Origin of the sequence: Streptomyces sp. MUM 2J, from assembly GCF_022414535.1 — a bacterium.
GTDB lineage: Bacteria > Actinomycetota > Actinomycetes > Streptomycetales > Streptomycetaceae > Streptomyces.
On sequence record NZ_JADWYM010000013.1, the window covers coordinates 1 to 57,521 of the forward strand.

Genomic DNA, 57,521 nt, shown 5'->3' on the forward strand with positions numbered 1-57,521 from the left:
TCACGGTCCACACCCGCTGGATCGAGACCGAGTTCGCCAACCACCTCACCCCCTTCACCACCCCCGCACCCGACCAGGAGGAGACGGCGGGCCGGGAACGGGTCGTCGTCGAGGTCGGGGGTCACCGCCTCGAAGTGACGCTGCCCGCGTCCCTCGGCGTGGTGCCCGAGCGGCAGCCGGGTCTCGTCGGCGCCGCCGCCCGGCCCCGCCGGCGCGGCGGCGGCGGGGCCGGTACGGCCGTCTCCGGCGACACCCTCGCCTCGCCCATGCAGGGCACCGTCGTCAAGGTCGCCGTGGAGGACGGCACCCGGGTCGAGAAGGGCGACCTGGTCGTCGTCCTGGAGGCCATGAAGATGGAGCAGCCGCTCAACGCCCACAAGTCCGGCACCGTCACCGGGCTCACCGCCGAGGTGGGCCGGGCGCTCTCCTCCGGTGCCGCCGTCTGCGACATCAAGGACTGATCCACGTGGCAGCACTCACCTACTCCGACGCCGTGAGCGAGGCCCTGACGCGGCTGCGTCCGGTGGGCTTCGAGCACGGCCGGAGCTTCGTCAACCACGCCCCGATGGCCGCCGAGGCCATGGCCTACATGGGATACGCCGACGAGGTGCCCGGGTGGGTCGACCGCAACCTGCGCAGCCGCTCCTACCACGACGTGCCCGAGCGACGCTGGGCCATCGACCCGACCGACCCCGCCGACTGGCAGGCGGCGCTCGGCGAGTTCGCCCGGGTCGCCGACTGGACCGCGCTGTTCGAGCGTGAGCTGACCTACGCCCCGTGGACCGAGGTGCTCGCCCACTGGTGGCCGCGCCTGCTGCCCGGCATGTCGGGCATGCTGACGCACGGGGTGATCCGCACCGCGCACGCCGTGCGCGCCGTGGCCGCGGCCGGCGACGACAACCGGCTGCAACTGGGCGAGCTGGCCCACGGGCTCGGCTACTGGGCCGCCCGCCACTCCACCCGCGGAGTTCCCGTGGACACCGCCGGGCCCGACGCGCAGGACGTCCGCGACGACGACGGGCGGGACCCGGCCGCGCGGGCCCTGGACGAGTTGGTCGCCGAGTACTCCGGCGTCTACGCCACCGTCGCCCAGCACAACCCGATCCCGCTGATCCACGCGGTGACCGGGCCCGCCGCCGTGCGGCTGGTGGTCGAGCACCTGCCGCCGGCCCAGCGCTGGCCGTCGTACCGCACGGCACGTGCCGTCAGCCGCACCATGCTCGACTGGTTCCACGCCACACCGCGGCCGGCCGCCCCGCTGCCCGAGGCACCGGACGCGGAGGAGGTCTTCGCCGACGCCGTGCAGATCGGCGACGAGCACACCATCAAGCTCGCCGAAGTCGCCGTCCGCCACGACGCGTACGCCCCCGACCCGCGGCACACAGCCGCCGCGCACGTGGCCAACCAGGCCATCGGGCGCCTGTACCTGTGAGCCCCGTCCCCTGCCCCCTTCTTCCCGTGCGGCCCACCCCGGCCCCTCTTCTGCGAACCCCGGCCCGGTGCGGCGCACCCCGCTCTGACCCGTTCCTTCCCCGCCCGGAGGGCGGGTTGTCCCGAGGAGTGTCATGGACGCACAAGTCATCGTCGTGGGCGCCGGCCCGGCCGGCATGATGCTCGCCGGCGAGCTCAGGCTGGCGGGCGTCGACGTCGTCGTGCTGGAGAAGCTGGCCGCGCGCACCGGCGAGTCGCGCGGTCTCGGCTTCACCGCCCGCACCATGGAGGTCTTCGACCAGCGCGGCCTGCTGCCCCGCTTCGGCGACATCGAGGTCAGCAACGTGGGCCACTTCGGCGGCCTGCCGGTGGACTTCGGTGTCCTCGACGGAGCCCACCAGGCCGCCAAGACCATCCCGCAGTCCGCCACCGAGACGGTGCTGGAGGAGTGGGCCACGCAGCTCGGCGCGGACATCCGGCGCAGCCACGAGGTGATGTCCGTCAAGGAGAAGGAGGACAGCGTCGAGGTCGAGGTCCGCGGCCCCGACGGCGAGCACCGGCTGCGCGCCGAGTATCTCGTCGGCTGCGACGGCGGCCGCTCCACCATCCGCAAGGCGGTCGGCTTCGACTTCCCCGGCACGGCCGCCACGCTGGAGATGTTCCTCGCCGACGTGCGGGGCATCCAGCTGGAGCCCCGGATGATCGGCGAGACCCTGCCCGGCGGCATGGTCATGGTCGGTCCGCTGCCCGGCGGCGTCACCCGGCTCATCGTCTGCGAACGCGGCACCCCGCCGCAGCGCCGCGAGAAGCCGCCGACATGGGAGGAGGTCGCCGCGGCCTGGCAGCGGCTGACCGGTGACGACATCTCGCACGCCGAACCGGTGTGGGTGTCCTCCTTCGGCGACGCGACCCGCCAGGTCACCGAGTACCGGCGCGGCCGGATCTTCCTCGCCGGCGACTCCGCCCACATCCATCTGCCTGCCGGTGGCCAGGGCATGAACACCAGCATCCAGGACGCGGTGAACCTCGGCTGGAAGCTCGGCGCGGTCGTCCGCGGCCGCGCCCCCGAGACCCTGCTCGACACCTACCACGGCGAACGCCACCCGGTGGGCCGGCGCCTGCTGATGAACACCCAGGCCCAGGGCCTGCTGTTCCTGTCCGGGCCCGAGGTGCAGCCGTTGCGCGACGTGCTGACCGAGCTGATCCGCTACCCGGAGGTCAGCCGCCACTTCGCCGCGATGGTCTCCGGCCTGGAGATCCACTACGACGTCGACGGCGGCACCCACCCGCTGCTCGGCCGCCGGCTGCCGGACGTCGGCCTCACCGGCCACAAGCTGGTGTCCTCCAGCACCGAGGCCCTGCGTGCGGGGCGCGGCGTGCTGCTGGACCTCACCGGCAACGAGCGGCTGCGGGACCGCGCGTACCCGTGGTGGGACCGGGTCGACGTCGTCTCCGCCACGCCGGTCCTGCCCGAGGGCAGTGTGCTGGAGGGCACCACCGCCGTCCTCGTCCGCCCCGACGGCTACGTGGCCTGGGCGGCGCCGGGCAGCCACGCCGACCTGCCGATGGCGCTGGAGCGCTGGTTCGGCCCGGCCCGCTGACACCGCTCGCCGGCGCGGTCCCCCTGCACCCCTCGCCGGCACCGCCCCGACGACACCCGCGCTGCCCCCTGCGTTCCCCTTAAGGAGATCCCATGCACAGCACGCTGATCGTCGCCCGGATGGACCCGGGCAGCAGCGAGGAAGTGGCCCGCCTGTTCCGGGAGTTCGACGGCACCGACATGCCGCACCTGATGGGCACCCGGCGCCGGCAGCTCTTCGCCTACCGCGGGCTCTACTTCCACCTTCAGGACTTCGACACCGACAACGGCGGCGAGCTGATCGAGGCGGCCAAGACCGACCCGCGCTTCGTGCAGATCAGCGACGACCTGAAGCCGTTCATCCAGGCGTACGACCCGGCCACCTGGCGGTCCCCCGCCGACGCGGTCGCCACGCGCTTCTACGACTGGGAGGGCCGGGCGTGAGTGCCAGGCGGGTGGTCATCACCGGAGTCGGCGTCACCGCTCCCGGCGGCGTGGGCACCAAGAACTTCTGGAACCTGCTCAGCGAGGGCCGCACGGCCACGCGGGGCATCACCTTCTTCGACCCCTCCTCGTTCCGCTCCCGGGTCGCGGCCGAGATCGACTTCGATCCGGAGGAGCACGGCCTCAGTCCCCAGGAGATACGCCGCATGGACCGGGCGGCCCAACTGGCCGTGGTCAGCGCCCGCGAGGCCCTCTCCGACAGCGGACTGGACCTGTCCGGCGCCGACCCCCACCGCGTCGGCGTCACCCTGGGCAGCGCGGTCGGCGCCACCATGGGCCTCGACGAGGAGTACCGGGTCGTCAGCGACGGCGGCCGGCTGGACCTGGTCGACCACACCTACGCGGTGCCGCACCTGTACAACTACCTGGTGCCCAGCTCCTTCGCCGCCGAGGTGGCGTGGGCAGTGGGCGCCGAGGGTGCCACCACCGTCGTCTCCACCGGCTGCACCTCCGGCCTGGACTCCGTGGGGCACGCCGTCGAGCTGATCCGTGAGGGCTCGGCGTGCGCCATGGTGGCCGGGGCGACCGACGCCCCGATCTCGCCCATCACCCTGGCCTGCTTCGACGCGATCAAGGCCACCACCCCGCGCAACGACGACCCCGAGCACGCCTCCCGCCCCTTCGACGGCACCCGCAACGGGTTCGTGCTCGGCGAGGGCTCGGCGATGTTCGTGCTGGAGGAGCTGGAGAGCGCCAGGGCGCGCGGCGCGCACATCTACGCCGAGATCGCCGGCTACGCCTCCCGCTGCAACGCCTTCCACATGACCGGACTGCGTCCCGACGGCCTGGAGATGGCCGAGGCCATCTCCGTCGCGCTGGACGAGGCCCGGCTCGCCCCCGAGGGCATCGACTACATCAACGCACACGGTTCCGGCACCAAGCAGAACGACCGGCACGAGACCGCCGCCTTCAAGAAGAGCCTCGGCGACCACGCCTACCGGACCCCGGTCTCCTCCATCAAGTCGATGGTCGGGCACTCGCTCGGCGCGATCGGCTCGATCGAGATCGCCGCGTCCGTCCTCGCCATGGAGCACAACGTGGTGCCCCCGACGGCGAACCTGCACACCCCCGACCCCGAGTGCGACCTGGACTACGTGCCGCTCACCGCGCGCGAGCACCGCACGGACGCGGTACTGACCGTCGGCAGCGGGTTCGGCGGCTTCCAGAGCGCGATGGTGCTGGCCCGACCGGAGAGGAGCGCCGCATGAGCACGTCCACCCCGCGGACCGTCGTGACGGGTCTGGGCGTCGCCGCCCCGAACGGCCTCGGGACGGCGGACTACTGGGCGGCCACCCGCTCCGGCAAGAGCGGCATCGCCCGCATCACCCGCTTCGACCCGTCCGGCTACCCGTCCAGGCTGGCCGGACAGGTGCCGGGCTTCAACGCCGCCGACCACCTGCCCAACCGGCTGCTGTCGCAGACCGACCACATGACCCGGCTGGCGCTGGTCGCCACCGACTGGGCGCTGGCCGACGCCGGTGTCGACCCCGCCGAGGTGCCCGCGTACGACATGGGCGTCGTCACCGCCAGCTCCTCCGGCGGCTTCGAGTTCGGCCAGGGCGAGCTGCAGCGGCTGTGGAGCCAGGGCAGCCAGTACGTCTCGGCGTACCAGTCCTTCGCCTGGTTCTACGCGGTCAACAGCGGCCAGATCTCCATCCGCAACGGCATGAAGGGCCCCAGCGGCGTGGTCGTCTCCGACCAGGCCGGCGGGCTGGACGCGCTGGCCCACGCCCGCCGCCAGATCCGCAAGGGCACCCAGATCGTCGTCTCCGGCGCGATCGACGCCTCCATCTGCCCCTGGGGCTGGGTGGCCCAGCTCGCCGGCGGCCGGCTCGCCACCTCGGAGGAGCCCGACCGCGCCTACCTGCCCTTCGACGCCGCGGCCCGCGGACACGTGCCCGGCGAGGGCGGCGCCATCCTCATCCTGGAGTCCGACGCGTCGGCCACCCGACGCGGCGCCCACGTCTACGGTGAGATCGCCGGCTACGGCGCCACGTTCGACCCGGCGCCCGGCACCGGCCGCCCGCCCGGCCTCCGCAAGGCCGTCGAACTCGCCCTCGCCGACGCGGGCGTGGACGCCGGTGACGTCGACGTCGTCTTCGCCGACGCCGCGGCGGTGCCCGAGCTGGACCGGTCCGAGGCGGAGGCGATCAGCGCCGTCTTCGGCCCGCACGGCGTGCCGGTGACCGCTCCCAAGACGATGACCGGCCGCCTGTACTCGGGCGCGGCCCCGCTCGACGTGGCGACGGCCCTCCTCGCCGTCCGCGACGGCGTCGTCCCCGCCACCACCAACGTCGACCCCGACCTCTCCTACGACCTCGACCTCGTCACCGGCGAGCCCCGCGCCACGGAGGTCCGCACCGCCCTGGTCCTGGCCAGGGGCCACGCGGGCTTCAACTCGGCGGTCGTGGTCAAGGCGGCGTAGCCCCGGCCACGGACGCCCCCCGGCCCGCCCCTCGGCGCACCCTCCCGGAAGGCCCGCCGCCGGGCCGGGGCGCCGGCGGGGCCCGGCCGTCCCTCGAACGCGCCCGTCCGCCCGGCCCGCTCCGTCTCTCCCACGCCGGGGCCGGGCGGCGGGCGTTGCTCACGTCCGGTGCCCCGGGAGGCATTTCCGGGGGCCGGACCTCCAGAAGAGAAAGGACATGCATCGTGGCCACCCAGCCCTTCACCCTCGACGACCTCAAGCGCATCCTGCTGGAGGCCGCCGGGGCGGACGAGAACGTCGACCTCGACGGGGACATCCTCGACACCGACTTCGAGGAACTCAGTTACGAGTCGCTGGCCATCCTGGAGACCTGCGGCCGGATCGAGCGCGAGTACGGCATAGAGCTCGACGACACCGTGGTGACCGACGCGAAGACGCCCCGCGCCCTGCTCGAGGTGGTCAACACCCAGCTGGCCGACGTGGCGACCGCGGCCTGATCCACTCCCGGACCCGGGCCGGTCGGCATCCGGTCCCGGGCTGATCCACGCCTGGTCCCGGGCTGATCCAGGCCCGGTTCCGGCACGCGTCCCGGCCGTCCCGGGCCCCCACGGCAGCGCCGTCCGGGCAGGCGCCGAGGCGTCGCCGAGCCGGCGCAGAGCCGTGGTCGTGCCGGGGAGCGGCCGCCGTACCCCCGCGGCACCGCCGTCGTGCGGCGGACCAGACCCCCTCGGCACCCCCTGGGCAGCCGGTGGCCCGCTCCGCCCCCCGGAGCCGGCCACCGGCGGCCTCACCCGGTATCCGGACCCCGACCGGATCCGGCCCCGCAGACACACGCCTACAAGGAGCAGCAGTCATGTCCGACAAGCACCAGCGGGTCGCCCTCGTCTCCGGGGCCACCAGCGGAATCGGCCTCGCCGTGGCCCGGCTGCTGGCCGAGCAGGGTCACCGGGTCTTCATCGGCTCCCGCGACCCCGAGAACGTCGCCACCACCGTCAAGGAACTGCGCGCCGAGGGTCTGGAGGTCGACGGCACCACCCTCGACGTGCGTTCGGCGCTGTCCATCGACAACTTCGTGACGGCCGCCGTGGAGCGCTACGGCACCGTCGACGTCCTGGTCAACAACGCGGGCCGGTCCGGCGGCGGTGTCACCGCGGACATCGACGACGAGCTCTGGTACGACGTCGTCGAGACCAACCTCAACAGCGTCTTCCGGCTCACCCGCGCCGTCCTCAACACCGGCGGCATGCGCCACAAGGACCGCGGCCGGATCATCAACATCGCCTCCACGGCCGGAAAGCAGGGCGTGGTCCTCGGCGCCCCCTACTCCGCCTCCAAGCACGGCGTGGTCGGCTTCACCAAGGCCCTCGGCAACGAACTCGCCCCCACCGGCATCACCGTCAACGCGGTCTGCCCCGGCTATGTCGAGACCCCGATGGCCCAGCGTGTCCGCGCCGGCTACGCCTCCACCTACGGCACCACCGAGGACGCCATCCTCGACAAGTTCACCGCGAAGATCCCCCTCGGCCGCTACTCCACCCCCGAGGAGGTGGCCGGCCTGGTCGGCTACCTGGCCTCCGACACCGCCGCCTCCATCACCGCCCAGGCCCTCAACGTCTGCGGCGGCCTCGGCAACTTCTGACGACCGGCCGGCACACCCCGTACCCCTGCGAGGAGTTCACCCATGTCCGCATCCCAGCCGCGGGAAGTCGAGCACGAGATCACGGTCCTTGCACCGGCCGCCGAGGTCTACCGGCTCATCGCCGAGGTGGCGAACTGGCCCCGGATCTTCCCCCCGACCATCTACGTCGACCATCTGGAGCGCTCCGGCAGCGAGGAGCTGATCCGCATCTGGGCCACCGCCAACGGCGAGCCCAAGAGCTGGACCTCGCGCCGGGTCCTGGACCCCGAGAACCTGCGGATCACCTTCCGCCAGCAGGTCTCCACCCCGCCGGTCGCGAGCATGGGCGGCACCTGGATCATCGAGCCGCTCGACGACACCAGCGCCCGCATCCGCCTGCTGCACGACTACACCGCCGTCGACGACGACCCCGAGGGCCTCGCGTGGATCGACGAGGCCGTGGACCGCAACTCCCGCTCGGAACTCGCCGCGCTGAAGACCAACGTCGAACTCGCCGCGGCGTCCGAGGAACTGACGTTCTCCTTCGAGGACACCGTCGACGTCGACGGCTCCGCCAAGGACCTCTACGACTTCGTCAACGAGGCCGGTCTGTGGTCCGAGCGGCTGCCGCACGTGGCGACCGTGCGGCTGACCGAGGACACCCCGGGACTGCAGGAGCTGGAGATGGACACCCGGGCCAAGGACGGCTCCACGCACACCACCAAGTCGTACCGGGTCTGCCTGGACGGCCGGAAGATCGCCTACAAGCAGACCACCCTGCCGGCCCTGATGAACCTGCACACCGGCTACTGGACCTTCCGCGAGACCGATGACGGCACCACCCGCGCCTCCTCGCAGCACACCGTCGTGCTGCGTCCCGAGAACATCCAGAAGATCCTCGGGCCCGAGGCGGGCGTGGCCGAGGCCAGGGAGTACGTGCGCACCGCGCTGAGCACCAACAGCCGCGCCACTCTCGGGCACGCCAGGGCGTACGCCGAAGCGAGGCGCTGACCCGTGGCCGGGACCGGCGCTGTCGATACGCACGTCGTCGTGGTCGGCGCCGGGCCCGTCGGACTGATGCTCGCCGGGGAACTGCGGCTCGGTGGCGTCGACGTGGTGGTGCTGGAACGGCTCGACGCCCCGACGGCGGAATCACGGGCGTCCACGCTGCACGCGCGCACCATGGAGATCCTCGGCCAGCGCGGACTGCTCGACGGCTCGGCCGTCGGCCTCGGTGGCGGCGGTGGTGGAGGCGCCATCGGGTTCGGTGGTCCGCTGCCGCCGCGCGAACCGAAGGGGCACTTCGGCGGGCTGCCGATGGACCTGACGCTGCCCAGTGCCTTTCCGGGCCAGTGGAAGGTGCCGCAGACCCGTACCGAGGAGATCCTCGGCGCCTGGGCGACCCGGCTCGGCGCGCAGATCCTGCGAGGTCACCGCGTCACCGGCCTGACCCGGCACCCGGACCGGGTCACGGTCACCGCCGAGCACGCCGGAGGCCGGCGGGAGTTCAGCGCGCTGTACGCCGTCGGATGCGACGGTGAGCACTCCGCCGTGCGGCGGCTGGCCGGGATCGCCTTTCCCGGCAACGACGCCGAACGCGAACTGATCCGCGCCGACGTCGACGGCATCGAGATCCGGGGCCGGCGCTTCGAACGGCTGCCGAACGGCCTGGCGATCGCCGCCCGCCGGGGCGACGGCGTCACCCGCGTCATGGTCCACCGGTTCGGCACCCCACCGCGCGGAGCCGGCGAGGCACGGTTCACCGACATCGTCTCCGCCTGGCGGGACGTCACCGGTGAGGACATCTCCCACGGCATCCCCCTGTGGGTGAACTCCTTCGGCGACGCCTCCCGGCAGGCCGGGCGCTACCGCGACGGGCGCGTGCTGCTCGCCGGCGACGCCGCCCACCAGCAGATGCCGATCGGCGGACAGGCTCTCAACCTCGGCCTCCAGGACGCGGTCAACCTCGGCTGGAAACTCGCCGCGACCGTACGCGGACGCGCCCCGGAGGGGCTGCTCGACACCTACCACCGGGAGCGGCACGCGGTGGGCCGCCGCGTCCTGTCCAACATCCGCGCACAGGCGCGGCTGCTGCTCGGCGGGCCCGAGGTGGAGGCCCTGCGCACGGTCATCGGCGAGCTGACGGCCCACGAGCCGGTGCGGGCGCATCTGGCCGGGATGATCAGCGGACTGGACGTGCGGCACGGCGCCGACCACGTGGACGGCGCGCGGGACGTGCGGGGCGCGGCGGACGTGCGGGGCGCGAGCGCCGTGCACGGCGCGGGAAGCACGGGAAGCACAGGGAGCGCGGCCGGGGCTCGTGAGACGGGCGGGGCGGGCGGCACGCAGCGTGCCGGTAGCGCCGGTGACGCGCGCGGCGCCGACCGCGTGCACGGCGCACACGCGGCGCAGAACGCGACCCGAGGGCGCTCGCTCGTCGGCGCGCGCCTGCCCGAGGCGCCGCTGAAGGACGTCACGGGCGCCGCCGCCGCGACCACGCTCCAGCTGCTGCGCCCCGCGCGCGCTGTCCTGCTCGTGCTGACCGCCGACGCCACTCGGCGCGCACGCCTCGCAGAGCCGGCAGGTGACTGGTCGGGCGCCGTCGACGTCGTGACGGCCCGCCTCGGCGCCCCCGACGCCGGAGCGCTGCTCACCGGCGTCGCCGCCCTCCTCGTACGGCCCGACGGGTACATCGCGTGGGCGGGGGACGCACCGGACGGCCTCCACGCGGCGCTCGCACGATGGTTCACGCCCGGCGCCTCCGCGCCCGAACAGGCACGCGACGCATCGTCCACGCCGAGCGCTCCGACGCGCGCGCGGGCGCGCGATCAGCACACGAGCTCCTCCACCGTCGGCGCGCACCCCCGGATCCCACGCTCCGGCACGCACGACGGCGCACAGCACACCCACACGCAACCCATCGGCAGGACCAGGAGAAGGAACATGGGCAACCTGACCGGCAAGACCGCGCTCGTCACGGGCGCCAGCCGAGGCATGGGCCGGGCCACCGCCGAGCGGCTGGCCCGGGACGGCGCGCTCGTCGCCGTGCACTACGGCAGCAACGAGGAGGCCGCGGCCGAGGTGGTCGCCGGGATCGAGCAGGACGGCGGGCGGGCCTTCGCCGTACGGGCCGAACTCGGCACGCCCGGTGACGTGCACGAGCTCTTCCTCGCGCTGGAGGAGGGACTGAAGGAGCGCACCGGCTCCACCGAGCTGGACATCCTGGTCAACAACGCCGGTGTGATGGGCGGGGTGAAGCCGGAGGACACCACTCCGGAGCAGTTCGACCGGATCGTCGCGGTGAACGCCAAGGCGCCGTTCTTCATCATCCAGCGGGCGCTGGCGAACATGCCCGACGGCGGGCGGATCGTGAACATCTCCTCCGGCCTGACCCGCTTCGCCAACCCCGACGAGATCGCGTACGCCATGAGCAAGGGCGCCGTCGAGCAGCTCGCGCTGCACTTCGCCAAGGCGCTCGGCCCGCGCGGCATCACCGTCAACAGCGTCGCCCCCGGCATCACCCGCAACGGCAACCCGCTGTTCGACGTGCCGGAAGCGGTGGAGGCGATGGCGGCGCTGTCGACGTTCAACCGGGTCGGGGAGCCCAGGGACGTCGCCGACGTCGTGGCCTTCCTCGTCTCCGACGACGCGCGCTGGGTCACCGGCTCCTTCGTGGACGCCAGCGGCGGCACCCTCCTGGGCTGACGCCATGGCCGGGACACATCCGTCGCCCATGGCCGGCCCGGCCCAGGAGCGGTTCGGCCCCCGCCTGTGGGGGCTGCTGCTCGTCCTGGCCGGCAACATGCTCATCGACGCCCTCGAAGTGTCCGTGGCGGTCGTGGCGCTGCCGTCGATCGGCACGGACCTCGGGCTGGCGCCGACCGGAGCGCAGTGGGCCATGACCGGATTCGCCGTCGGCTTCGGCGGACTGATGCTCTTCGGCACCCGGGTGGTGAACCTGCTGGGCCGCCGCCGGGTCTACCTGGGGGCACTGCTGGGCTTCGCCGTGGCCTCGCTGCTCAGCGCGGTCGCGCAGGAGCCGTGGCAGCTGGTGGCCACCCGGCTGGCCAAGGGGTTCTGCGCGGCGCTGACGGCGCCCACCGGGCTCGCCATCATCTCCACCGCCTTCCCCGAGGGGCGGCCCCGCGCCCGTGCCATCTCCGTCTACACGCTCTTCGGTGCGGGCGGCTTCACCGCGGGACTGCTGCTGTCCGGCTGGCTGACCGGGCACACCTGGCGGCTGGCGTTCGCCTTCCCGGCGCCGGTCGTGCTGGTGCTCTTCGCCTTCGGGCTGCGGCTCGTTCCCGAGCAGACCGCGCCCCCGGGCACGCCCCGGCGCTATGACCTGCTCGGCGCCGCCGCGTTCACCGGTGCCCTGCTCGCCCTCGTGTCCGGCATCACCGCGCTGCCCGGACGTGGCGTCAGCGACCCGCGAGCCGTCGGGCCGCTGGCTGCCGCGGCCGGGCTGCTGGTGCTGTTCGTGCTGGTGGAGCGGAGCACGGCCGACCCGCTGGTGGACGTGCGTCCGCTGCGCAGCCCCGCGCTGAGACGTTCGGCGCTGGGTGCGGCCTGCCTCAACGGCTCGTATCTGGGTCTGCTGTTCGTGCTGACCTACCAGATGCAGACCGCAGCCGGCTGGTCGCCGCTGACGAGCGCGCTGGCGCTCGTGCCGGCCGCGGCTCCGCCGGCGCTCACCGCGCTGTCCTCGGGGCGGCTGGTCGCCCGGTTCGGCGCCCCGCGCCTCATCGCGGCGGGCGCCGCCTGCGCGTTCGCCGGGTACCTGCTGCAACTGCGGCCGTCCTGGCCGCTGGACTACGTCGGGCGGATCCTGCCGACGCTGCTCCTGGTGGGCGCCGGGTTCGTGCTGTCGTTCGCCGCGCTGAACATGAGGGCGACGTCGCAGCTGGCCCCCGCCGAACGCGGCGCCGCCAGCGGCCTGTACCAGACGGCCGTCCAGCTCGCCGCGGCCGTCGCGGTAGCGGCCGTCGCCGCACTGCTCGCCGCCGCGGACCCCGGCACGACGCCGGCACAGGCGGTCTCCGCCTGCCGGCCGGCCCTGGTCCTGGTGGCCGTGCTCGGTGGCGCCGGGCTGCTGGTCGGGCTCACGGGACTGACCCGGTCCGGAGCCTCGGCCACGGCCACGCCCTCCGCCACGGCCACCGGCGCACCGCGCGCACCGCGCACCTGACGCGGCGGCACCCGCGGCCCTCCGGCGCTTTCGGAGCGCCGTGGGCGTCCGCGGGCCCCGGGCGCCGGCCCTCCCTCGGGCGCCCGCGGGGCTCCTCCTCCACCCCACACCTTTTTCCGACGGGGGAACTTCCATGGATCAGACAACGAAGACCTGGGTCTTCGACGATCTCGACGATCTGGACGACCCGGACTACGAGTTCGAGCACGACCACGCCGTCGAGGTACGGCCGCCGAGCCTCTCGCGGCTGGCCTCCTGCGGCACGGCCGAGCGCACCCGCCTCATCGACGACTACGTGCGCGCCGAACTCGCGCGCGTGCTGCGGATCCCGCCGGACACCATCGACACGGCCGGCCGCCCCATGAACAGTCTCGGCATCGGTTCCATCACCGGCCTGGAGCTCCAGCGCCGCATGGAGGCCGTCCTCAAGGTCGACGTCAACCTCAACATGCTGCTGCGCGCCAACAGCGCCGCAGAGCTCGTCGACTGCCTGGCCGGTCAGCTCGGCCCCGAGGACAACCCCCACAAACACGGCGGACAGCGCGACCACCTCGTCTCGCACGACCTTCCGAGTACGACGTGATCGGGGAACTGGTGGCCCGCGGTGACCTGAGGAGCACCGCGGCAGGGCTGCCGGACCCGGGACGGCTCGACGTGTGGCTGGTGCGCCGCCCGCGGCTGGAGACGGCCGCCGACCTGCTCGACCTGTCCGATCTCAGCGACGCGGAGCGCCGGCGCACCGCATCCTTCGTACGCCCCACGGACGGGATCACCTACGCCTCCGCGCACGTGGCGCTGCGCCGGCTGCTCGGCCGCTACCTGGGGCTGGCGCCGCAGGACGTGCCCTTCGTGCGGGAGCCCTGCCCCGGCTGTGCCGAGCCGCACGGCAGGCCTGCCGTGGCCCACCCCGACCCGCCACTGCACTTCTCCCTGGCGCACAGCCACGGTGTGGCCGTCGTCGCCGTCTCCCGCACCGTCATCGGCGTCGACGTCGAGCGGCTGCCGCGGGACGAGACCGTCGAGGTGTGCGCCCCGGCGCTGCACCCGGGGGAGCAGGCCGAACTGACGGGCCTGGAGACCGAGGAGCGGCGCGCCGCCTTCGGACGGATCTGGACCCGCAAGGAGGCCTACCTCAAGGCGCTGGGCACCGGGCTGTCCCGGGACCCCGCCCACGACTACCTGGGTGCCGACCCGCGTCGTCGGCCCGACGGCTGGACGCTGCTGGACCTGCCGTCCGGTCCCCGGCACAACGCCGCCGTCGCGGTGCTCGGCGGACCCCCCGACCGGATCGTGCTGCGCTGGCTGCCGCAGGACGCGCTGCACGCCGGCGGCACGGTGGACCTGGAGGCCGACCAGCAGGTGCTCCGGCAGGGCGGCCAGGAGACGGATCCGCACGGCGTGGACAGCGACGGCACGACCACCCTCGTACCCGACTGGGGAGCGTGAGGCACTCATGTCGACCGACCAGAAGGCCGGTACAGCCGAGCAGACCGGGAGCACGGCCGCGCCGGCCGTCGACCGGCCGAGTCTGCACGACCGCGAGCACCGCGGCCAGTGGAGCGCCGCAGAGCGGCTGGAGGAACTCGGCCTGATCAAGGAGGCCGCTCGGCACGGCGACCCGCTGGCCACCGAGCGCCAGCACGCCAAGGGCAAACTGACCGCGCACGAGCGGATAGAACTGCTGTTGGACGAAGGGTCCTTCACCGAGGTCGAGATGTTGCGCCGGCACCGGGCGACCGGCTTCGGACTGGAGAAGAAGCGTCCCTACACCGATGGCGTGATCACCGGCTGGGGCACCGTCCACGGCCGGACCGTCTTCGTGTACGCGCACGACTTCCGCATCTTCGGCGGAGCCCTCGGCGAGGCCCACGCCCAGAAGATCCACAAGATCATGGACATGGCCATGGCGGCGGGTGCGCCCCTGGTGTCCCTCAACGACGGAGCGGGCGCACGCATCCAGGAGGGTGTGTCCGCCCTGGCCGGCTACGGCGGCATCTTCCAGCGCAACACCCGGGCCTCGGGCGTCATCCCGCAGATCAGCGTCATGCTCGGACCCTGCGCCGGCGGCGCCGCCTACTCCCCGGCACTCACCGACTTCGTCTTCATGGTCCGGGACATCGCGCAGATGTTCATCACCGGTCCCGACGTGGTCAAGGCGGTGACGGGCGAGGAGATCACCCAGAACGACCTCGGGGGCGCCGACGTCCACGCCACCACCTCGGGCGTCGCCCACTTCGCCTACGACGACGTCCGCACCTGCCTGGAGGACGTGCGCCACCTGATCTCCCTGCTGCCGTCCAACAACCGCGACCTGCCGCCGCGCGCCCCCGCCGACGACCCGGCCGACCGGCGTACCGACCGGCTGCTGGAACTCGTCCCCGAGGACCCCAGCCGCGTCTACGACATCCGCGCCGTCATCGAGGAGGTCGTCGACGACGGCGACTACTTCGAGGTCCACCCGGGCTGGGCGACCAACGTCGTGTGCGCCCTGTCCCGACTCGACGGCGAGGTCGTCGGCATCGTCGCCAACCAGCCCTCCTCCTACGCCGGGGTCCTCGACATCGACGCCAGCGAGAAGGCGGCGCGCTTCGTGCAGTTCTGTGACGCCTTCAACATCCCGCTGGTCACCCTGATCGACGTACCCGGCTTCCTGCCCGGCGTGGACCAGGAGCACAACGGCATCATCCGGCGCGGCGCCAAGCTGCTGTACGCGTACTGCAACGCCACCGTTCCGCGCGTCTCCCTGGTGCTGCGCAAGGCCTACGGCGGCGCCTACATCGTCATGGACTCGCGTTCCATCGGCACCGACATGGCGCTGGCCTGGCCCTCCAACGAGATCGCCGTCATGGGCGCCGAGGGTGCGGCGAACGTCATCTTCCGCCGCGAGATCGCCGCTGCCGACGACCCCGACGCCACCCGCGCACAGAAGATCAAGGAGTACCAGGCGGAGCTGATGCACCCCTACTACGCGGCCGAACGCGGCCTGATCGACGACGTGATCGATCCGCGGGACACCCGCCAGGCGCTGGTCCGCGCGCTGGCGATGCTGCGCAGCAAGCAGGCCGACCTGCCGTGCCGCAAGCACGGCAACCCGCCGCAGTGAGCGCGACGGACGGCGCGGACGACGCCCTGGTCATCCAGGTCGTGAAGGGCCGGGCCGGCCCCGCCGAGATCGCCGCGCTGACCAGTGTGCTGCTCGCCCGCGCCGCCGCCCTCGCCGCGGTGGGCCCCGGCCTGCAGGACCGGCCGCCGCCCACCGCCGCATGGCGCCGCCCGGAACGCAACCAGCCCCACCGCGACCCCCGCGGCTGGCGCGTCGCAGGCAGCCGCGCGGCATAGGACCGCGGGGACGGCCGTGCGGGCGCCCGGAGCCTGCGCTCCGCGGGCGCCCGGCGACGCCCGCACGGCCTGCACGGCCCCCGGCCGACACAGCCCCACCTGCCCGCACGGCCGGCACTCCCGGAGTGCCGGCACAGCCTGCACGGCCCGGGCGGCCCGCACGGCCGGCGCACGCCGCACGGCCCCAACGGCCCGCACCGGCCGGCCAGGAAACGGAGTGTCCTTCCCATGACCACCACACCGTCCCTCGAAGCCCCCGACACCATCACCGTCCCGCGGGCCGAACTCGACGCCCTCCAGGCGCAGCTGCGCACCCTGGTCGACCGGGCGGAGATCACCGACCTGATCGACCGGTACGTCACGCTGCTCGACACGCAGGACGACCACGGCTACGACGACACCTGGCCGCGCTCGGTCTTCACCGACGACTGCCGGCTGGAGTTCCCCGTCGGCACCGTGGAGGGCCGCCACACGGCCGCGGCCTTCCACTTCGACCGCAAGTCGCGGTTCGCCCGCACCCACCACCTGGCGTCCAACTACGGCATCCAGGTCGACGGCGACACCGCCCGCGTCCGCGTCCACCTCTTCGCCTCCCACGTCCACCACGGCGACGGACCCGACCCCGGCGGCCGGTTCGACATCGGCGGCGTCGCCGAGGGCGAGGCGGTGCGCACCCCCGCCGGCTGGCTGCTGCGCCGCTGGCGGTTCCACCTGATGTGGTCGGACGGCGCGGGCCCGCGCCCGGGGCCCGATCCGCGTGCCCTGCGCAGCACCCAGCCCCGCCCCCGGCCCCGCTCCTGACCGCGCACGTTCGACGAAGGGATGAGATCGTGTCAGGAACACCGTCCACACCCGATCTGGGCCGGCTGCGCGAAGCCGAAGGCGACGACCGCGTGCGGGTCCTCGAAGCGTTCCTGAGCCGCGGGCTGTCGACCTACCTCGACATCCCGCCGGCCCACCGCATCCACCGCACCCGGCCGCTGTACACGCAGGGCATCGACTCCCTGTCCGCGCTGGCCTTCCAGCGCCGGCTGGAAGCCGCCCTGCAGGTCCCGGTCCCCAGCCACCTGCTGCTCCGTGAGCAGTCCCTGAGCGAACTGGCCGCCACACTCGCGGAGTTGATCGCCGGGACGCCCAGGACGCAGCCGTCCTCGGTGGCCCCCGCCCCCGCTCCCGAGGCCCCCGCCACCGGTCACCGGGCCGCCTTGCCCAGCGGGGCGCTGATGTAGCAGAGTGGCGCAGCGGCGGACCGCGACCGTCCCCGCCGCTGCCCCGACCCTCTCTCCCGACGCCCGGTGGAAGGCTGCCGTTGAGCCGCGAACGCATCCTGGTGACCGGTGGCACCGGCTTCATCGGCGCCCACGTCCTGCCCCTGCTCCAGGCACCGGCGCCGCACGGCCCCCGGCCCGCGGTACGCCTGCTCACCCACCGGCGTCCCGGCCCCGAACTGCTCGCGGCGGACGGGGAGACGGTGCGCGGCGACCTCGCCGACCCGGCCACGCTGCACGGCGTGTGCGAGGGCGTCACCACCGTCCTGCACCTGGCGGCCCGCGTGGGCGGCACGGAGGACGAGTGCCGTGCCGTCAACGAGGAGGGAACCCACGCCCTGCTCGCCGAGGCAGCCCGGGCCGGAGTCCGGCGCGTGGTCCAGCTCGGCACCGCCGCCGTCTACGGCGACGGCCCGCACCGCTGCGAACCCGAGGGCGGACCCGCCGAGGCGCCGGTCTCGGCCACCAGCGCCACCCGGCTCGCCGGCGAGCGGCTGGTGCTCTCGGCCGGCGGGACGGTCGTGCGGCCCTACCTCGTCTACGGCGAGGGCGACCGGTGGGTCGTCCCCTCCCTCGCCCTGCTGCTCGGCCAGGTGCCGCACTGGGTGGACGGCGCCACCGCCCGCGTCTCGCTCATCTCGGCGCCCGTCCTGGCCGCCGTCCTCGCCGAACTGGCCCTGGAGCCCGGGGAACGCGGAGCGCCCGCACGGCTCGGGGAGTCCCTGCCCGGCGGAGCGGCGGGCGCGTCCCCCGGTCGCGTCCTGCACGCCGCGCACCCCGAACCCGTCGCCGTCCGCGAACTGGTCACCACCGTCTGCCGTGCACTCTCCCTGCCGCTGCCCGACGGCGACATCCCCCTGTCCGCCGCCCGGGCCCGGCTGACCGCCTCCGCCGCCCGGCGTCCTCTCGAACTCCTCGCCCACGACCACTGGTACGACAGCAGCCGCCTGTGGTCCACCGTGACGACGCGCCCCGGACCCGCGTTCACCGCCGACTTCCCCGCCTGCGCACCGTGGTACCGGAAGGCGCTGGCGGAGCCGGGATCCGCGGGTCGGTGACGGCACGCTGCGCGCGGCGTGCAGCGCGGCGCGGGGGAGCGAGAGAGCGCGGAGGGGGCGAAGGCGCGCACCGGGTCGTGTGTGGAGAGGTTCCCGGGGGCGCGGCGCCGGGCGTACTCGGGCTTTCGGCCGGTGCGGCGGGAGTGCGTGCCGGGCGCCGCGACGGGGCGAAGGCCGCCTGTCGCCCTAGGCGCCCAGCCCCTGCCGCACCGCCCGCACCAGGGCCTGCGCCCTCGGATCCACCGTCACCGACGTGCGGAAGCCGTTGGTCACGTAGCCGAACGCGATGCCGCTGTCGGGGTCCGCGAAGCCGAGGGCACCGCCCCGGCCCGGGTGGCCGAAGGAACGCGGGCCCAGCAACGGGGAGGTGCTGCCGTGCAGCATCCAGCCCGGACCGAACCGTGTGGTGACGAGCAGGACGCGGTCCGCGCCCGCCGACTGCTCGGTACGTGCCAGTCTCCCCGTCTCCGGGGTGAACAGCCGCCGCCCCCCGTCGACGTCGCCGATGAGCGACGCGTAGACGCGGGCCAGGCCGTCGGCCGTCGCGATCCCGTTGGACGCGGGCAGGGCGGCGGCCCGGTAGGCGGGGTCGTTCTCGTCGGGCAGCGGCGTGATGGCGGCGAAGGCGCGGCGCGTGAGGGATCGAGGGTCGGCGTGGGCCTCGGCGACCGCCCGCTTGGGCCGGGTCCTCAGTCCGCCGGCCTCGGGCGCCGGGACTGCGCCGACGCGTCCCACGCGCGTCTGCGCATCCCGGGGGAGGCCGAGCCAGAAGTCGGCACCGGCCGGGTCGGCGATCTCGCCGGCGACGAACTCCCCGACCGGGCGCCCGGTGACCCGCCGCACCAGCTCGCCCGTCAGCCAGCTGTAGGTCTGCGCGTGGTAGCCGTGCGCGGTCCCCGGCTCCCAGACCGGTGCCTGCGCCGCGACGGCCTCCGCACCCAGTACCGGGTCGGCGGCCTCGGCGGGCGTGAGCGGGCGGTCGAGAACCGGTACGCCGGCCCGGTGTGCGAGCAGGTGCCGCACCAGGACCCGCTCCTTGCCGGCCTCCTTGAACCCCGGCCAGTACTCGCCCACCGGGGCGTCCAGGTCCAGCTCCCCGCGCTGGTGCAGCAGCAGGACCGCCGCCGCGGCGACGCCCTTGGTCGCCGAGCGCACGATCTGCGCGGTGCCGCGCTCCCAGGGCGCGCTGCCGTCCACGTCCCTGGTGCCGCCCCACAGGTCGACGACCCGATGCCCGTCCCGGTACACGGCGACAGCCGCGCCCCGGTCCCCGAGCACCTCGAAGTTCCGGACGAAGGCCTCTCTGACCGGCTCGAAGCCCTCGGCCACCGCGCCGTGCACGTCCACGCCCGCACTTCCCTCCGAATCGCCTGCGACTGTGCGGGCAACACCGTAGTCGGGCCTGCGATTCCCCGGCCCCGCTACCCCAGCACGATCGTTACGTCGATGTTGTCGCGGGTGGCGTTCGAGTACGGGCACACCTCGTGCGCCGCGTCCACCAGCTGCCCGGCCGTTTCCCCGTCCAGCACCGGCAGGGAGACGCTGAGCGCCACGGCCAGACCGTAGCCCCGGTGCAGGTTGGGGCCGAGGCCGACCTTCGCGGCCACGGTGGAGCCGGTCAGGTCGTACCCCGCACGGTTGCCGACCAGGATGAGCGCGTTGTGGAAGCAGGAGGCGTAGCCGGCTGCGAACAACTGTTCCGGGTTGGTGCCGTTGCCGTCGCCGCCGAGTTCCGGAGGCATCGCGACCCTCAGGTCGAGCTGCCCGTCGTGGCTGGTGACGTAGCCGTCCCGGCCGCCGTGCGCGGTCGCCTCGGCGACGTACATGATCTTGGTCGGACGGGTGTCGGGACCGGTCTCGGTGGCCGCGCCGTCAGTCATGGTGGGGCTCCCCCGGAAAGAGTGCGCACAAAATCATCGTGCACAAGGTACTGGCCGGTCGGTCAGTTGGACAGCCCAGGGGATGTGACCTCGGGTAACCCGGTCCGGGTGGCTCCGTTCGGTCCGGGCGGCTCCGTTCGGCCGGTCCCGCCTGGCAGGGCGACGGGGTGTGCCGGAGGATGCTGCTGACACCCCGGACACGACACCGCGGCCAGGAGAGACACGGCATGCACAGCAGGCACCACCGGCGCGCACGGCGCACGTTCCGAGGCCGCGTCCAGTGGCTGCTCCTGCTGGCGGCCTCCGTGCTCGCCGGCGCCCTCGGCTCGGCTGCGGCACGTGCCGCAGGGGCTCCCGCGCCGGCCGGGGGCGAGGGGCGCCCGGGGCACTCCTGCGCGCCGGAGACGAAGGGCGCGCGGGTCGTCACGACGCGCTGTGTGCCGTCCCGTCCGCACGCCGCGCGAGACTCCACAACTCCTCGCGCAGCCGCGTGACGTCCTGAGCGCCGAGCCCTGTCGCCGCGAACAGGGCGCCGGGTATGCGCGCCGCGCGCTCCTTGAGTTCCTCCGCGCGCCCCGTGCACGCCACCAGCACCGAGCGTTCGTCGCGCGCCGCGCGCTCCCGGCGCACCAGCCCTGCCGACTCCATCCGTTTCAGCAGCGGCGACACCGTGCCGTAGTCGAGCCGCAGCGCGCCGGCCAGCTCCTTCACCGTGGTCTCGCCGCGCTCCCACAGCACGAGCAGGACGAGGTACTGCGGGTAGGTGACGCCCAGCTCCTCCAGGAGCGGGCGGTAGGCGGCCGTCACCGCACGCTGGGCGGCGTACAGCGCGAAGCACAGCTGGTCGTCCAGCCGCAGCGACCCCGCGCCCGCTCCGGGCCCGCCGGCTCTGGGTACCCGCTCCTCCCCGGCCCTCTCGCGGGTGGCCCACCCGGTCTTCTTCGGGCTCTTGGCCGGGTTCCCGGCCTTCTCCGCCCCCTCGGCTCCCTCTTCCTCCAGTTGCGTCACGCGCCCATTGTCACGGAGCGCGGGTCGAAGCCGAAGGGCAGCTCCAGACGGTGGGCCCGCATGAGCGCGTCGTCGGCGAGCAGATCGGCGGTCGTCCCGTCCGCCGCGATCACGCCGTCGCTGAGGATCAGCGAGCGCGGGCACAGTTCCAGGGCATAGGGCAGGTCGTGGGTGACCATCAGCACGGTGACGTTCAGGGACCGCAGGATGTCGGCGAGTTCCCGGCGGGAGGCCGGGTCGAGGTTGGAGGAGGGCTCGTCCAGGACGAGGATCTCCGGCTCCATCGCCAGGACCGTCGCCACCGCCACGCGGCGGCGCTGCCCGAAGGACAGATGGTGCGGCGGGCGGTCCTTGAACGCCGCCATGCCGACCTGCGCCAGAGCCCGGTCCACGCGCTTCTCCAGCTCCGGCCCCCTCAGTCCGGCGGCGGCCGGCCCGAACGCGACGTCCTCGCGGACCGTCGGCATGAACAGCTGGTCGTCGGGGTCCTGGAAGACGATGCCGACCTTGCGCCGGATCTCCGCCATGTTCCGCCTGTTCACGGGCAGCCCGGCCACCGTCACCGTCCCCGTGCCGCCGGAGAGGATCCCGTTGAGGTGCAGGACGAGGGTCGTCTTGCCGGCGCCGTTCGGGCCGAGCAGCGCGACCCGCTCGCCGCGCCCGATGCCGAAGTCCACGCCGAACAGCGCCTGGTGCCCGTCGGGGTAGGCGAAGGCCAGACCGGCCACTTCCAGAGAAGGTGTCACAGGAACCATCCCAGCAGACAGACGATCAGTGCCGCGAACGGCAGGGCGAACGCGTACGACCACTGCGTGCGCGTGGCGGTCACCTCGTCGATCACCGGCATCGTGCCGGCGTATCCACGGCTGACCATGGCCAGGTGCACGCGCTCCCCGCGCTCGTAGGAGCGGATGAACAGAGCACCGGCGGACTTCGCGAGCACGCCCCAGTGGCGCACGCCGCGTGCCTCGAAGCCGCGCGACTCGCGTGCGATCCGCATGCGCCGCATCTCGTCGGTGATGACGTCGCCGTAGCGGATCATGAAGGACGCGATCTGCACGAGCAGGGGCGGCAGCTTCAGCCGCTGCAGCCCGAGCAGCAGCTCGCGCAACTCGGTGGTGGAGGCCAGCAGAACGGAGGCGGCGACACCGAGGGTGCCCTTGGCCAGCACGTTCCAGGCTCCCCACAGGCCGTTGACGCTCAGCGACAGCCCCAGTACGTCCACCCGCTCGCCCTCCGCCACGAACGGCATGAGCACGGCGAACGCGACGAACGGCACCTCGATCAGCAGCCGCTTGAGGAGAAAGCCGGCCGGCACGCGCGCGGAGCGGGCGACGACGCCCAGCAGGACGGCGTACAGGCCGAACGCCCACATCGCCTCCCGCGGCGTGGAGACCACCACGACGACGAAGGCGAACACGGCGGCCAGCTTGGTGTGCGGCGGCAGTGCGTGCACCGGCGTGTGACCGTGCCGGTAGAGCCGGTGCGCGTGCCCGGCGCCCATCTCAGGAGCTCTCCACGGCGGTGGAGGCGGGTGACGTGTGGCGCGTGCGCCGCCTGCGCACGGTCCAGAACACCGCGCTGCCCGCCACCGCCGTCGCGCCCACGCCGATCACACCGGCCAGCCCGCCGGACAGGCGCGCGTCGGCGACGTCCTTCACGCCGTAGCCGGCGAGCGGGGAATCCGCCGCGGCGTGCCCCGCGGCCTTCTGGTCGATGCCGTGGTCGGCGGCGACCTTCTCCAGGCCGTCAGGGCTGGAGGAGGCGTAGAAGCTGACGAACCCGGCGAGCACGAGCGAGGTGACCAGGCCGGTGAGCCACAGCGCACGCCGGGAGGTGCGCGCCGCGGCAGGTGCCGTGCGGGCCCCCGCCGACGCGGGCGTGTCCACGAGTACGCCGTTCACGCGCAGCTTCAGGCGCTGTTGAAGGCCGCGCGCGCCGTGCACGAGATCGGGGCGCACGGCGATCACGGCGCTCACCGTCAGGGCGGTGATCGCGGCCTCGCCGAGGCCGATCAGCACGTGCACGCCGATCATCGCGGTGGCGACCTTGCCGATCGGGACGTCGGTGGTGCCGCCGACCGCGTAGATCAGGGTGAAGGCGACCGCCGCCGCGGGTACCGAGACGAGCGCGGCGGCGAAGGAGGCGACGGAAACGGACCGGCGGGAGCGTGGCAGAACCTTCACCAGCAGGCGGAAGACGGCGTACGAGGCGACCGTCGTCACGATCGCCATGTCGGTGATGTTGACGCCGAGGGCGGTCAGCCCGCCGTCGGCGAAGAGGATGCCCTGCACGAGCAGGACGACCGAGACGCACAGGATGCCGGTGAAGGGGCCGACGAGGATCGCCGCGAGCGCCCCGCCCAGCAGATGTCCGCTGGTTCCGGCGGCCACCGGGAAGTTCAGCATCTGCACCGCGAAGATGAACGCCGCGACCAGTCCGGCCAGGGGCGCCGTTCTTTCGTCCAGTTCCCGCCGTGCGCCGCGCAGGCTCACGGCGATGGCGGAGGCGGCGACCACACCGGTCGCCGCGGAGACGGGGGCGTCGATGAATCCGTCAGGCACATGCACCGTTCGATGATAGTGGCTTAATGCGAACAGGTTGCAAGAGCGAGAGGCTTGTCGCCGCCGTGGGGGATGTCACGGCCCGAGGGGCGCGTTCCGGGAAATGTGCGACATTGGAGAGGTAGCGGATGCACAGCTTCCGCGTAGGCCACTCAGGGTAAGGGGCCGGACGATGTCTGTAGTCGAGCAGTACGCGCGAGCCCACATCGTCACGGACGACTTCGAGGAGGAATCGCCGGCCGTACCGGTGGTTCTCAAATACGACCCCGACGATCCCCGCTCCATCCGGTTCGGTCTCCCCGGCACCCATGAATGGACCGTCGCCCGCACCCTCCTGGAGCAGGGGCTGCGCGCCCCGGTCGGTACCGGCTCCGTCCGGGTGTGGCCCTGCGGCCGCGTCCAGGCCGTCGTCGAGTTCCACTCTTCGCAGGGCGTGTCCGTCGTCCAGTTCGAGTCGAAGGCGCTCCTGGGCTTCCTGCGCCGGACCTATCTGGCCGCCTAGGGTGCCCATCGACCACGCACCCACGGCAGCGCCCGCCCGGCCGGCCGTCCGCTTCCCGGCCCCCGCTACCGGGCCCCTCCGTGTCGGGCCTCCCGGCCCTCCGGGCTCTCGCCCCTTCGCCCGGCCCGCGCACCGGCCGTCGTCCCGCCGGGCCCGCTCAACCGCCCATCCGGAGCAGTGACGCCACGATCGGTCCTGCTGTGTCGCCGCCGTGCCCGCCCGCCTGCACCACGCCGGCTGCGGCGAGATCGCCCCGGTAGGCCGTGAACCACCCGTCGGGCTTCTCCTGCCCGCCGACCTCCGCGGAGCCCGTCTTCGCACCGGAGTCCGGGCCGAGTCCGCGCATGGCCTGGGCGGCCGTGCCGTAGGACGCCGTGAACCGCATCATCTCGCGCAGCTGCGCCACCGTGGAGGCCGACAGCGAGCGCGAGGCGGTGGCCAGCGTGCGGTGGTCGACGTCGGGGGAGACGAGGTAGGGCTGGTGGAAGTGGCCGGACTTCACTGTCGCCGCCACCGACGCCATGTTCAGCGGGTTCATCCGGACCCCGCCCTGCCCGATCAGCGAGGCCGCCATCGGTGCCGCCGACTGCACCGGCACCGAGCCGTCGAACGACGGCACGCCGATCGCCCAGTTGTCCATCGACAGGCCGAACACCTGCTGCGCCTGCCGGGTCAGGTCGCTGTTGCCGAGCTTCGGGGCCTGGCTGATGAAGGCGGTGTTGCAGGAACGCGCGAAGCTCGCCTTGAGGGTGCCGCCCTTGATCTCGAAGTTGTCGTCGTTGTGGAACTTCCAGCCGCCGTAGGTGAACGTCTTCGGGCACGGGTGCTGCTTGTCGGCCGACCCCAGACCCTTCTCGATCAGCATCGACGACGTGATGATCTTCATGGTGGAGCCGGGCGCGAGCATCCCCTGGAACCCGACGTTGAAACCGTGGCCGCTGTTCGCCACCGCGAGGATCTCCCCCGTCGACGGGCGGACCATCACCACCGACGCCTTCGACCACTTCGCGACCTGCTGCTCTGCGGCCGCCTGGTAGACCGGGCTCAGCGTGGTCCGCACCGTGCCCGGCGTGCCCTTGCTCAGCTCCAGGAGCGTCTTGTCGGAGAGCTTCCTCGCCTTCGCGTCCTTGCCCCGGACCACCCGCAGTTCGACACCGGCCGTGCCGCCGGCCTTCTCGCCGTACTTCTCGCGCAGCCCGTCCAGGACGGTGCCCAGGGACGGGTACTCGGCGGCCGTGATCTCGCCGCCGTGGCGGTCCAGCGCCTTCACCGGCGGGGTGCCGGACTCGCCGGTGACGAGGGTGTCGCCGTCCCGCAGATCCGGGTGGACCACGGCGGCGTGCCAGTCGACGACCGGCTCGCCGTCACCGGTGCGCCGGACGACGGTCAGCGCGCTGGTGTAGGAGAGCGGCTTGGTGACGCCGCCGTAGCTCACCGTGCCCTTGACCGAGAACGGCACCTTGCCGCCCGTGGGCGTGCCCGCGGTGAACGTCGCCTTCTCGATGTGGGCGTCCTTGACGAACCCCGTCAGCAGGGCGGTGGCGGCCTGCGGATCGTCGGTCGCGGACGCCGCCTGCGGAAGACGGCCCTGCTGCCAGGCGGTCAGGAACGTCTGCGCGGCCGAGGTGACCTCCGCCGCGGACAGCGGGCCGGTTCCCACGGCCTTCGCATGGCCGGCAGCGGCGGTGGGCGTACGGTCGTCGGCCGCGGCACCGCCGCCGTACAGCGCGTACGCGCCGGCGCCGCCGACCACCACCGCGAGCACGCCGCCCACCACGGCCGGCTTGGTTCTGCGTCGCTGGTCGACGCGTCTTCTCTTGCCCACTGCCACCGTTCCTTCGCAATCCCCAGGGCTCCGTGCCCCCGCGCCCTCGCGCCCTTGTCGTTCTCACGCACCCCAACGACGGCGACCAGCCTAGGTCCCGTCCTCGGGGGGACGTCAGCCTGCGGCCCGCAGCACGGCCGCGACGACCGGACCGGCCGCATCGCTGCCGTGGCCACCGTGCTGGACCATGGCCGCGGCGGCGACGCCGTCGCGGTAGCCGGTGAACCAGCTGTCGGTCCGCGCCGCTCCGTCGACCTCGGCCGAACCGGTCTTCGCGCCGATCCTCCCGCCCAGTCCGGACATGGCGCCGGCCGCGGTGCCGCTGGTCGCGGTGCGGTGCATCATGCCGCGCAGCTGCTGCGCGGTGTTCGACGACAGTCCGCGCGCCTGCGCCAGCTCCCGGCCGTCGAGGCTCTGCGGCACGATCACGGGCTGGTGGAACGCGCCCGTCATCGCGGTCGCCGTCACCGACGCCATGTTGAGCGGGCTCATCTGCACCTGTCCCTGGCCGATCAGAGCGGCGGCCTTGTCGGGGCCGCTGACGGCCGGGACCTTGCCGTCGAAGGAGGCGATCCCGGTCTGCCAGTTGTTGCGGCCGAGGCCGAAGCGGTCGGTGGCCTCCCGGGTGAGCGAGTCGTCGTCCAGGTCGTCCACGTACTTGATGAAGGCCGTGTTGCAGGAGCGGGCGAAGCTCTGCGACAGTGTCGCGCCCTCGTCCGTCATCTCCCGGTAGTTGCGGAAGGTCTGCCCCTCCCACAGAGCGTTCTCGGTGCAGGGTGCGGGCCCGTTCGCACTGGTCAGCCCCTTGTCGATGAGCGTGGCCGCACTGATGATCTTCATGGTGGAGCCGGGGGCCACCGTCCCCGAGAACGCGGCGTTGAAGCCGTCCTCGCGATGGTTGGCGACCGCCAGCACCTCACCGGTGCTCGCCTTGACGGCCACCACCGACGACTGGGGGTACTTCTGCACCGCCCGCTCGGCCGCCGCCTGCACGGACGCGCTCAGCGTCGTGCGCAGCTCGCCGGCCCTGCCCTCGGCGAGGGTGAGCACCGTGGTGTCGGCGGCGTCCGGGTCCGAGTGGCGGATCGTCAGCTCGACGCCGGGCGTCCCGCCGGCGGAGTCGCCGTACTTCGCACGCAACTGGTCCAGGACCGAGCCGAGCGAGGGGTACTTGTCCTTCGTCAGCACCGTGCCGTCGCGGTCCACGGCCCTGATCGGCGGCGCGGCCGAGGCGCCGGTCACCAGTGTGTCGCCCATGCTCTTCAGGTCCGGGTGCACCACGGACGGCCGCCAGTCCACCAGCGGCCGCCCGGTGGTGACCCCGCGGACGACGTGCAGGCTGCTGGAGTAGGCGAGCGGCTTGGACTTCCCCTCGTACGACACCGTCGCCTTCACGGTGAACGGCACCGTGGAGCCGTTCACCGCCCCCGGTGTGATCGTCACATCCTTGATGTGGGCGCTGCCGCCGTACGACGTCAGCAGTGGCTCCGCCATGGCAGCGTTGTCCGTGTACGACGCCGCCCTGGCCGCCTGCCCCTTCTCCCATGCCGTGAAGAAGGCCTTCGTGGTCTCCTTCACCTCGTCGGCGCTCGGCGGCCCGGTCCTCACCGGCGCGGGGCCGCTCGCCCCGCTGCCGCCTTCGTTGAGCGCGGACACGAAGTTGTACGCCCCGTACCCGGCACCGCCCACCATCGCGGTGAACACCGTGCCGACTATCGCGGCCTTCGCTCCCTTGCGCATGACGCGCTTCCTCCCCGTTTTCCCCGTCGGTCGTCTCCCCCGTGGGCCGCGGTCCCCCGCCGGCCGGTCCCTTCGCACTGTAGGTGGCGGGCGGGGGACCTGTGAGGAAGGTTGCCCCATGGTGTCCGAATGGAGATCAGGACAACGCCCCAAAGCGGGTCAGACCCAGGTGTCGAGCCACATCCGCGACCGGAACCGGTCGAGGGGGTTCGGCATGAGGTGCGTGTGGGTCCGGAGGGTGAATCCCGGGTCGGCGTGACCGAGGTGGGAACTCAGGGCCCGGATGCTCTCACCGGCGTCCGGCGTCCGGCGTCCGGCGTCCGGCAGCACGGACGCGATGACGTGCCGCTCTGGTATTCCGGATGGAGATCACGGCGTTCGGGCCCATGAGCTTTTCCAACCTCGTTCAAGTGGTGGAGCGTTGGGCTGACAGCGCAGTGAAGCCCCCCCCGGCGCACGCGAACATGAACGAGCCCGTCTGCCCGCTCAGGAAGCTCCTGATCGGTCGGCTTGCCAACGGTGTACGACAGGCCGGTGACCGATCTGAGGTAGCGGTCATCCCTGCGGGCAGGCGGTACGGACCTCGGATCCGCGGCGGCGCAGCGGGCGTGATCCCTGCTTCCGCAGGCAGTAGGACTGGCCAGCAGAACGGCTGTGAGCAGCATGGTCGTGCGCCGCATCGCCCCCCGGGATCTGTTGGTGATGAACCTCGTCGTGTACGTGTCGAGGAACCGTCCGGGCGGTGTGGTGGGTGCGATGGCCTTGGGCACCGGTGCAGTCGCACGTCCCGGCGAGGTCGGTAACGACCAACACCGACGCGAGGGCGCGGCAGCCTGCCGCGCCCTCGCGGGGTGCCTGTCCAGCTAGACCCAGGTGTCCAGCCACATGCGGGACCGCCACTGGTCGATGGGGATCGCGGTGCCGGTGTACAGGGGCCAGAAGTAGACGAAGTTCCAGGCGATCAGCAGCACCAGCATGCCTGCGCCCGCCGCGCCCGCCACGCGTCGTGTGTCGCTCGTCCCCGGTGGGCCGACGATCGCGCCGATCATCATCGCCACCGCCAGGCACAGGAACGGCACGAAGACCACCGCGTAGAAGAGGAAGATCGTCCGGTCCTGGTAGAGGAACCAGGGAAGGTATCCGGCCGCCACGCCGCAGGCGATCGCGCCCGCCCGCCAGTCGCGGCGGAAGGCCCAGCGCCACAGCACGTACAGGAGCGCGAAGCACGCCGCCCACCACAGCAGCGGCGTGCCGATGGCGAGGACCTCTCGCGCGCACTTCTCGCCGGCGTCCACCGGGCAGCCGTCCTTGCCGGGCGCGGGCGACTCGTAGAAGTACGACACCGGCCGGCCCAGCACGATCCAGCTCCACGGGTTCGACTGGTACGTGTGCGGGGAGTGCAGGTTGACGTGGAACTCGTACACCTCGTGCTCGTAGTGCCACAGGCTGCGCCACCAGTCCGGGAACAGCCACGACCAGCCGCTGTGCCTGCCGTCGGTGACGGCCCAGTTCCGGTAGTACCCGCCGCTGCCGTCGGTCGGGGACAGGATCCAGCCGATCCAGGACGTGATGTAGGTGACGATCGCGACGGGCACCGTGGCCACGAACGCGATGCCCAGGTCGTGCCGGGCGACGGCCGTGTACGGATGGCGGGCGCCGGCGACCTTGCGGGCACCCACGTCCCACACCACCGCCATCACGGCGAACGCCGCGAGGATGTACAGGCCGTTCCACTTGGTGCCGATGGCCAGGCCCAGCATCAGGCCCGCCGCCCAGCGCCACGGCCGCCAGCCCAGGAACACCGTGTCGGCCACCTGCGCGTCCGGGCGCACCCTGCCGTCCTCGTCCACGGGCAGCGCGGCGGCCAGCCGTTCTCGCGCCCGGTCCCGGTCCACCAGCAGGCAGCCGAACGCGGCCAGCACGAAGAACATCAGCACCCCGTCGAGCAAGGAGGTGCGGCTCATCACGAAGTGCAGGCCGTCGACCGCCATCAGCGCCCCGGCCATGCAGCCGAGGAAGGTGGAGCGGAACAGGCGGCGCCCGATGCGGCACAGCAGCAGCACGGACAGCGTGCCGAGCAGCGCGGTCATGAACCGCCAGCCGAACGGGTTGAACCCGAACATCAGCTCGCCCAGTCCGATGACGTACTTGCCGACCGGCGGATGCACCACGTACGCCGCGTCCGACGGCAGCGTGACGTGGCCCCCCGAGTCGAGGATGAGCTTGTTGACGTCCTTGTCCCAGTTGACCTCGAAGCCGTGGTGGACGATGGCCCAGGCGTCCTTGGCGTAGTACGTCTCGTCGAATATCACCGCGTGCGGGCTGCCCAGGTTCCAGAACCGCAGCACGCCCGCCAGGAGCGTCACCAGCAGTGGGCCACCCCAGCCGGACCAGCGTGCGACACGGCCGGCGATCCCCGGCGGGATGCTCAGCACCTGCCACAGCCGTGCGCCGGGCGCGGCGTACGGCGGGACGAGCCGGGCGCGCACATCGCCGACGGGCTGTGCGGAATAGCCGAAACGACGCAGCCGCCGCTGCCACGTCGGCTGCGCGTCGTGGGGTGCCTGGCCCTGCCGGGTGTCCATGGAGGACGCGGTACTGGTCACCGCGCCATCGTAGGGAACCCGTCTGTGGGAGTCCCGTGCCCCGGCGGTAAGGGTCCGGATGCGGCTGGTTTGGGACGGCCCTGGGAGGATGGGGGGGTGACTGGAACCCTTGTTTTGGCGGGCACCCCCATCGGCGACGTCCAGGACGCACCGCCCCGGCTCTCCGAGGAACTGGCCGGCGCGGACGTGATCGCCGCCGAGGACACGCGGCGGCTGCGGCGGCTGACCCAGGCGCTGGGCGTGACGCCCCGGGGGCGCGTGGTGTCGTACTTCGAGGGCAACGAGTCCGCCCGCACCCCGGAACTGGTCGAGGAACTCCTCGGCGGCGCGCGTGTGCTGCTCGTCACCGACGCCGGAATGCCGTCGGTGTCCGACCCCGGCTACCGGCTCGTGGCCGCGGCGGTCGGGAAGGACGTCCGCGTCACGGCCGTGCCCGGACCGTCCGCCGTGCTCACCGCGCTCGCCCTGTCCGGACTGCCCGTCGACCGGTTCTGCTTCGAGGGGTTCCTGCCGCGCAAGGCGGGTGAGCGGCTGTCCCGGCTCAGGGAGGTCGCCAAGGAGCGCCGCACCCTCGTCTACTTCGAGGCACCGCACCGCCTCGACGACACACTCGCCGCGATGGCCGCGGTCTTCGGCGGCGAGCGGCGCGCCGCCGTGTGCCGGGAGCTCACCAAGACCTACGAGGAGGTGCGCCGCGGCCCGCTGGACGAGCTGGCCGTGTGGGCTGCGGCGGGCGTGCGCGGGGAGATCACCGTCGTGGTGGAGGGTGCGCCGGCGCACGGCCCGGAGGAGATCGGCGCCGAGGAGCTCGTGCGGCGCGTGAGGGTGCGCGAGGAGGCGGGCGAGCGCCGCAAGGAGGCCATCGCGGCCGTGGCCGTGGAGGCGGGCGTACCGAAGCGGGAGGTGTTCGACGCGGTGGTGGCGGCGAAGCAGGCGGGGGCGTGAACGCGGGGCGGACCAGCGGGGCGTGAGGGCGGGAGCCGTACGCCCGGGCTGGGGGGCGTGCGGCGGGGGTGTGGGCGCCGGGCGTGCGGCGCAGAGATCGCGCCGAGGGGTGCACGCCGCAGCGCAGGCGCCGCCAGGAGCGCGGAACCGCCTCTGAGCAGGACGCATCTCGGCTGAGCGGGCGCCCCATCGGTGAGCAAAAAGCGGCCGGAAAAGGCAAAGCGGTTCCGGCCGCCGGCACCCTTTTGGCAAGGAATGCCCAAATCGGCTCCAACACTCGACAGACCGCGTGCATTCACGCCGGTCCGAGGCATCCACTGGATGACGGGACGCATGTGTCCCTCGTCCCAGCGGACAAACAGGAGCTGGCATGAGTGAGAGCGCAGGACAGACCGGCCTGAGGGCCGGTGCCACCGCCGTCGTCCACGAGTCGTATTCCTTCGCCTGCATGCGCTGCGGGCACGGCTGGGAGCAGTCGTACGCGATAGAGCACCACACGGACGCCGAGGGCCACCAGTACGTGATCTACGTCGCGGACGACCGGATCGTGCCGTCGCCGCTCCGGCGGCCGCTCTGCCAGAACTGCGACAACCACGTCGTGCGCATCATGCGGGCCGGGCGAGTGGCGTCGGTGCGCGGCGCACAGGGACACCTGCGCAGGCCGGCGCCCCAGGCCGGGCCGGTCGAGGCGCCCGTCGCGGCCTCGGAGCTGCCCGTGGCGGAGTCGCAGTCGGCGGAGGGCCACCACTGGCACCTCTCCGATCTCCTGCACGTCTTCCAGCGCAAGGCGGGCTGAGGGCTCGCCGCCCCGGCCGGGCATGCCCCTTCCGTAGGATCGGGGGCATGCCTTCCCACGCCGAAGCCCCGCCCCTGCCGGAACCCCTCCGGGTGCCGGTCGCCGACTCCCACACCCACCTCGACATGCAGTCCGGCACGGTGGAGGAGGCATTGGCCAAGGCCGCGTCCGTGGGCGTGACGACCGTCGTCCAGGTCGGCTGCGACGTCCGGGGCTCGCAGTGGGCCGCACGGACGGCCGCGCAGCACGACGCCGTCCACGCGGCCGTCGCCCTGCATCCCAACGAGGCCCCCCGCATCGTCCACGGCGACCCCGACGGCTGGTCGCGGCAGGGCGCCCGGGAGCCGGGCGGCGACGCGGCGCTCGACGAGGCGTTCGCCGAGATCGACCGCCTGGCCGCACTGCCCCAGGTCAAGGGCGTCGGCGAGACCGGGCTGGACTACTTCCGCACCGGCGAGGAGGGCAAGGCCGCGCAGGAACGGTCCTTCCGCGCCCACATCGAGATCGCCAAGCGGCATGGCAAGGCCCTGGTCATCCACGACCGCGAGGCCCACACCGACGTCCTGCGCATCCTCAAGGAGGAGGGCGCGCCCGACCGCACGGTGTTCCACTGCTACTCGGGCGATGCGGACATGGCCGAGGTCTGTGCCCGCGCCGGCTACTACATGTCCTTCGCCGGCAACGTCACCTTCAAGAACGCGCAGCACCTGCGCGACGCGCTCGCGGTGGCGCCGCGGGAGCTGGTCCTCGTGGAGACCGACGCGCCGTTCCTGACACCGGCGCCCTACCGGGGGCGGCCCAACGCCCCGTACCTCGTCCCGGTCACGGTGCGCGCCATGGCCGCCGTCCGCGGCATCGGTGAGGACGCTCTGGCCGAGGCCCTCGCCGCCAACACCGCCCGCGCCTTCGGCTACTGAGAGCCGGCTCCCGCCGCCCGCCCGGCGGTCCACACGCCGCCCCGCCTCCCGGCGGCGACCTTCCGTAGTCGTGCCGCTTTGGAGAGTAACCGTCGCTCCGCTAGGTTCTGTGGGCCCGATCCGGATCCCCGTGGACCCTCCGGATCACCGGACCCCTGGAGCGTGTCGGCGTGAGCAACTCGCAGCACAACGAGTCGGCGTACGGCGGACAGGCGTACACGCGGACATACGCCCCCCTCGATCCGCAGACCCCCCTCGCCCACCCCTTCGACCCGCACACCGCGGAGACGCTCGGGTACGGCGAGTCGTACGGCGCCTCGGGCCGGGCGGGGGAGCACGAGGACACCTACCGGCCCGCGTACGAGCAGCGCGGGGGTCGCGCTGAACCGGCGGCGCGCGTGGCCCGCGAGGCGTCCGGCAGGTCGCTGCCGCGCCAGGCGGGGAGCGTCCGCCCCGCCCCCGCACCGGACGGACCGGCGGGCGTGGAGGAGCCCGAGGAGGGCAGGGCGCCCGCGCCCGTTGCGAGCGCCGGAGCGAATCGGCGTGCCGCGCGCCGGCGCCGGACCCGACATGCCGAGCGTCCGGACAGTACCGTGCGCCGTCTGCTGCCCCAGGCGCTGGTCGTCGCCTTCCTCGCCGGCGGCGCCACCACCTTCGTCGCCAAGGACAAGGCGATCGAGCTGAGCGTCGACGGCGGCGCACCGCGCACTCTGCACACCTTCGCGGACGACGTCACCGAACTGCTCGCGGAGGAGGGACTGACGGTGGGAGCGCACGACGTGGTCGCGCCCGCCCCGCGCGCCGAACTCCGCAGTGGGGACGAGATCGTCGTCCACTACGGCCGCCCCGTACGGCTCACCATCGACGGCCACCAGCGCGAGGTGTGGACGACGGCGCACACCGTGGAGGGGGCGCTCAAGCAGATGGGGGTGCGTGCGGAGGGCGCGTATCTCTCCGTCTCGCGCTCCCGGCGCATCGGGCGCGAGGGGCTCGCGCTGGACGTGCGCACCGAGCGCTCCGTCACGGTCATGGCCGACGGCCGCGCACGCACCCTCCGCACCAACGCCGCCACGGTGCGCGAGGCGGTCGAGGAGGCCGGCGTCACCCTGCGGGGGCAGGATGCCACCTCTGTCCCACCCGGCAGCTTCCCCCGGGACGGCCAGACGATCACCGTGCTGCGGATCACCGGGGCGAAGGAGGTGCGTGAGGAGCCGATCCCGTTCGAGGTGCGGCGCATCGCCGATCCCACGCTGTTCAAGGGCACGGAGGCCGTCGGCCGGGCCGGCCGGCCGGGACTGCGGCGCGTGACGTACTCCCTGCGGACCGTCAACGGGGTGAAGCAGAAGCCGCGGCGCACCGGTACCGAGGTGGTGCGGGAGCCGCGCACACAGGTCGTGAAGGTGGGGACGAAGCCGCTGCCGGCGTCCGTGCATGGCGCCGACGGCCTCAACTGGCCGGGGCTCGCGGCGTGCGAGTCCGGCGGCCGGCCGGACGCGGTCGACTCCTCGGGCACGTACGGCGGCCTCTACCAGTTCGACACGCGGACCTGGCAGAGTCTCGGCGGGCGCGGGCGGCCCCAGGACGCGCCGGCGAGCGAGCAGACGTACCGCGCGAAGAAGCTCTACATGCGCCGGGGCGCGAGCCCCTGGCCCCACTGCGGGGCGCGCCTGCACGGCTGAGCGCCCCCGGGGTTCCCGACGCGCCCCGGAACCCACTCGCCGCAGCGCCGACACCCCCACCGCACCCCCTCACCGCTCGCCCTCCCCCCTGACGGCTCGTCCGCCCCCTTCGGCATCCCGGCCGCCCACCACCCCGGTTCCCGATCATCCGGGCCCCGTCCTCCCCGGTCGCCCCACCGCACCCGGCCCCCGCCCCGCCTCGGCGTCCGGCGGTGTCGGAGGGCCCCCGTACTCTTGTCCCGTGAGCACGAGCCCCGCCCCCGACGCCCTTCTGGGCCCCGCCGACATCCGCGAACTCGCGGCGGCCCTCGGCGTCCGCCCCACCAAACAGCGCGGACAGAACTTCGTGATCGACGCGAACACGGTCCGCCGTATCGTCCGCACCGCGGAGGTCCGCCCCGACGACGTGGTCGTCGAGGTCGGCCCGGGACTCGGCTCCCTCACGCTCGCACTGCTGGAGGTGGCCGAGCGGGTCACGGCCGTGGAGATCGACGACGTCCTGGCCGCCGCGCTGCCCGCCACGGTCGCCGCGCGGATGCCGGAGCGGGCCGACCGGTTCGCGCTCGTGCACTCCGACGCCATGCATGTCGGCGCACTGCCCGGCCCGCCGCCCACCGCGCTGGTGGCGAACCTGCCCTACAACGTGGCCGTGCCGGTCCTGCTGCACATGCTCGACACCTTCCCGAGCATCGAACGCACCCTCGTCATGGTGCAGGCGGAGGTCGCCGACCGGCTGGCCGCGGGACCCGGTTCGAAGGTGTACGGGGTGCCGTCCGTGAAGGCCAACTGGTACGCCGAGGTCAAGCGGGCCGGTGCCATCGGACGGAACGTGTTCTGGCCCGCGCCCAACGTCGACAGCGGCCTGGTCTCCCTGGTCCGGCGCACCGAGCCGCTGAGGACCACCGCCACCAAGGGCGAGGTGTTCGCCGTCGTCGACGCCGCGTTCGCCCAGCGGCGCAAGACGCTGCGCGCCGCGCTCGCCGGATGGGCCGGGTCCGCCGCCGCGGCCGAGGCGGCGCTCGTCGCGGCCGGCGTGTCGCCGCAGGCGCGCGGGGAGGCGCTCACCGTCGAGGAGTTCGCGCGGATCGCCGAGCACAAGGAGCCCGTTCAGCAGTGAGCGTCACCGTCCGCGTCCCGGCCAAGGTCAACGTCCAGCTCGCCGTGGGCGCAGCCCGCCCCGACGGCTTCCACGACCTGGCCAACGTCTTCCTCGCCGTCGGCCTGTACGACGAGGTCACCGCCACTCCCGCCGGTGACCTGCGCGTCACCTGCACCGGCCCCGACGCCGCGCAGGTGCCGCTGGACCGCACGAATCTGGCGGTGCGGGCGGCCGAGGCGCTCGCCGCCCGGTACGGCCGCGAGCCCCGCGTGCACCTGCACATCGCCAAGGACATCCCCGTCGCCGGAGGTATGGCGGGTGGCAGCGCGGACGGCGCCGCCGCGCTGGTGGCCTGCGACGCCCTGTGGGGCACCGGGGCCCCGCGGGAGGAACTGCTGGAGATCTGCGCCGAGCTGGGCAGCGACGTGCCGTTCAGCCTGGTCGGCGGGGCCGCGCTCGGTACCGGGCGGGGGGAGAGGCTGACGGAGGCGGAGACCGGCGGCACCTTCCACTGGGTGTTCGCGATGGCCACGCGCGGGCTGTCCACCCCGGCCGTGTTCCGCGAGTTCGACCGGCTGGCGCAGGACGGGCACGTGCCCGTGCCCGTCGCCTCCCGGGACGTCCTCGACGCGCTCGCCAAGGGCGACCCGGACGCGCTCGCCGAAGCCCTCACCAACGACCTCCAGCCCGCCGCGCTGTCCCTGTTCCCCGAGCTGGCGGACACCCTCGCGGCGGGGCGTGCCGCGGGTGCGCTGGCCGCGCTGGTCTCCGGCTCCGGCCCGACGACGGCCCACCTCGTGCGCGACGCCGAGGCGGCGGAGGAGGTGGCCCGGGCCCTGCACGCGTCCGGGACGTGCCGGTCCGTACGGGTGGCGGCGGGACCGGTGCCTGGCGCGAGGGTGATCTGAGGGCAGCGGCTCGCGACGGCCGGACCGACCGCCTCGTCACACACGGTGACCGCACCCTCGCGCGTCGGCCCGCCCGCCGCAGGCCCTAGGCTTGAAGGCTGACCGAACCCCCTGCGCAGGAGTGAAATGGCCGTCAACCTGGTCAATGTCGAGAACGTCAGCAAGGTGTACGGCACCCGTGCCCTGCTGGACGGTGTGTCGCTCGGCGTGTCCGAAGGGGACCGGATCGGTGTCGTGGGCCGCAACGGCGACGGCAAGACCACCCTGATCCGGATGCTCGCCAAGCTGGAGGAGGCCGACTCGGGGCGCGTCACGCACTCCGGCGGGCTGCGCATGGCCGTGCTGACCCAGCACGACTCGCTCGACCCGGAGGCCACCGTCCGCCACGAGGTCATCCGCGACATGGCCGACCACGAGTGGGCGGGCAACGCCCGGATCCGGGACGTGCTGACCGGCCTGTTCGGCGGGCTGGACCTGCCGGGTTTCCCCAAGGGGCTGGACACGGTCATCGGCCCGCTCTCCGGTGGCGAGCGGCGCCGCATCGCGCTGGCGAAGCTCCTCATCGAGGAGCAGGACCTGATCGTCCTGGACGAGCCGACCAACCACCTCGACGTCGAGGGCATCGCCTGGCTCGCCCGGCATCTGCAGGAACGCCGTTCGGCCCTCGTCTGCGTCACGCACGACCGCTGGTTCCTGGACCAGGTCTGCACGCGCATGTGGGACGTGCAGCGCGGCGATGTGCACGAGTACGAGGGCGGCTACTCCGACTACGTCTTCGCCCGGGCCGAGCGCGAGCGGATCGCGGCGACGGAGGAGGCCAAACGGCAGAACCTGGTCCGCAAGGAGCTGGCCTGGCTGCGGCGCGGCGCACCCGCGCGCACGTCCAAGCCGCGCTTCCGGGTGGAGGCCGCCAACGAACTGATCAGGGACGTGCCGCCGCCCCGGGACAGCAGCGAGCTGATGAAGTTCGCCTCCTCGCGACTCGGCAAGACGGTGTTCGACCTGGAGGACGTGACCGTCCAGGCCGGCCCCAAGGTGCTGCTCAAGCACGTCACCTGGCAACTCGGGCCCGGCGACCGCATCGGCCTCGTCGGCGTCAACGGCGCCGGCAAGACCTCCCTGCTGCGGGCGATGGCCGAGGCGGCCCGCTCGGAGGGCGAGACCCAGCCGGCCGGCGGGCGCGTCACCGTCGGCAGGACGGTCAAGCTGGCCTACCTCTCACAGGAGGTCGCCGAACTCGACCCCGCCTGGCGGGTGCTGGAGGCCGTGCAGCAGGTGCGCGAGCGCGTCGACCTCGGCAAGGGCCGCGAGATGACCGCCGGTCAGCTGTGCGAGACGTTCGGCTTCGGCAAGGAGAAGCAGTGGACGCCGGTCGGTGACCTGTCCGGCGGTGAGCGCCGCAGGCTCCAGCTGCTGCGCCTGCTCATGGGCGAGCCCAACGTCCTCTTCCTCGACGAACCCACCAACGACCTGGACATCGAGACGCTGACGCAGTTGGAGGACGTCCTCGACGGCTGGCCCGGCTCGATGATCGTCATCTCCCACGACCGGTTCTTCGTCGAGCGCACCACCGACCGCGTGTTCGCCCTCCTCGGCGACGGCGCCCTGCGGATGCTGCCGCGCGGCATCGACGAGTACCTGGAACGGCGTCAGCGGATGGAGGAGACCGCTGCGGCGTCCGCCGCGCCCGCCGTGCAGAAGCCGGTGGCCGAGAAGACCTCCGCCGGCCAGCGGGCCGCCAAGAAGGAGCTCCAGAAGATCGAGCGGCAGCTCGACAAGGTCTCCGAGAAGGAGACGCGACTGCACGCGCAGATCGCCGAGCACGCCACCGACTTCGCGAAGGTCGCCGAACTCGACGCCGAGTTGCGCGAACTCGCCGGGCAGCGCGAGGAACTGGAGACGCGCTGGCTGGAACTCGCCGAGGACGCGTAGGGACGCGCGCTGCCCCGCGCGCCGGGCCACGCGCCTTTCGCAGAGGGACGGCGCAGGGCGCGTGAAGGGGGCGTGAAGGCGCGTGACGACGGCATCACGGGCGCCCCGTCTTCCCTCGGGAACGGGAGAGGGACGGGGCCCGTGTGCCGTGGGTCCCTGGTGGCAGACGTCGCCGTCCGGGAACGGTCCGGTCGCGACCACGGGTCGACCGCGCATCCCAGGATGCGGCCAGGAATGAGCCTCACCGCTCCGGAACGTTCCTGTTCGGGGGCCAGGCCTTTCACTTAGCGCGCATCACCCTCGAATGTGGGGAATGTCGGCGATCCGGGGCACTTCTGCCGCGTAGGGGCAGCGCGATGCCTCACCAGCGTGTAGCTTCCGGGAGCATGAACGACGGAGACGCCGGGGGGCGCTCTGTCCATGTGGCCCGTGGACATCCATAGTGGGCATCCAAATGGAGGGGGACTGGGGGGTTCTCTGTGGGAGTGCGGCTGATGGTGGTCGACGACCACCGACTTCTCGCCGAGGCGCTGGCCTCGGCGCTGAAGCTGCGGGGGCACCGGGTGCTCGCGGCGGCGGCGCCCGCCGCCGGGGCGGCGGAACTGGTGATCGCCCGAGCACCGGAGGTGTGTCTGCTGGGTACGGCGGCGCCGGCCGAGCCCGGGATCTTCGATCCCGTTGTGAAGATCAAGCGGGAGCGTCCGCAGGTGGCGGTGCTGGTGCTGGGCCCGGTGCCCAGCCCGCGCGGCATCGCGGCGGCGTTCGCCGCCGGCGCCTCGGGCTATGTGCGGCACGACGAACGCATAGAGGGCGTGGAGCGGGCGATCATGAAGGCGAGGGCAGGGGAGGCCGCGGTGGCGCCGCAGCTGTTGCAGGGGGCCTTCGGCGAACTGCTGAATCCCGCCGCCCAGCCCGATGACGAGGGGCAGCGGCTCCTGCAGATGCTGACGCCGAGAGAGGTCGAGGTGCTGGTGCGGGTGGCCGACGGGGAGGACACCCGGCTGATCGCGGCGGGGATGGGCATCGCGCCGTCCACCGCGCGGACGCATGTGCAGCGGGTGCTGATGAAACTGGGCGTGGGGTCGCGCCTGGAGGCGGCAGCGCTCGCAGCGCGTACGGGGCTCCTGGACCGTGCCGGACCGGCGCGCGGGGCGGGGCCGGCGTAGGAGGTCACCCGGCGCGGGGAGCAGGTGCGGGCGCGAGGCGCACGACCGGGCGTCCGTGGCGGGGTGGGCGTGCGGGGCGTGCACCGTGGGCGCGCGAAGACGGAGTGGAGCCTGGGGCGCGCCCCGGCGCGAGCGGGAGCGGCGCACGCCGCGCGGTTCCGTGCCGCGCCGGCGCCCGGCAGTGATGCGCGCCCTCAGGCAGGTCGCGGGCGCCCGGCGCCGGCGCGGGTGACCCCGCGCCGGACGTGGGTCGTGCGCCCGTCTCAGTCCGCGGGCTTCTGCTCCCGCGGGACGTCCGGCGGCGGAGGCTTGGCCGGCCGCAGCTTCAGCCAGGCGAGGAAGAACAGGCCCAGCAGCAGCATGCCCAGGCCGGTCCAGAGGTTGATGTTGACGCCCTGGGCCTTGTCGATGGCGGCGTCGGAGTCGGTCAGCCCGGTGAGCGTGACGATGACGCCGTAGAGCACGAACAGTCCGCCGATGATGCGCCGCAGGTCGAAGATGCGGGCGGCGGTGGCCGACTTGTGCTCCAGGTCCACGACCTCCCGCTGGACGTCCTCGTCGGTGTAGCCGTGATGCGGGGGGTGCTCGGGGCCCGGGGGCTGTTCGGTCACTGTCTCTCCATCCTCCAGCGATCAGAACGAGAACGGGATGTAGCAGGCGGCCGCAAGGATCAGCGCGCCCCAGCCCAGGAGGGCCGGCCTGCGGTACCAGGCGTCGTCGCCGGCGGCGGGCGGTTCGGCCGTGCCGGGGGAGCGCGTGCCGTAGACCAGGCCCCGGAGCTCGTCGGCCGGTCTGGGCGCGGTGAACAGCGACACCGCGAACATCACCACCGCGCCGGCCGCGAAGCCGACGATGGCCGACACGAAGTTGGCGCCCTGGTCGGTGGGGATGCCGACGATTCCCTGCTTGTAGATCCAGAAGTAGTTGAGCATCGCCGCGGCGGTGCCGGCGAGCAGCCCCCAGAAGCCGGACTTGGCGGACGCCCGTTTCCAGAACATGCCGACGACGAACACCACGAACATCGGCACGTTGAAGAAGGAGAACAGCGTCTGCAGGTAGCTCATGATGTTGGAGAACGACGACGCCAGGAACGCGGTGCCGATCGACGCCAGGACGCCGATCGCGGTGATCAGCCGCCCGAACCGCACGTAGTAGCCGTCCGCGCGGTCCCGGACGACGTAGCGCGCCCAGATGTCGTTGGTGAAGACGGTGTTGAACGCCGACACGTTGGCGGCCATGCCGGCCATGAAGGCGGCGAGCAGTCCGGTCACGGCGATGCCGAGCACGCCGTTGGGCAGCAGCTGCTGCATCAGGTACGGGATGGCGTGGTTGTACTGGAGGCCGGAGCCGGCGGTGCCGATGTCCGGCACCAGGGCGGCGGCGACCAGGCCCGGGATCATCACCAGGAAGACGATGAAGATCTTCGGGTACGCGGCGATCAGGGGCGTGCGGCGGGCCGCGGAGAGGTTCTTCGCCGACAGGGCGCGCTGCACCTCGGCGAAGTTGGTCGTCCAGTAGCCGAAGGACAGCACGAAGCCGAGGCCGAGGACGATGGTCAGCCAGTTCGCGCCCAGCGGGTTGGCGCTGCCGATGCCGGTGTCGCCCCAGGCCGTGGTGAAGTCGGCGCCGTGGGCCTCGGTGAGGGTGTCGGTCAGGCCGCTCCAGCCACCGGCCTTCTTCAGGCCGAGTACGACGATCGGGATCAGGGCCGCGAGGATCACGAAGAACTGGAGCACCTCGTTGTAGATCGCCGAGGACAAGCCGCCCAGGGTGATGTACGCCAGGACGAAGAAGCCGGCGACGACGATGGCCACCCACTGCGGCCAGCCCAGCAGCGCCTCGACGACGATCGCGAGGGCGTAGAGGTTGACGCCCGCGATCAGGACGGCGGCGAAGCCGAACAGGATCGAACTCAGCAGATGTGCGCCTCTGTCGAACCGCAGCAGCAGGAACTCGGGGACCGAGCGGACCTTGCTGCCGTAGTAGAAGGGCATCATCACCAGGCCGAGGAAGACCATGGCGGGGATGGCGCCGATCCAGTACCAGTGGACGGTGTAGGCGCCGTACTGGGCGCTGTTGGCGGCCATGCCGAGGATCTCGGTGGCGGCGAGGTTGGCCGAGACGAACGCCAGGCCGGTGATCCAGGCGGGCAGCGAGCGTCCGGAGAGGAAGAAGTCGAGCGTCGTCCTCACCGACGTGCGGGCGGCGAAGCCGATGCCCAGGACCACGGCGAAGTAGATGCCGAGGATCGTGTAGTCGAGCCAGTTCGTGGAGAGCCGTAGCTCCGCGGCCAGGTCGGCGGCCGGGTGTGTGGGGGCGTGCATGAGGACTCGCTTCGTCGCGCGAACTGATCCGGACCGGAATCTACGCCTCCGGCTCCGGTTCCCGAGCGCGTCCGCTGGCGCGCTTGGTCGGATCGTGATGCCCGGAGGGCTGGTGGGTTGTGGTTTGTTATGTTTGTTTGTGTTGAATGATTGGGTGCGGGCATAGGGAGTCCGGCGTGAAGAAGACCTCGACCCGGCTGGCGGACGGTCGTGAGCTCATCTACTACGACCTTCGCGACGGCGTGGTCCGGACCGCGGCCGACCGCCGTCCGCTGGAGCGGACCGTCACCACGTCCGAGGTCCGGCGCGACGTGCTGCTCGGCGACGCGGTGGCCGTCGCCTCGCACCGGCAGAGCCGCACCTACCATCCGCCGGCCGACGAGTGCCCCCTGTGCCCGTCCGAGGGCGAGCGAATGAGCGAGATCCCGGACGCGTCGTACGACGTCGTGGTCTTCGAGAACCGCTTCCCCTCCCTGGCAGGCGACTCCGGGCGCTGCGAGGTCGTCTGCTTCACCAGCGACCACACCGCCTCCTTCGCCGACCTCGACGAGGAGCAGGCCCGGCTGGTCCTGGAGGCCTGGACCGACCGGACGTCGGAGTTGTCGCATCTGCCCTCCGTCGAGCAGGTCTTCTGTTTCGAGAACCGGGGGGCCGAGATCGGCGTCACCCTCCAGCACCCGCACGGGCAGATCTACGCCTACCCCTTCACCACCCCCCGCACCGCGCTGATGCTGCGCCGACTGGGCGCACACAAGGAGGCGACGGGCGGGGAGAACCTCTTCGACGCCGTCCTGGAACGGGAACTCGCCGCCGATCGGGTCGTCCTGGAGGGTGAACACTGGGCCGCCTTCGTGCCCTACGCGGCGCACTGGCCGTACGAGGTGCACCTCTACCCGAGACGGCGCGTGCCCGACCTGCTCGGCCTTGACGAGCAGGCGCGCACAGAGTTTCCCAAGGTCTACCTGGAACTCTTGAGGCGCTTCGACCGGATCTTCGGCGAGGGAGAGTCTCCGACGCCGTACGTCGCGGCCTGGCACCAGGCCCCGTTCGGCGCCCTGGAGGAGTACGACGGCGTCAAGCGCGACGACTTCGCCCTCCACCTGGAGCTTTTCACGATCCGCCGCACGTCCGGCAAGCTGAAGTACCTCGCGGGCTCCGAGTCCGGCATGAGCGTGTTCATCAACGACGTGCCGCCGGAGCACGCGGCCCAGCGACTTCGAGAGGCAGCGAGCTCATGAGCGGCAAGTACCTGGTCACCGGCGGAGCAGGGTACGTCGGCAGCGTGGTGGCCCAGCACCTGCAGGAGGCCGGCCACGAGGTCGTCGTCCTCGACAACCTGTCGACCGGCTTCCGCGAGGCCGTGCCGGCGGGCGCCGTGTTCGTCGAGGGCGACATCCGCGACACCGCCAAGTGGCTGGACGCCTCCTTCGACGCCGTGCTGCACTTCGCCGCCTTCTCCCAGGTCGGCGAGTCCGTCGTGAAGCCGGAGAAGTACTGGGACAACAACGTCGGCGGCACCATGGCCCTGCTCGGCGCGATGCGCGAGGCCGGCGTCCGCACCCTCGTCTTCTCCTCCACGGCCGCCACCTACGGCGAGCCCGCCGGCACCCCGATCACCGAGTCCGACCCGACGGCGCCCACCTCGCCGTACGGCGCCTCCAAGCTCGCCGTCGACCACATGATCACCGGCGAGGCGGCGGCGCACGGGCTGGGCGCGGTCTCCCTGCGCTACTTCAACGTGGCGGGCGCCTACGGGGCGTACGGGGAGCGCCACGACCCCGAGTCCCACCTGATCCCGCTGGTGCTCCAGGTCGCCCAGGGCAAGCGGGACGCCGTCTCCGTCTTCGGCGACGACTACCCGACCCCGGACGGCACCTGCGTCCGCGACTACATCCACGTCGCCGACCTGGCCGAGGCCCACCTGCTGGCCCTGCGGGCCGCCCGCCCCGGCGAGCACCTGATCTGCAACCTCGGCAACGGCAACGGCTTCTCCGTCCGCGAGGTCATCGACACGGCGCGCCGGGTCACCGGCCACCCGATCCCCGAGGTGGTCGCCCCGCGCCGGGGCGGCGACCCGGCGGTCCTGGTGGCCTCCGCCGCCGCGGCCCGCGAGAAGCTGGGCTGGAACCCGTCGCGCGCGGACCTGGCGGGAATCGTCGCCGACGCCTGGGAGTTCACCTGCACGCACAGGTAAACGGCGCGCAGGGCGGACAGGACATGACGAAGGGTCAGGGGACATGAGCGAGGCTGTGGCAGGGGCGGTCGCCGAGCGGTTCGCGCAGCTGTACGGCGCCGAGCCGGAGGGGGTGTGGGCGGCGCCGGGCCGGGTCAACCTGATCGGCGAGCACACCGACTACAACGACGGCTTCGTCATGCCGTTCGCGCTGCCGCACACCGCGGTCGCGGCCGTCTCCCGCCGTACGGACGGCGTACTGCGCCTGCACTCCGCGGACATCGAGGGCGGCGTCGCCGAGTTCCGGGCGGCGGATCCGGCGCCGCAGTCCGACCGCGGCTGGACGGCGTACCCGGCAGGCGTGGTGTGGGCTCTGCGGACGGCCGGGCACCCGGTGACCGGCGCTGACATCCACCTCGACTCCACCGTCCCGGCCGGCGCCGGCCTGTCGTCGTCGGCGGCGCTGGAGGTGGTGGTGGCGCTCGCGCTGAACGACCTGTTCGAACTGGGCCTGAGGGGCTGGCAACTGGCCCGCCTGTGCCAGCGTGCCGAGAACGTCTACGTCGGCGCGCCCGTCGGCATCATGGACCAGACCGCCTCCGCCTGCTGCGAGGCCGGGCACGCCCTGTTCCTCGACACCCGGGACCTTTCCCAGCGTCAGATCCCTTTCGACCTGGCGGCCGAGGACATGTGCCTGCTCGTCGTCGACACGCGGGTCAAGCACGCGCACAGCGAGGGCGAGTACGGCAAGCGCCGCGCCGGATGCGAGAAGGGGGCGGCCCTCCTGGGCGTCGACGCGCTGCGTGACGTGGCGTACGGCGACCTGGACGAGGCACTGGCCCGCCTCGGCGACGAGGAGGAGGTGCGCCGCCTGGTCCGCCACATCGTCACCGAGAACCACCGCGTGGAGCGGGTGGTGTCCCTGCTGACGTCCGGCGAGACCCGCGCCATCGGCCCGGTTCTCGTCGAGGGCCACGCCTCGCTCCGCGACGACTTCCGCATCTCCTGCCCCGAGCTGGACCTGGTCGTCGACACGGCGATGGCCTCCGGCGCCCTGGGCGCGCGCATGACCGGCGGCGGCTTCGGCGGTTCGGCGATCGTCCTGACCGAGGCGGCCGACGCCGACGCGGTCACCAGGGCCGTCGAGCAGGCCTTCACCGCGGCCGGTTCCACCGCCCCCCGCGTCTTCGAGGCGGTGCCCTCGGCAGGCGCCCGCCGCCTTGGCTGAGCGGGCGGGCAGGGGGCGCCGGGTCCGGTGCGGGACCCGGCGCGCCCGGCCGCCTCGGCTCAGGCCAGCCGCTTCGTCAGCGTGTACTCCGTGACCCCCGGCGGATAGTCCTCGATCATGCCCACCACCTCGTAACCCTGCTTCCGGTAGAAGCCCGGTGCCTGGAAGTCCCAGGTCTCCAGGCGCACGTTCCGGCAGTCGCGTTCCTCGCGCGCGAGCCGCTCGGCCGCCGCCAGCAGCCGCGAGCCCAGGCCCGCCCCCCGGTGCCGCTCGTCCACCCACAGGTACGTCACGTGCAGCCACGTGGCCCAGGTGTGACCGACCAGGCCGCCCGAGAGGCCGTCGGTGCCGTCGAGGGCCCAGACGTGCAGCGGGAGTTCGCGTGCACCGACGGTGCCGCGCAGGGCGCGCAGGACCGGGGAGGCCGCCGTGTTCGTGTCCCGGAGGCGCGCGTGGAGCAGATCGCGCCGCTCCTTGCTCACTTCTGCCTCGATACGAAACATGCGGCACACCATAAACGCGTCCGGCGGTCAGTTCTGCAAATAGCCTTCCGCAGGACGGTGGCAGCCCTAGTCTGTGAGCAGCACCGGTGGGGGCCGGTGCTGATCAGGGGGCGAGACAGTCGGGTACGGCGCCCGAAGTGGGGGTAGCGATTCCGGTGCGGCGGCGGCCGTCCGGAGGTGCGACCCTCCGGACGCCGTGCCCGCGCCGGTCGGCGTTCTCCCGGAGCAGTGGGGGGTAGTCAGTGGTTCGTATCCGAGTCCTGGTCGTCGACGACCACCGCATCTTCGCCGAGTCGCTCGCCGCCGCCCTGGCCGCCGAGCCCGATGTCGACGTGTCCGCGGCCGGCAGTGGCCCGGCGGCGCTGCGCTGTCTGGAGCGAGCGGCTGCCGAGGGCCGCCGCTACGACGTCGCGCTGGTCGACGCCGACCTGGGCGGCAACGTGCCAGCGGGCCGGCCCGCGGTGCCGGTGCAGGAGGGCAACGAGGACGGTCTCGTCGACGGCATCTCGCTGGTCGCCGGGGTGCGCAGCGCCCAGCCGGCCGTACGGACCGTCGTGCTCGCCGAGAAGGACGATCCGCGCCGGGCGGCGCTGGCCCTGCAGGCCGGAGCCTGCGGATGGGTCGCCAAGGACTGTTCGCTGTCGCGGCTGCTCGCCGTCATCCGGGGCGTGCTGCGCGACGAGACGCATCTGCCGCCCGCGCTGCTCACCGGGGTCCTCAGGGAACTGACCGCGGCCCGCAGGCACCGCACCGAGAGCGAGCGACTGGTCCAGTCGCTCACCCCGCGGGAGCGGGAGGTGTTGCGGTGCATGGTCGCGGGGCTGGGACGCAAGGCCGTCGCCGAACGGCTCTACCTGTCCCCGCACACCGTCCGCACCCATATGCAGAACGTGCTCGGCAAGCTCGGTGTGCACTCCACGCTCGCCGCGGTCGCCCTCGCCCGCCGGGCCGGGGTCGGACCCGCCGACCTAGCCGGGGATGTTGTCGAACGGGGCGGTCAGCTGGCGTAGCAGCGCCGCCAGCTCGCCGCGCTGCGCGCGGGAGAGCTCGGCGAGGATCGCCCGTTCCTGGTCGAGGAGCCCGGCCAGCGCCTGGTCGGCGCGGTCGCGGCCCTCGTTCGTGAGGCGGACCAGCACGCCGCGCCGGTCGCTGGGATCCGGAAGCCGTTCCACCAGGCCCTTCTTGGTCAGGCGGTCGATGCGGTTGGTCATCGTCCCGGACGTCACCAGTGTCTGGGTCAGCAACTGGCCGGGGGAGAGCTGATAGGGCGATCCCGCGCGCCGGAGCGCGGTCAGCACGTCGAACTCCCAGGGCTCCAGCTGGTGCTCGGAGAAGGCCAGACGGCGTGCCCGATCCAGGTGCCGGGCCAGCCTGCTCACCCGGCTGAGTACCTCGAGCGGTTCCACGTCGAGGTCCGGGCGCTCCCGGCGCCACGCTGCGACCAGCCGATCGACCTCGTCCTCCATGGCGATCAGTGTAGTGGTTGTGTCGACGTGAAGTCTCTTGACGTCAAGATATCTACCGTGCAGGCTGGTAACCAGAGCCGCCCCGCGTCTCCGAAGGAGGCCCACCCATGCCTGCTGCCACCTGGGACCCCGTGCAGTACCTGCGTCACGCCGGCCACCGCGCCCGCCCGTTCGCCGATCTCCTGGCCCGCGTCCCGGAACTCCCCGGAAAGCCGCCCCGGATCGCCGACCTCGGCTGCGGACCGGGCCATGTCACCGCCACCCTCGCCGACCGCTGGCCCGACGCCCACGTCACCGGCTACGACAACTCGCCCGCGATGCTCGACCGCGCCGTCACCGAGCACGAGGGACCCACCCCGGGCGGTGGACGCCTCGACTTCGCCCCCGCCGACGTCCGCACCTGGACCCCCGCCGAGCCGTACGACCTGATCATCAGCAACGCCACCCTGCAGTGGGTGGACGGGCACCTGGACCGGTTCGCCGGCTGGATCGACGCCCTCGCCCCCGGCGGCACCTTCGCCTTCCAGGTCCCCGACAACATCGACGCCCCCCTGCACGCCCTCATGCGCGAACTCGGCCGCAGCCCACGCTGGCGCGACCGCCTCGGCGACGTGCTGCGCCACGAGGACTTCGTGCACGCCCCCGGCACGTACCTCGACACGCTCGCCCGGACCGGTTGTGAGACGGACGTGTGGCAGACGACGTACGCGCACATCCTGCCCGGCGAGGATCCCGTCCTCGACTGGGTCAAGGGCACCGGCCTGCGCCCGGTCCTGACCGCCCTCGCCGACGACCCCGCCTCCTGCGAAGCCTTCGTCGCCGAGTACCGCGACCTGCTGCGCCGGGCCTACCCGAGCGCCCCCTACGGCACCGTCCTGCCGTTCCGCCGGCTGTTCGGCGTCGCCCGGAAGGCCGCGTGATGATCACCGCCGACCATGTGCAGCTCGCGGCGCCGCCGGGCTGCGAGGAACGGCTGCGGGCCTTCTACGTCGGCGTCCTCGGCATGACGGAGATCCCCAAACCCGCCGCGCTCGCCGCCCGCGGCGGCTGCTGGTTCCGGGCCGGCGGCGTGCGGCTGCACCTGGGCGTCGAGCAGGGCTTCCGGGCGGCGAAGAAGGCCCACCCGGGGCTGCGGGTGTCGGACATCGGTGCCTGTGCCGCCCGGCTCGCCGCCCACAACGCCCCCGTCACCTGGGACGACGCCGTCCCGGACCGGCGCCGCTTCCACAGCGAGGACCCTGTCGGCAACCGGCTGGAGTTCACCGAACAGGCGCCTCCCGCGGTGCGCCGCACCGGCGAAGCCGCCGTCGTCAGCTCTTGCGGTGCCCTATCAGCCGCGGCTTCGGCTCCAGCCCGTCCAGGCCGTGCCACGCCAGGTTCACCAGGTGAGCCGCCACCTCGGCCTTCTTCGGACGGCGCACGTCCAGCCACCACTGGCCGGTCAGCGCCACCATGCCGACCAGCGCCTGCGCGTACAGGGGGGCGAGTTTCGGATCGAAACCCCGGGACTTGAACTCCTTCCCGAGGATGTCCTCCACCTGCGTGGCGATGTCGGAGATCAGCGAGGCGAAGGAGCCCGTCGACTGCGGGATCGGCGAGTCCCGGACCAGGATGCGGAAGCCGTCGGTGGACTCCTCGATGTAGTCCAGGAGCGCGAAGGCCGCCTGTTCGAGGAGTTCGCGGGGGTGGCCGGCGGTCAGTGAGCCCGTCACCATGTCCAGCAGGCGCCGCATCTCCCGGTCCACCACCACCGCGTACAGGCCCTCCTTGCCGCCGAAGTGCTCGTACACTACCGGCTTGGAGACCCCGGCCTTCGCCGCGATCTCCTCCACCGAGGTGCCCTCGAAGCCCTTGGCCGCGAAGAGGGTGCGACCGATCTCCAGCAGCTGCTGGCGGCGCTCGGCACCGGTCATCCGGGTGCGACGCGTACGCCGCGGCTTGTCGTTGCTGGAGGTGCTGCTGGAGTCGGTCGCCACGGCGTCAATCATGCCGCCTCGGCCGTCACCTTCCCGCGTCGGGAGCCGTCCTGGTCATCGTTGCGGCGCGAATCGATACGCGAGCGTGACGGCCAGCGCACGTCGTACGCCCAGCCCAGCTGCTCGAACCAGCGGATGAACCGCGCGGACGAGTCCAGCTGTCCGCGCTCCACCCCGTGCCGCGCCGACGTCGGGTCGGCGTGGTGCAGGTTGTGCCAGGACTCGCCGCACGACAGCACCGCCAGCCACCACACGTTCCCCGAACGGTCCCGCGACTTGAACGGACGCTTGCCGACCGCATGGCAGATCGAGTTGATCGACCAGGTCACGTGGTGCAGCAACCCCACCCGGACGAGTGAACCCCAGAAGAACGCCGTGAACGCGCCCCACCACGACATCGTCACCAGTCCTCCGACGAGCGGGGGCAGCGCCAGCGACACCACCGTCCACAGCACGAACTGCCGGGACACCGCCCGCAGCGCAGGGTCCTTGATCAGGTCAGGGGCGTACTTCTCCTGCGGCGTCTGCTCCTCGTCGAACATCCAGCCGACGTGCGCCCACCACAGGCCCTTCATCAGCGCCGGAACCGTCTCCCCGTACCGCCACGGCGAGTGCGGGTCGCCCTCGGCGTCGGAGAACTTGTGGTGCTTGCGATGGTCCGCGACCCAGCGGACCAGCGGACCTTCGACCGCCATCGAGCCCGCGATGGCCAGTGCGATCTTCAGCGGGCGCTTGGCCTTGAAGGAACCGTGGGTGAAATGACGGTGGAAACCGATGGTGATGCCGTGGCACCCGAGGAAGTAGAAGAACACCAGCAGACCGAGGTCCAGCCAGCTCACCCCCCAGCCCCAGGCCAGCGGCACCGCCGCGATCAGCGCCAGGAACGGGACGGTGATGAAGAGCAGGAGGGTGATCTGTTCGATCGAGCGCTTCTGCTCGCCGCCCAGCGTGGCGGACTGCATCGGCGCGGTGTCCGTCTTCGGGGCGTCTTCGATCACGTCGGAGCTTGCGGTCATGGGCGTCCCCTGTGGGGTCGAGGGTTGAGGGAGTTGCCGTCCGGCCGGAATCGCGGGAGCGTTCCTACGCCTGCGTAACCTACGGCGTCGTAAGTATGGCAGCGCATCACCCGGCGGCAAGAGCCCGAGAGCCTGCGCGTCCCGACCGGCACCTATCCTTGACTCGGTCGGACAGCGCGGTCCGCTGTGAATTCTTCCCGGATGTCCCGCCCGTATGCGGCAGCCGCCGCCCGAGCCGACCTCCGGGTTCCCTCCAGACGAGCTTCAACACTGCAAGGAGCCGCACCTGTGAGCAGTGCCGACGACCAGAACGTGTCCACGGCGACCACCAACGCCGAGCTGCGCGCCGACATCCGCCGACTGGGTGACCTTCTCGGGGAGACTCTCGTCCGGCAGGAGGGGCCCGAGCTCCTGGACCTGGTGGAAAAGGTCCGCCGCCTCACCCGCGAGGACGGCGACGCCGCTGCCGAGCTGCTGCGCGGCACCGAACTGCAGACCGCGGCCCAGCTGGTCCGCGCCTTCTCCACGTACTTCCACCTCGCCAACGTCACCGAGCAGGTCCACCGCGGACGGGAGCTGCGCGCCCGGCGCGCCGCCGAGGGCGGACTGCTCTCCCGCACCGCCGACCGCCTCAAGGACGCGGACCCCGAGCACCTGCGCCAGACCGTCCGGCACCTCAACGTGCGCCCGGTCTTCACCGCCCATCCCACCGAGGCCGCGCGCCGGTCGGTCCTCAACAAGCTCCGGCGCATCGCCGCGCTCCTGGAAGAGCCGGTCCTCGACTCCGACCGCCGGCGCCACGACACCCGGCTGGCCGAGAACATCGACCTCGTCTGGCAGACCGACGAGCTGCGCGTCGTGCGCCCCGAACCCGCCGACGAGGCCCGCAACGCCATCTACTACCTCGACGAACTCCACGCCGGCGCCGTCGGCGACGTCCTGGAGGACCTCACCGCCGAGCTGGAGCGCGTCGGCGTCACGCTCCCCGACGCCACCCGCCCCGTCACCTTCGGCACCTGGATCGGCGGAGACCGCGACGGCAACCCCAACGTGACCCCCGAGGTCACCTGGGACGTCCTCATCCTCCAGCACGAGCACGGCATCAACGACGCCCTGGAGATGATCGACGAGCTGCGCGGCCTCCTGTCGAACTCCATCCGCTACGCCGGTGCCACCCCCGAGCTGCTGGAATCACTCCAGGCCGACCTCGAACGCCTGCCCGAGATCAGCCCCCGCTACAAGCGCCTCAACGCCGAGGAGCCCTACCGGCTCAAGGCCACCTGCATCCGGCAGAAGCTGGAGAACACCAAGCAGCGCCTCGCCAAGGGCACCCCGCACGAGCCGGGCCGCGACTACCTCGGCACCGGCGAGCTGCTGGCGGACCTCACCCTCGTCCAGACCTCGCTGCGCGAGCACCGCGGCGGCCTCTTCGCCGACGGCCACCTCAACCGCATCATCCGCACCCTCGCCGCCTTCGGCCTCCAGCTGGCCACCATGGACGTCCGCGAACACGCCGACGCCCACCACCACGCCCTGGGCCAGCTCTTCGACCGCCTCGGCGAGGAGTCCTGGCGCTACGCCGACATGCCCCGCGAGTACCGCACCAAGCTGCTCGCCAAGGAACTCCGGTCCAGGAGGCCCCTCGCCCCCACCCCGGCCCCGGTCGACGCCGCCGGGGAGAAGACCCTCGGCGTCTTCCGGACGGTCAAGCGGGCGCTGGAGGTCTTCGGTCCCGAGGTCATCGAGTCCTACATCATCTCCATGTGCCAGGGCGCCGACGACGTCTTCGCCGCCGCCGTCCTCGCGCGCGAGGCCGGCCTGCTCGACCTGCACGCCGGCTGGGCGGAGATCGGCATCGTGCCGCTGCTGGAGACCACCGACGAGCTCAGGGCCGCCGACACCATCCTCGAGGAGATGCTCTCCGACCCGTCCTACCGGCGCCTGGTCGCGCTCCGGGGCGACGTGCAGGAGGTCATGCTCGGCTACTCCGACTCCTCCAAGTTCGGCGGCATCACCACCTCGCAGTGGGAGATCCACCGCGCCCAGCGCCGGCTGCGCGACGTCGCCCACCGCTACGGTGTGCGGCTGCGCCTCTTCCACGGCCGCGGCGGCACCGTCGGCCGCGGCGGCGGCCCCTCCCACGACGCCATCCTCGCCCAGCCCTGGGGCACCCTGGAGGGCGAGATCAAGGTCACCGAGCAGGGCGAGGTCATCTCCGACAAGTACCTCATCCCGTCCCTGGCCCGGGAGAACCTGGAGCTGACGGTGGCCGCGACCCTGCAGGCCTCCGCCCTGCACACCGCGCCCCGCCAGTCCGGCGAGGCCCTCGCCCGCTGGGACGCCGCCATGGACGTGGTCAGCGACGCCGCCCACGCCGCCTACCGCCGCCTGGTCGAGGACCCCGACCTGCCCGCCTACTTCTTCGCCTCCACCCCCGTCGACCAGCTCGCCGAGCTGCACCTGGGGTCCCGGCCCTCGCGCCGTCCCGACTCCGGCGCCGGCCTCGACGGCCTGCGCGCCATCCCGTGGGTGTTCGGCTGGACCCAGTCCCGGCAGATCGTCCCCGGCTGGTTCGGCGTCGGCTCCGGCCTGAAGGCACTGCGCGAGGCCGGCCTGGACACCGTCCTGGAAGAGATGCACGAGCAGTGGCACTTCTTCCGCAACTTCATCTCCAACGTCGAGATGACCCTGGCCAAGACCGACCTGCGCATCGCCCAGCACTACGTCGACACCCTGGTGCCGGACGAGCTCAAGCACGTCTTCGACACCATCAGGACCGAGCACGAGCTCACCGTCCAGGAGGTGCTGCGCGTCACCGGCGAGGCGGGACTCCTCGACCACGAGCCCGTGCTGAAGCAGACCTTCTCCATCCGCGACGCCTACCTGGACCCGATCTCCTACCTCCAGGTCACCCTGCTCAAGCGCCAGCGCGACGCGGCCGCGGCCCGGGAGGAGGCCGACCCGCTGCTGTCGCGGGCCCTGCTGCTGACCGTGAACGGCGTGGCGGCCGGCCTGCGCAACACCGGCTGACGCCGGCGCGCGGGACGGGGGATCCGGACGCGGGTCCGTCACCCACGGATACGGCGGTGCCCCCGGGGACGAACCCCGGGGGCACCGCCGTATGGCCGTATCGTTCGGCCGCCGGCCGCGTCCTGCCCGGGGCTGGGTCTCCCGCCACCGTACGGGCGTCGGGAGCGCCCGCGTGTGCCGGTCCTGCAGCGCCGGTCACCGTTCGGCCGTCTCCCGGTCAGGGCACCGGCACGGACCCGGGAGGCCGGTGGGCCCGTGAGGAGGCGGTCACACCGCCGCGAACGCCGCCGTCAGCAGAGCCGTCCCCGCGCATGCCAGTACCCACGCCGCCCGCGTGCGCCGCAGACCGCCCGCCACCACGACCGCCGCCAGCAGCAGCGCGCCGCCCAGCGGCACCCAGGCGTAGAGCACCCCCGCCGGACCGGACCGCACCACCTCGTCGGTGCCCGGCTTCAGCACCACCGTGTAGGTCTCGCCCCGCCGCACGGCGACCGTCCGCTCGATCACCACCGGAGGCCGCGCCCGCGACCCCGGCGACCATGGCGTGAAAGTGCCCGTGCAGGTGTGCTCCCCGCACCGCGCCACCTCCACCGTGCCCTGCTCCCGCCCCTTGGTCAGCATCACGTGCTGGGCCGTTCCCCACGACGCCCACACACCGGCGACCAGGATCAGCACCGTGACCGCGCCCGTCGCCGCGATCTGCCCGAAGCGCAGCGCGGCGACGGTGGCCGCAGAGGAAGTGACGGCTGACAACATGGCCGAGATCCTTGGCCATGACCTTGCCCTTGGTCAACTCATGGAGAGCGGAGAAGAGCAGGGCAGAGCCGACCTCCACGCCGGCACCGGACCGGCGGCGCACCCCGCACACGACGCACGCGTCAGGTGTTGTACGTGCTCTGCGCCCGTTCCAGCCCCTCGATCACCAGGCACTCCACCGCGTCCGCCGCCCGGTCCACCAAGTAGTCCAGCTCCTTGCGCTCCGTCGCGGAGAAGTCCTTCAGCACGAAGTCCGCCACCTGCATGCGACCCGGCGGACGCCCGATCCCGAACCGCACCCGGTGGTACTCCGCCCCCATCGCCTTCGTCATCGACTTCAGGCCGTTGTGACCGTTGTCCCCGCCGCCCAGCTTCAGCCGCAGAGTGCCGTAGTCGATGTCCAGCTCGTCGTGGACCGCCACCACATGTGCCGTGGGCACCTTGTAGAAGTCCCGCAGCGCGTTCACCGGCCCGCCCGACAGGTTCATGTACGACATCGGTTTCGCCAGCACCACCCGCCGGTTCCCCGGCCCCGGCGGACCGATCCGGCTCTCCAGCACCTGCGCCTGCGCCCTGCTCGCCCGCTTGAACCGGCCCCCGATCCGCTGCGCCAGCAGGTCCGCCACCATGAACCCGACGTTGTGCCGGTTCCCGGCGTACTCCGGCCCGGGATTGCCGAGCCCCACGATCAGCCAGGGGGCGTTGGCATCGGTCGTCACGTGCATGTCTCCTTGATACGCGATCGCCGCACGCGTCGGTACGCGCCGGAAGGCGCAGTAACGCGCTGATGCGCGCCGGGAGCCCCGGACGCGCTGCTGTGAGTCGGCGGGACGCCGATACGCGTCAGCCGCTGCCCCCCGGGGGAACAGCGGCTGATCGACGGCGAACCGCGAGGATCAGGCCTCGGCGGCCTCTTCGCCCTCGCCCGCGGCGCCCTCGGCGGCCTCCTCGGCCTGCGCCTGCAGGACCTGCAGCACCACCGCGTCCTCGTCCACGGCCAGGGACACGCCGCCCGGCAGCGTGATGTCCTTGGCGTGCACCGCCGCGCCGGACGCCAGGCCCTCGATGGAGACGGTCACGTGCTGCGGGATGTGCGTCGCCTCGGCCTCGACCGGAAGCGCGGTGAGCACGTGCTCGAGCAGGTTGCCACCCGGCGCCAGGTCGCCCTCGGTCTGCACGGGGACCTCGACCGTGACCTTCTCGCCGCGCTTGACCAGCAGCAGGTCGACGTGCTCCAGGAATCCCTTCAGCGGGTCGCGCTGCGCCGCCTTCGGGATCGCCAGCTCGGAGGACTTGCCGTCGATGTCCAGGGAGATCAGGACGTTCGGCGTACGCAGCGCCAGCTGCAGCTCGTGGCCCGGCAGCGCCAGGTGCACCGGCTCGGTGCCGTGGCCGTAGAGCACACCGGGCACCTTGTTGGCGCGGCGGACGCGGCGCGCGGCGCCCTTGCCGAACTCGGTGCGCGTCTCGGCGCTGAGCTTCACCTCGGACATGATGATCACTCCTCGTAGGAAGCGGAAACGGACGTGGTCACCCGGCCACGAACGGCCTGCTACGAAGAGCGCGTCGATAACGGAGTGCCGGTCCCCGAACGGAACGCGGCCTCCCTCGCCGAGCAACTGCAGCAGTCTACTCACACGGGGAGGCCGCACCCAAAAGGATCACCGTGGACCGGGAAGGCCTGCCGGGCAGCGCGGCGGAGGTGCGTGCAGAACCCTTACTGCACGCGCCCCGCGCCGATCACTGCTCGTCGAACAGGCTTGTCACCGAGCCGTCCTCGAACACCTCACGCACCGCCGACGCGATCGTCGGGGCGATCGACAGGACCGTGATCTTGTCCAGTTCGCGGTTCAGCTCACTCGGCGTCGGCAGCGTGTTCGTGAACACGAACTCACTCACCCGCGAGTTCTTCAGCCGGTCCGCCGCCGGGCCCGACAGCACACCGTGCGTCGCCGTCACGATGACGTCCTCCGCGCCGTGCGCGAACAGCGCGTCCGCCGCCGCGCAGATCGTCCCGCCCGTGTCGATCATGTCGTCGACCAGGACGCACACCCGGCCGCGCACCTCGCCCACGACCTCGTGGACCGTCACCTGGTTCGCCACGTCCTTGTCACGCCGCTTGTGCACGATGGCCAGCGGCGCGCCCAGACGGTCGCACCAGCGGTCCGCCACCCGCACCCGGCCCGCGTCCGGCGACACGACCGTCAGCTTCTCCCGGTCCACCTTCCGGCCCACGTAGTCCGCCAGCAGCGGCAGCGCGAACAGGTGGTCCACCGGGCCGTCGAAGAAGCCCTGGATCTGGTCCGTGTGCAGGTCCACCGTCAGGATCCGGTCCGCACCCGCCGTCTTCATCAGGTCCGCGATCAGACGCGCCGAGATCGGTTCACGCCCGCGGTGCTTCTTGTCCTGCCGCGCGTAACCGTAGAAGGGAACGATCACCGTGATGGAGCGGGCCGAGGCACGCTTCAGTGCGTCGATCATGATCAGCTGCTCCATGATCCACTTGTTGATCGGAGCCGTGTGGCTCTGGATCAGGAAGCAGTCGGCACCACGCGCCGACTCCTGGTACCGGACGTAGATCTCACCATTGGCGAAGTCGAAGGCCTTCGTCGGGACGACCCCGACACCCAGCTGGTGGGCGACCTCCTCGGCAAGCTCGGGGTGGGCGCGGCCGGAGAAGAACATCATCTTCTTCTCGCCGGTCGTCTTGATCCCGGTCACAGCACTGTCTCCTCAGAGGTGTCGCAGCTGGGTGTCGAGCAGACCTCGCCACTGGGCGTGAGAGGTCGTCTCAGCTGGTGGGGTGTGGGTGTGCGCTTATCACGTTACGCCGACTTCGACGTGCCCGTTTCCGGTCAGTCTTCACCGCCGGCCTCGAGTGAGGCCGCCTCGGCCGCCTTCGCCGCCGCACTGCCCGGACGCTTGCGTGCCACCCAACCCTCGATATTCCGCTGCTGACCACGGGCCACGGCCAGCGAACCGGGCGGCACGTCCTTGGTGATCACAGAGCCGGCAGCCGTGTAGGCGCCGTCCCCGACCGTGACGGGAGCCACAAACATGTTGTCGGAACCC

General features: G+C 72.6%; 53 protein-coding genes and 2 pseudogenes (1 of these 55 running past the window's edge). 34 read left to right on the forward strand and 21 right to left on the reverse strand.

What is annotated here, in order from left to right:
- The 18 genes from I3F54_RS13805 to I3F54_RS13890 form a co-directional block, all read left to right on the forward strand.
- On the forward strand, positions 1-461 hold a 461-nt coding region (locus tag I3F54_RS13805), incomplete at its 5' end, for a biotin/lipoyl-containing protein (protein ID WP_240119023.1).
- A gap of 5 nt (positions 462-466) precedes the next feature.
- The gene (locus I3F54_RS13810; protein WP_240119024.1) at positions 467-1,432 is read left to right on the forward strand and encodes a hypothetical protein; all 966 of its coding nucleotides are present in this window, start codon (positions 467-469) and stop codon (positions 1,430-1,432) included.
- A 133-nt stretch (positions 1,433-1,565) separates the two neighbouring features.
- Positions 1,566-3,032: an FAD-dependent monooxygenase gene (locus I3F54_RS13815; RefSeq protein WP_240119025.1), complete on the forward strand. Its 1,467-nt coding sequence runs from the start codon at positions 1,566-1,568 to the stop codon at positions 3,030-3,032.
- Positions 3,033-3,124: 92 nt separating this feature from the next.
- Positions 3,125-3,454, forward strand: coding sequence for a TcmI family type II polyketide cyclase (locus I3F54_RS13820; RefSeq protein WP_240119026.1), 330 nt, complete (start codon positions 3,125-3,127; stop codon positions 3,452-3,454).
- Positions 3,451-4,722 (forward strand): beta-ketoacyl synthase, encoded by a 1,272-nt coding sequence (locus tag I3F54_RS13825; protein ID WP_240119027.1) that lies wholly within the window; start codon positions 3,451-3,453, stop codon positions 4,720-4,722. Before I3F54_RS13820 ends, I3F54_RS13825 begins: the two co-directional genes overlap by 4 nt.
- A complete protein-coding gene (locus tag I3F54_RS13830; RefSeq protein WP_240119028.1) occupies positions 4,719-5,939 on the forward strand; it encodes a ketosynthase chain-length factor in 1,221 nt (406 codons plus the stop codon). The genes I3F54_RS13825 and I3F54_RS13830 overlap by 4 nt, the downstream gene beginning before the upstream one ends.
- A 224-nt stretch (positions 5,940-6,163) precedes the next feature.
- A complete protein-coding gene (locus I3F54_RS13835; RefSeq protein ID WP_240119029.1) occupies positions 6,164-6,436 on the forward strand; it encodes an acyl carrier protein in 273 nt (90 codons plus the stop codon).
- Positions 6,437-6,792: 356 nt separating this feature from the next.
- Positions 6,793-7,578, forward strand: a complete 786-nt coding sequence (gene fabG / locus I3F54_RS13840) for a 3-oxoacyl-ACP reductase FabG (protein ID WP_240119030.1) — start codon at positions 6,793-6,795, stop codon at positions 7,576-7,578.
- Positions 7,579-7,620: 42 nt separating this feature from the next.
- Positions 7,621-8,568: an aromatase/cyclase gene (locus I3F54_RS13845; RefSeq protein ID WP_240119031.1), complete on the forward strand. Its 948-nt coding sequence runs from the start codon at positions 7,621-7,623 to the stop codon at positions 8,566-8,568.
- Positions 8,569-8,571: 3 nt separating this feature from the next.
- Positions 8,572-11,262, forward strand: a complete 2,691-nt coding sequence (locus I3F54_RS13850) for an SDR family oxidoreductase (protein WP_308373481.1) — start codon at positions 8,572-8,574, stop codon at positions 11,260-11,262.
- 4 nt (positions 11,263-11,266) lie between these two features.
- Complete coding sequence (locus tag I3F54_RS13855) at positions 11,267-12,745, forward strand: MFS transporter (protein WP_240119032.1); 1,479 nt, start codon at positions 11,267-11,269, stop codon at positions 12,743-12,745.
- Between the two features lie 133 nt (positions 12,746-12,878).
- Entirely contained in the window at positions 12,879-13,328 is a 450-nt protein-coding gene (locus I3F54_RS13860) for an acyl carrier protein (RefSeq protein ID WP_240119033.1), read from the forward strand.
- Positions 13,325-14,191, forward strand: a complete 867-nt coding sequence (locus I3F54_RS13865; protein WP_240119034.1) for a 4'-phosphopantetheinyl transferase superfamily protein — start codon at positions 13,325-13,327, stop codon at positions 14,189-14,191. The genes I3F54_RS13860 and I3F54_RS13865 overlap by 4 nt, the downstream gene beginning before the upstream one ends.
- A gap of 7 nt (positions 14,192-14,198) precedes the next feature.
- Positions 14,199-15,848: an acyl-CoA carboxylase subunit beta gene (locus I3F54_RS13870; RefSeq protein ID WP_240119035.1), complete on the forward strand. Its 1,650-nt coding sequence runs from the start codon at positions 14,199-14,201 to the stop codon at positions 15,846-15,848.
- On the forward strand, positions 15,845-16,084 hold the full coding sequence (locus tag I3F54_RS13875) for an acyl-CoA carboxylase epsilon subunit (protein WP_240119036.1): 240 nt from the start codon (positions 15,845-15,847) through the stop codon (positions 16,082-16,084). The genes I3F54_RS13870 and I3F54_RS13875 overlap by 4 nt, the downstream gene beginning before the upstream one ends.
- 228 nt (positions 16,085-16,312) lie before the next feature.
- The gene (locus I3F54_RS13880; protein ID WP_240119037.1) at positions 16,313-16,885 is read left to right on the forward strand and encodes a nuclear transport factor 2 family protein; all 573 of its coding nucleotides are present in this window, start codon (positions 16,313-16,315) and stop codon (positions 16,883-16,885) included.
- Between the two features lie 29 nt (positions 16,886-16,914).
- Positions 16,915-17,313: an acyl carrier protein gene (locus tag I3F54_RS13885; RefSeq protein WP_240119038.1), complete on the forward strand. Its 399-nt coding sequence runs from the start codon at positions 16,915-16,917 to the stop codon at positions 17,311-17,313.
- An 80-nt stretch (positions 17,314-17,393) separates the two neighbouring features.
- Positions 17,394-18,410: an NAD(P)-dependent oxidoreductase gene (locus I3F54_RS13890; protein WP_240119039.1), complete on the forward strand. Its 1,017-nt coding sequence runs from the start codon at positions 17,394-17,396 to the stop codon at positions 18,408-18,410.
- A gap of 186 nt (positions 18,411-18,596) precedes the next feature.
- Here I3F54_RS13890 and I3F54_RS13895 read toward each other — a convergent pair whose 3' ends face one another.
- From I3F54_RS13895 to I3F54_RS13920, 6 genes are all read right to left on the reverse strand, one after another.
- Complete coding sequence (locus I3F54_RS13895) at positions 18,597-19,757, reverse strand: serine hydrolase domain-containing protein (protein ID WP_240119040.1); 1,161 nt, start codon at positions 19,755-19,757, stop codon at positions 18,597-18,599.
- A gap of 74 nt (positions 19,758-19,831) precedes the next feature.
- Positions 19,832-20,290, reverse strand: coding sequence for an organic hydroperoxide resistance protein (locus I3F54_RS13900; RefSeq protein WP_240119041.1), 459 nt, complete (start codon positions 20,288-20,290; stop codon positions 19,832-19,834).
- Between the two features lie 423 nt (positions 20,291-20,713).
- Entirely contained in the window at positions 20,714-21,148 is a 435-nt protein-coding gene (locus I3F54_RS13905; protein WP_240119141.1) for a MarR family winged helix-turn-helix transcriptional regulator, read from the reverse strand.
- Between the two features lie 146 nt (positions 21,149-21,294).
- A complete protein-coding gene (locus I3F54_RS13910) occupies positions 21,295-22,053 on the reverse strand; it encodes an energy-coupling factor ABC transporter ATP-binding protein (RefSeq protein WP_240119042.1) in 759 nt (252 codons plus the stop codon).
- Positions 22,041-22,802: a cobalt ECF transporter T component CbiQ gene (gene cbiQ / locus I3F54_RS13915; protein WP_240119043.1), complete on the reverse strand. Its 762-nt coding sequence runs from the start codon at positions 22,800-22,802 to the stop codon at positions 22,041-22,043. The genes I3F54_RS13910 and cbiQ overlap by 13 nt, the downstream gene beginning before the upstream one ends.
- A gap of 1 nt (position 22,803) precedes the next feature.
- Positions 22,804-23,868: an energy-coupling factor ABC transporter permease gene (locus I3F54_RS13920; protein ID WP_240119044.1), complete on the reverse strand. Its 1,065-nt coding sequence runs from the start codon at positions 23,866-23,868 to the stop codon at positions 22,804-22,806.
- Positions 23,869-24,034: 166 nt separating this feature from the next.
- On the opposite strand from I3F54_RS13920, the gene I3F54_RS13925 reads away from it, so the two are divergent.
- Positions 24,035-24,364, forward strand: a complete 330-nt coding sequence (locus tag I3F54_RS13925; RefSeq protein WP_240119045.1) for an SsgA family sporulation/cell division regulator — start codon at positions 24,035-24,037, stop codon at positions 24,362-24,364.
- 157 nt (positions 24,365-24,521) lie between these two features.
- Here the strand turns inward: I3F54_RS13925 and I3F54_RS13930 are convergent, their stop codons facing one another.
- From I3F54_RS13930 to I3F54_RS13945, 4 genes and pseudogenes are all read right to left on the reverse strand, one after another.
- Positions 24,522-26,189 (reverse strand): penicillin-binding transpeptidase domain-containing protein, encoded by a 1,668-nt coding sequence (locus I3F54_RS13930; protein WP_240119046.1) that lies wholly within the window; start codon positions 26,187-26,189, stop codon positions 24,522-24,524.
- A 114-nt stretch (positions 26,190-26,303) separates the two neighbouring features.
- Entirely contained in the window at positions 26,304-27,929 is a 1,626-nt protein-coding gene (locus I3F54_RS13935) for a penicillin-binding transpeptidase domain-containing protein (RefSeq protein ID WP_240119047.1), read from the reverse strand.
- A gap of 159 nt (positions 27,930-28,088) precedes the next feature.
- A pseudogene (locus I3F54_RS13940) lies at positions 28,089-28,277 on the reverse strand (hypothetical protein); the annotation flags it as partial.
- A 515-nt stretch (positions 28,278-28,792) separates the two neighbouring features.
- Positions 28,793-30,535, reverse strand: coding sequence for a dolichyl-phosphate-mannose--protein mannosyltransferase (locus I3F54_RS13945; protein WP_240119048.1), 1,743 nt, complete (start codon positions 30,533-30,535; stop codon positions 28,793-28,795).
- 96 nt (positions 30,536-30,631) lie between these two features.
- On the opposite strand from I3F54_RS13945, the gene rsmI reads away from it, so the two are divergent.
- From rsmI to I3F54_RS13985, 8 genes are all read left to right on the forward strand, one after another.
- Positions 30,632-31,480: a 16S rRNA (cytidine(1402)-2'-O)-methyltransferase gene (gene rsmI, locus I3F54_RS13950; protein ID WP_240119049.1), complete on the forward strand. Its 849-nt coding sequence runs from the start codon at positions 30,632-30,634 to the stop codon at positions 31,478-31,480.
- A 370-nt stretch (positions 31,481-31,850) separates the two neighbouring features.
- Complete coding sequence (locus I3F54_RS13955; protein WP_240119050.1) at positions 31,851-32,276, forward strand: hypothetical protein; 426 nt, start codon at positions 31,851-31,853, stop codon at positions 32,274-32,276.
- A gap of 47 nt (positions 32,277-32,323) precedes the next feature.
- The gene (locus tag I3F54_RS13960; RefSeq protein ID WP_240119051.1) at positions 32,324-33,193 is read left to right on the forward strand and encodes a TatD family hydrolase; all 870 of its coding nucleotides are present in this window, start codon (positions 32,324-32,326) and stop codon (positions 33,191-33,193) included.
- Between the two features lie 170 nt (positions 33,194-33,363).
- Positions 33,364-34,872 (forward strand): resuscitation-promoting factor, encoded by a 1,509-nt coding sequence (locus tag I3F54_RS13965; RefSeq protein ID WP_240119052.1) that lies wholly within the window; start codon positions 33,364-33,366, stop codon positions 34,870-34,872.
- A 241-nt stretch (positions 34,873-35,113) separates the two neighbouring features.
- Positions 35,114-35,989 (forward strand): 16S rRNA (adenine(1518)-N(6)/adenine(1519)-N(6))-dimethyltransferase RsmA, encoded by an 876-nt coding sequence (rsmA, locus tag I3F54_RS13970; protein ID WP_240119053.1) that lies wholly within the window; start codon positions 35,114-35,116, stop codon positions 35,987-35,989.
- Complete coding sequence (locus tag I3F54_RS13975) at positions 35,986-36,879, forward strand: 4-(cytidine 5'-diphospho)-2-C-methyl-D-erythritol kinase (RefSeq protein WP_240119054.1); 894 nt, start codon at positions 35,986-35,988, stop codon at positions 36,877-36,879. Before rsmA ends, I3F54_RS13975 begins: the two co-directional genes overlap by 4 nt.
- A 126-nt stretch (positions 36,880-37,005) precedes the next feature.
- Positions 37,006-38,811 carry an ABC-F family ATP-binding cassette domain-containing protein gene (locus I3F54_RS13980; RefSeq protein WP_240119055.1) on the forward strand — a complete coding sequence of 602 codons (1,806 nt, stop codon included), beginning with the start codon at positions 37,006-37,008 and terminating at the stop codon, positions 38,809-38,811.
- 479 nt (positions 38,812-39,290) lie between these two features.
- Positions 39,291-39,977: a response regulator transcription factor gene (locus tag I3F54_RS13985; protein WP_240119056.1), complete on the forward strand. Its 687-nt coding sequence runs from the start codon at positions 39,291-39,293 to the stop codon at positions 39,975-39,977.
- A 263-nt stretch (positions 39,978-40,240) separates the two neighbouring features.
- Here I3F54_RS13985 and I3F54_RS13990 read toward each other — a convergent pair whose 3' ends face one another.
- Entirely contained in the window at positions 40,241-40,588 is a 348-nt protein-coding gene (locus I3F54_RS13990; RefSeq protein ID WP_240119057.1) for a hypothetical protein, read from the reverse strand.
- Positions 40,589-40,609: 21 nt separating this feature from the next.
- Entirely contained in the window at positions 40,610-42,301 is a 1,692-nt protein-coding gene (locus I3F54_RS13995; protein WP_240119058.1) for a sodium:solute symporter family protein, read from the reverse strand.
- 176 nt (positions 42,302-42,477) lie between these two features.
- On the opposite strand from I3F54_RS13995, the gene galT reads away from it, so the two are divergent.
- The 3 genes from galT to galK are packed head-to-tail and all read left to right on the forward strand — an operon-like array spanning position 42,478 to position 45,702.
- Positions 42,478-43,539 (forward strand): galactose-1-phosphate uridylyltransferase, encoded by a 1,062-nt coding sequence (galT, locus tag I3F54_RS14000; RefSeq protein WP_240119059.1) that lies wholly within the window; start codon positions 42,478-42,480, stop codon positions 43,537-43,539.
- Positions 43,536-44,495, forward strand: coding sequence for a UDP-glucose 4-epimerase GalE (gene galE, locus I3F54_RS14005; RefSeq protein ID WP_240119060.1), 960 nt, complete (start codon positions 43,536-43,538; stop codon positions 44,493-44,495). The genes galT and galE overlap by 4 nt, the downstream gene beginning before the upstream one ends.
- 43 nt (positions 44,496-44,538) lie before the next feature.
- On the forward strand, positions 44,539-45,702 hold the full coding sequence (gene galK / locus I3F54_RS14010; protein WP_240119061.1) for a galactokinase: 1,164 nt from the start codon (positions 44,539-44,541) through the stop codon (positions 45,700-45,702).
- 59 nt (positions 45,703-45,761) lie between these two features.
- On the opposite strand, the gene I3F54_RS14015 is transcribed toward galK, so the two are convergent.
- On the reverse strand, positions 45,762-46,217 hold the full coding sequence (locus tag I3F54_RS14015; protein ID WP_240119062.1) for an N-acetyltransferase: 456 nt from the start codon (positions 46,215-46,217) through the stop codon (positions 45,762-45,764).
- A 230-nt stretch (positions 46,218-46,447) separates the two neighbouring features.
- Here I3F54_RS14015 and I3F54_RS14020 point away from each other — a divergent pair, with 230 nt between their 5' ends.
- On the forward strand, positions 46,448-47,215 hold the full coding sequence (locus tag I3F54_RS14020) for a response regulator transcription factor (protein ID WP_240119063.1): 768 nt from the start codon (positions 46,448-46,450) through the stop codon (positions 47,213-47,215).
- On the opposite strand, the gene tamR is transcribed toward I3F54_RS14020, so the two are convergent.
- Positions 47,174-47,671 (reverse strand): MarR family transcriptional regulator TamR, encoded by a 498-nt coding sequence (gene tamR / locus I3F54_RS14025; RefSeq protein WP_240119064.1) that lies wholly within the window; start codon positions 47,669-47,671, stop codon positions 47,174-47,176. The genes I3F54_RS14020 and tamR overlap by 42 nt on opposite strands.
- A gap of 107 nt (positions 47,672-47,778) precedes the next feature.
- On the opposite strand from tamR, the gene I3F54_RS14030 reads away from it, so the two are divergent.
- Together I3F54_RS14030 and I3F54_RS14035 are read left to right on the forward strand one after the other, a co-directional pair.
- On the forward strand, positions 47,779-48,591 hold the full coding sequence (locus I3F54_RS14030; RefSeq protein WP_240119065.1) for a trans-aconitate 2-methyltransferase: 813 nt from the start codon (positions 47,779-47,781) through the stop codon (positions 48,589-48,591).
- Positions 48,591-48,938 (forward strand): annotated as a pseudogene (locus I3F54_RS14035) (VOC family protein); the annotation flags it as partial. The gene I3F54_RS14030 and the pseudogene I3F54_RS14035, both read left to right, overlap by 1 nt.
- A 43-nt stretch (positions 48,939-48,981) precedes the next feature.
- On the opposite strand, the gene I3F54_RS14040 reads toward I3F54_RS14035, so the two are convergent.
- A complete protein-coding gene (locus I3F54_RS14040) occupies positions 48,982-49,659 on the reverse strand; it encodes a TetR/AcrR family transcriptional regulator (RefSeq protein WP_240119066.1) in 678 nt (225 codons plus the stop codon).
- Positions 49,656-50,663, reverse strand: a complete 1,008-nt coding sequence (locus I3F54_RS14045) for a fatty acid desaturase (RefSeq protein WP_240119067.1) — start codon at positions 50,661-50,663, stop codon at positions 49,656-49,658. The genes I3F54_RS14040 and I3F54_RS14045 overlap by 4 nt, the downstream gene beginning before the upstream one ends.
- Before the next feature lie 288 nt (positions 50,664-50,951).
- On the opposite strand from I3F54_RS14045, the gene ppc reads away from it, so the two are divergent.
- Complete coding sequence (gene ppc, locus I3F54_RS14050; protein ID WP_240119068.1) at positions 50,952-53,693, forward strand: phosphoenolpyruvate carboxylase; 2,742 nt, start codon at positions 50,952-50,954, stop codon at positions 53,691-53,693.
- 267 nt (positions 53,694-53,960) lie between these two features.
- On the opposite strand, the gene I3F54_RS14055 is transcribed toward ppc, so the two are convergent.
- The 5 genes from I3F54_RS14055 to glmU form a co-directional block, all read right to left on the reverse strand.
- A complete protein-coding gene (locus tag I3F54_RS14055; protein ID WP_240119069.1) occupies positions 53,961-54,449 on the reverse strand; it encodes a hypothetical protein in 489 nt (162 codons plus the stop codon).
- A 122-nt stretch (positions 54,450-54,571) separates the two neighbouring features.
- The gene (gene pth, locus I3F54_RS14060; protein WP_240119070.1) at positions 54,572-55,174 is read right to left on the reverse strand and encodes an aminoacyl-tRNA hydrolase; all 603 of its coding nucleotides are present in this window, start codon (positions 55,172-55,174) and stop codon (positions 54,572-54,574) included.
- Between the two features lie 171 nt (positions 55,175-55,345).
- On the reverse strand, positions 55,346-55,942 hold the full coding sequence (locus I3F54_RS14065; RefSeq protein WP_240119071.1) for a 50S ribosomal protein L25/general stress protein Ctc: 597 nt from the start codon (positions 55,940-55,942) through the stop codon (positions 55,346-55,348).
- Between the two features lie 247 nt (positions 55,943-56,189).
- Positions 56,190-57,170, reverse strand: a complete 981-nt coding sequence (locus I3F54_RS14070; protein ID WP_205384198.1) for a ribose-phosphate diphosphokinase — start codon at positions 57,168-57,170, stop codon at positions 56,190-56,192.
- A 134-nt stretch (positions 57,171-57,304) separates the two neighbouring features.
- Positions 57,305-57,521, reverse strand: the final stretch of a protein-coding gene (gene glmU / locus I3F54_RS14075; RefSeq protein WP_240119072.1) for a bifunctional UDP-N-acetylglucosamine diphosphorylase/glucosamine-1-phosphate N-acetyltransferase GlmU. It continues 1,229 nt past the right edge of the window; only the last 217 of its 1,446 coding nucleotides appear in the window; its start codon lies off the right edge, out of view; its stop codon occupies positions 57,305-57,307.

Excerpts from the sequence above, each read along its gene's own strand:
- I3F54_RS13815 (WP_240119025.1), top strand. The coding sequence starts at position 1,566 with ATGGACGCACAAGTCATCGTCGTGGGCGCCGGCCCGGCCGGCATGATG.
- I3F54_RS13820 (WP_240119026.1), top strand. The coding sequence starts at position 3,125 with ATGCACAGCACGCTGATCGTCGCCCGGATGGACCCGGGCAGCAGCGAG.
- I3F54_RS13830 (WP_240119028.1), top strand. The coding sequence starts at position 4,719 with ATGAGCACGTCCACCCCGCGGACCGTCGTGACGGGTCTGGGCGTCGCC.
- fabG (WP_240119030.1), top strand. The coding sequence starts at position 6,793 with ATGTCCGACAAGCACCAGCGGGTCGCCCTCGTCTCCGGGGCCACCAGC.
- I3F54_RS13845 (WP_240119031.1), top strand. The coding sequence starts at position 7,621 with ATGTCCGCATCCCAGCCGCGGGAAGTCGAGCACGAGATCACGGTCCTT.
- I3F54_RS13855 (WP_240119032.1), top strand. The coding sequence starts at position 11,267 with ATGGCCGGGACACATCCGTCGCCCATGGCCGGCCCGGCCCAGGAGCGG.
- I3F54_RS13860 (WP_240119033.1), top strand. The coding sequence starts at position 12,879 with ATGGATCAGACAACGAAGACCTGGGTCTTCGACGATCTCGACGATCTG.
- I3F54_RS13870 (WP_240119035.1), top strand. The coding sequence starts at position 14,199 with ATGTCGACCGACCAGAAGGCCGGTACAGCCGAGCAGACCGGGAGCACG.
- I3F54_RS13880 (WP_240119037.1), top strand. The coding sequence starts at position 16,313 with ATGACCACCACACCGTCCCTCGAAGCCCCCGACACCATCACCGTCCCG.
- I3F54_RS13900 (WP_240119041.1), bottom strand. The coding sequence starts at position 20,290 with ATGACTGACGGCGCGGCCACCGAGACCGGTCCCGACACCCGTCCGACC.
- I3F54_RS13910 (WP_240119042.1), bottom strand. The coding sequence starts at position 22,053 with ATGGTTCCTGTGACACCTTCTCTGGAAGTGGCCGGTCTGGCCTTCGCC.
- cbiQ (WP_240119043.1), bottom strand. The coding sequence starts at position 22,802 with ATGGGCGCCGGGCACGCGCACCGGCTCTACCGGCACGGTCACACGCCG.
- I3F54_RS13925 (WP_240119045.1), top strand. The coding sequence starts at position 24,035 with ATGTCTGTAGTCGAGCAGTACGCGCGAGCCCACATCGTCACGGACGAC.
- I3F54_RS13935 (WP_240119047.1), bottom strand. The coding sequence starts at position 27,929 with ATGCGCAAGGGAGCGAAGGCCGCGATAGTCGGCACGGTGTTCACCGCG.
- I3F54_RS13955 (WP_240119050.1), top strand. The coding sequence starts at position 31,851 with ATGAGTGAGAGCGCAGGACAGACCGGCCTGAGGGCCGGTGCCACCGCC.
- I3F54_RS13960 (WP_240119051.1), top strand. The coding sequence starts at position 32,324 with ATGCCTTCCCACGCCGAAGCCCCGCCCCTGCCGGAACCCCTCCGGGTG.
- I3F54_RS13980 (WP_240119055.1), top strand. The coding sequence starts at position 37,006 with ATGGCCGTCAACCTGGTCAATGTCGAGAACGTCAGCAAGGTGTACGGC.
- I3F54_RS13995 (WP_240119058.1), bottom strand. The coding sequence starts at position 42,301 with ATGCACGCCCCCACACACCCGGCCGCCGACCTGGCCGCGGAGCTACGG.
- galE (WP_240119060.1), top strand. The coding sequence starts at position 43,536 with ATGAGCGGCAAGTACCTGGTCACCGGCGGAGCAGGGTACGTCGGCAGC.
- galK (WP_240119061.1), top strand. The coding sequence starts at position 44,539 with ATGAGCGAGGCTGTGGCAGGGGCGGTCGCCGAGCGGTTCGCGCAGCTG.
- I3F54_RS14015 (WP_240119062.1), bottom strand. The coding sequence starts at position 46,217 with ATGGTGTGCCGCATGTTTCGTATCGAGGCAGAAGTGAGCAAGGAGCGG.
- tamR (WP_240119064.1), bottom strand. The coding sequence starts at position 47,671 with ATGGAGGACGAGGTCGATCGGCTGGTCGCAGCGTGGCGCCGGGAGCGC.
- I3F54_RS14030 (WP_240119065.1), top strand. The coding sequence starts at position 47,779 with ATGCCTGCTGCCACCTGGGACCCCGTGCAGTACCTGCGTCACGCCGGC.
- I3F54_RS14040 (WP_240119066.1), bottom strand. The coding sequence starts at position 49,659 with ATGATTGACGCCGTGGCGACCGACTCCAGCAGCACCTCCAGCAACGAC.
- I3F54_RS14045 (WP_240119067.1), bottom strand. The coding sequence starts at position 50,663 with ATGACCGCAAGCTCCGACGTGATCGAAGACGCCCCGAAGACGGACACC.
- I3F54_RS14055 (WP_240119069.1), bottom strand. The coding sequence starts at position 54,449 with ATGTTGTCAGCCGTCACTTCCTCTGCGGCCACCGTCGCCGCGCTGCGC.
- pth (WP_240119070.1), bottom strand. The coding sequence starts at position 55,174 with ATGCACGTGACGACCGATGCCAACGCCCCCTGGCTGATCGTGGGGCTC.
- I3F54_RS14065 (WP_240119071.1), bottom strand. The coding sequence starts at position 55,942 with ATGTCCGAGGTGAAGCTCAGCGCCGAGACGCGCACCGAGTTCGGCAAG.